At 35.7% G+C, this 57,671-nt stretch carries 49 protein-coding genes and 1 pseudogene (2 of these 50 cut by a window edge); 17 read left to right on the top strand and 33 right to left on the bottom strand.

What is annotated here, in order from left to right:
• Positions 1–441 carry the 5' end (the start) of a zinc-dependent metalloprotease gene (locus tag BLW20_RS02670; protein ID WP_177165017.1) on the bottom strand. The gene continues 1,833 nt to the left of window position 1, outside the view, so only the first 441 of its 2,274 coding nucleotides appear in the window; the start codon lies at positions 439–441; its stop codon lies off the left edge, out of view.
• 147 nt (positions 442–588) lie between these two features.
• On the opposite strand from BLW20_RS02670, the gene BLW20_RS02665 reads away from it, so the two are divergent.
• Positions 589–1,518, top strand: coding sequence for a bifunctional riboflavin kinase/FAD synthetase (locus BLW20_RS02665; RefSeq protein ID WP_091096058.1), 930 nt, complete (start codon positions 589–591; stop codon positions 1,516–1,518).
• 3 nt (positions 1,519–1,521) lie between these two features.
• A pseudogene (locus tag BLW20_RS02660) lies at positions 1,522–2,766 on the top strand (HTTM domain-containing protein); the annotation flags it as partial.
• Between the two features lie 31 nt (positions 2,767–2,797).
• Here the strand turns inward: BLW20_RS02660 and BLW20_RS14830 are convergent.
• Complete coding sequence (locus BLW20_RS14830; RefSeq protein ID WP_245725261.1) at positions 2,798–3,616, bottom strand: UDP-2,3-diacylglucosamine diphosphatase; 819 nt, start codon at positions 3,614–3,616, stop codon at positions 2,798–2,800.
• A 4-nt stretch (positions 3,617–3,620) separates the two neighbouring features.
• Entirely contained in the window at positions 3,621–4,073 is a 453-nt protein-coding gene (locus BLW20_RS02650; RefSeq protein WP_091096053.1) for a 6-pyruvoyl trahydropterin synthase family protein, read from the bottom strand.
• 68 nt (positions 4,074–4,141) lie between these two features.
• Between BLW20_RS02650 and BLW20_RS02645 the strand changes: the two genes are divergently transcribed.
• The 3 genes from BLW20_RS02645 to BLW20_RS02635 all read left to right on the top strand — a co-directional run bounded on the left by BLW20_RS02645 (position 4,142) and on the right by BLW20_RS02635 (position 5,943).
• Entirely contained in the window at positions 4,142–4,639 is a 498-nt protein-coding gene (locus tag BLW20_RS02645; protein WP_091096051.1) for a hypothetical protein, read from the top strand.
• A 9-nt stretch (positions 4,640–4,648) separates the two neighbouring features.
• Positions 4,649–5,197, top strand: a complete 549-nt coding sequence (locus BLW20_RS02640; protein WP_143037723.1) for a hypothetical protein — start codon at positions 4,649–4,651, stop codon at positions 5,195–5,197.
• A gap of 71 nt (positions 5,198–5,268) precedes the next feature.
• Positions 5,269–5,943 carry a YceI family protein gene (locus BLW20_RS02635; protein WP_091096047.1) on the top strand — a complete coding sequence of 225 codons (675 nt, stop codon included), beginning with the start codon at positions 5,269–5,271 and terminating at the stop codon, positions 5,941–5,943.
• Positions 5,944–6,002: 59 nt separating this feature from the next.
• Here BLW20_RS02635 and BLW20_RS02630 read toward each other — a convergent pair whose 3' ends face one another.
• Positions 6,003–6,764, bottom strand: a complete 762-nt coding sequence (locus BLW20_RS02630; RefSeq protein ID WP_091096045.1) for an enoyl-CoA hydratase/isomerase family protein — start codon at positions 6,762–6,764, stop codon at positions 6,003–6,005.
• 100 nt (positions 6,765–6,864) lie between these two features.
• Between BLW20_RS02630 and BLW20_RS02625 the strand changes: the two genes are divergently transcribed.
• Positions 6,865–8,433 carry a hypothetical protein gene (locus tag BLW20_RS02625; protein WP_091096043.1) on the top strand — a complete coding sequence of 523 codons (1,569 nt, stop codon included), beginning with the start codon at positions 6,865–6,867 and terminating at the stop codon, positions 8,431–8,433.
• 54 nt (positions 8,434–8,487) lie between these two features.
• Here the strand turns inward: BLW20_RS02625 and BLW20_RS02620 are convergent, their stop codons facing one another.
• The gene (locus BLW20_RS02620; protein WP_143037722.1) at positions 8,488–8,832 is read right to left on the bottom strand and encodes a helix-turn-helix domain-containing protein; all 345 of its coding nucleotides are present in this window, start codon (positions 8,830–8,832) and stop codon (positions 8,488–8,490) included.
• 675 nt (positions 8,833–9,507) lie between these two features.
• Here BLW20_RS02620 and BLW20_RS02615 point away from each other — a divergent pair.
• The 7 genes from BLW20_RS02615 to BLW20_RS14920 all read left to right on the top strand — a co-directional run bounded on the left by BLW20_RS02615 (position 9,508) and on the right by BLW20_RS14920 (position 23,059).
• Positions 9,508–15,879, top strand: a complete 6,372-nt coding sequence (locus BLW20_RS02615; RefSeq protein WP_091096040.1) for an Ig-like domain-containing protein — start codon at positions 9,508–9,510, stop codon at positions 15,877–15,879.
• A 60-nt stretch (positions 15,880–15,939) separates the two neighbouring features.
• Positions 15,940–17,862 (top strand): hypothetical protein, encoded by a 1,923-nt coding sequence (locus BLW20_RS02610; RefSeq protein WP_091096037.1) that lies wholly within the window; start codon positions 15,940–15,942, stop codon positions 17,860–17,862.
• Between the two features lie 109 nt (positions 17,863–17,971).
• A complete protein-coding gene (locus BLW20_RS02605) occupies positions 17,972–18,586 on the top strand; it encodes a hypothetical protein (protein ID WP_091096035.1) in 615 nt (204 codons plus the stop codon).
• A gap of 108 nt (positions 18,587–18,694) precedes the next feature.
• Entirely contained in the window at positions 18,695–19,957 is a 1,263-nt protein-coding gene (locus BLW20_RS02600; protein ID WP_091096032.1) for a gliding motility-associated C-terminal domain-containing protein, read from the top strand.
• An 11-nt stretch (positions 19,958–19,968) separates the two neighbouring features.
• On the top strand, positions 19,969–20,889 hold the full coding sequence (locus tag BLW20_RS02595) for a PorP/SprF family type IX secretion system membrane protein (protein ID WP_091096030.1): 921 nt from the start codon (positions 19,969–19,971) through the stop codon (positions 20,887–20,889).
• An 11-nt stretch (positions 20,890–20,900) separates the two neighbouring features.
• Positions 20,901–22,919, top strand: coding sequence for an OmpA family protein (locus BLW20_RS02590; protein WP_091096027.1), 2,019 nt, complete (start codon positions 20,901–20,903; stop codon positions 22,917–22,919).
• A 5-nt stretch (positions 22,920–22,924) separates the two neighbouring features.
• Positions 22,925–23,059, top strand: a complete 135-nt coding sequence (locus BLW20_RS14920; protein WP_262492795.1) for a hypothetical protein — start codon at positions 22,925–22,927, stop codon at positions 23,057–23,059.
• A 43-nt stretch (positions 23,060–23,102) separates the two neighbouring features.
• Here the strand turns inward: BLW20_RS14920 and BLW20_RS02585 are convergent, their stop codons facing one another.
• From BLW20_RS02585 to BLW20_RS02505, 18 genes are all read right to left on the bottom strand, one after another.
• Positions 23,103–24,077: a glycosyltransferase family protein gene (locus tag BLW20_RS02585; RefSeq protein WP_091096025.1), complete on the bottom strand. Its 975-nt coding sequence runs from the start codon at positions 24,075–24,077 to the stop codon at positions 23,103–23,105.
• A complete protein-coding gene (locus BLW20_RS02580; RefSeq protein WP_091096023.1) occupies positions 24,074–24,895 on the bottom strand; it encodes a UDP-2,3-diacylglucosamine diphosphatase in 822 nt (273 codons plus the stop codon). The genes BLW20_RS02585 and BLW20_RS02580 overlap by 4 nt, the downstream gene beginning before the upstream one ends.
• Positions 24,896–24,973: 78 nt before the next feature.
• Positions 24,974–28,009: an AAA family ATPase gene (locus tag BLW20_RS02575; RefSeq protein ID WP_091096021.1), complete on the bottom strand. Its 3,036-nt coding sequence runs from the start codon at positions 28,007–28,009 to the stop codon at positions 24,974–24,976.
• Positions 28,010–28,011: 2 nt separating this feature from the next.
• Positions 28,012–29,217, bottom strand: a complete 1,206-nt coding sequence (locus BLW20_RS02570) for a metallophosphoesterase family protein (RefSeq protein WP_091096019.1) — start codon at positions 29,215–29,217, stop codon at positions 28,012–28,014.
• Position 29,218: 1 nt separating this feature from the next.
• Positions 29,219–29,386 carry a hypothetical protein gene (locus BLW20_RS14640; protein WP_177165014.1) on the bottom strand — a complete coding sequence of 56 codons (168 nt, stop codon included), beginning with the start codon at positions 29,384–29,386 and terminating at the stop codon, positions 29,219–29,221.
• Between the two features lie 14 nt (positions 29,387–29,400).
• Positions 29,401–29,784: a YchJ family protein gene (locus tag BLW20_RS02565; protein ID WP_091096017.1), complete on the bottom strand. Its 384-nt coding sequence runs from the start codon at positions 29,782–29,784 to the stop codon at positions 29,401–29,403.
• Positions 29,785–29,857: 73 nt separating this feature from the next.
• Positions 29,858–30,292 carry a hypothetical protein gene (locus BLW20_RS02560; RefSeq protein WP_091096015.1) on the bottom strand — a complete coding sequence of 145 codons (435 nt, stop codon included), beginning with the start codon at positions 30,290–30,292 and terminating at the stop codon, positions 29,858–29,860.
• Between the two features lie 107 nt (positions 30,293–30,399).
• Positions 30,400–30,804 carry a DUF2059 domain-containing protein gene (locus tag BLW20_RS02555; protein WP_177165016.1) on the bottom strand — a complete coding sequence of 135 codons (405 nt, stop codon included), beginning with the start codon at positions 30,802–30,804 and terminating at the stop codon, positions 30,400–30,402.
• A gap of 7 nt (positions 30,805–30,811) precedes the next feature.
• A complete protein-coding gene (gene amaB, locus BLW20_RS02550) occupies positions 30,812–32,332 on the bottom strand; it encodes an L-piperidine-6-carboxylate dehydrogenase (RefSeq protein ID WP_091096011.1) in 1,521 nt (506 codons plus the stop codon).
• Positions 32,333–32,407: 75 nt separating this feature from the next.
• Positions 32,408–32,941, bottom strand: a complete 534-nt coding sequence (locus tag BLW20_RS02545) for a 3-hydroxyanthranilate 3,4-dioxygenase (RefSeq protein ID WP_091096009.1) — start codon at positions 32,939–32,941, stop codon at positions 32,408–32,410.
• A gap of 2 nt (positions 32,942–32,943) precedes the next feature.
• Complete coding sequence (locus tag BLW20_RS02540) at positions 32,944–34,200, bottom strand: murein hydrolase activator EnvC family protein (protein WP_091096007.1); 1,257 nt, start codon at positions 34,198–34,200, stop codon at positions 32,944–32,946.
• 25 nt (positions 34,201–34,225) lie between these two features.
• Positions 34,226–35,032 (bottom strand): lipoprotein insertase outer membrane protein LolB1, encoded by an 807-nt coding sequence (locus BLW20_RS02535; RefSeq protein WP_091096005.1) that lies wholly within the window; start codon positions 35,030–35,032, stop codon positions 34,226–34,228.
• Between the two features lie 58 nt (positions 35,033–35,090).
• A complete protein-coding gene (locus tag BLW20_RS02530) occupies positions 35,091–36,101 on the bottom strand; it encodes a sugar nucleotidyltransferase (RefSeq protein ID WP_091096003.1) in 1,011 nt (336 codons plus the stop codon).
• 7 nt (positions 36,102–36,108) lie between these two features.
• Positions 36,109–36,621, bottom strand: a complete 513-nt coding sequence (locus BLW20_RS02525) for a hypothetical protein (protein WP_091096000.1) — start codon at positions 36,619–36,621, stop codon at positions 36,109–36,111.
• Between the two features lie 158 nt (positions 36,622–36,779).
• Positions 36,780–37,829 carry a tetratricopeptide repeat protein gene (locus BLW20_RS02520; protein WP_091095998.1) on the bottom strand — a complete coding sequence of 350 codons (1,050 nt, stop codon included), beginning with the start codon at positions 37,827–37,829 and terminating at the stop codon, positions 36,780–36,782.
• A 119-nt stretch (positions 37,830–37,948) separates the two neighbouring features.
• Positions 37,949–38,383, bottom strand: a complete 435-nt coding sequence (gene dut / locus BLW20_RS02515) for a dUTP diphosphatase (RefSeq protein ID WP_091095996.1) — start codon at positions 38,381–38,383, stop codon at positions 37,949–37,951.
• An 83-nt stretch (positions 38,384–38,466) separates the two neighbouring features.
• On the bottom strand, positions 38,467–39,936 hold the full coding sequence (locus BLW20_RS02510; protein WP_091095994.1) for an oligosaccharide flippase family protein: 1,470 nt from the start codon (positions 39,934–39,936) through the stop codon (positions 38,467–38,469).
• Positions 39,937–39,941: 5 nt separating this feature from the next.
• Entirely contained in the window at positions 39,942–40,697 is a 756-nt protein-coding gene (locus BLW20_RS02505; protein ID WP_091095977.1) for an RsiV family protein, read from the bottom strand.
• 90 nt (positions 40,698–40,787) lie between these two features.
• Between BLW20_RS02505 and BLW20_RS02500 the strand changes: the two genes are divergently transcribed.
• From BLW20_RS02500 to recO, 3 genes are all read left to right on the top strand, one after another.
• Entirely contained in the window at positions 40,788–41,930 is a 1,143-nt protein-coding gene (locus tag BLW20_RS02500; protein ID WP_091095975.1) for a cystathionine gamma-synthase, read from the top strand.
• Between the two features lie 127 nt (positions 41,931–42,057).
• Positions 42,058–44,322, top strand: coding sequence for a type IX secretion system anionic LPS delivery protein PorZ (gene porZ, locus BLW20_RS02495; protein ID WP_143037720.1), 2,265 nt, complete (start codon positions 42,058–42,060; stop codon positions 44,320–44,322).
• Positions 44,322–45,032 (top strand): DNA repair protein RecO, encoded by a 711-nt coding sequence (gene recO, locus BLW20_RS02490; protein WP_091095971.1) that lies wholly within the window; start codon positions 44,322–44,324, stop codon positions 45,030–45,032. The genes porZ and recO overlap by 1 nt, the downstream gene beginning before the upstream one ends.
• Before the next feature lie 4 nt (positions 45,033–45,036).
• Here the strand turns inward: recO and BLW20_RS02485 are convergent, their stop codons facing one another.
• The 9 genes from BLW20_RS02485 to BLW20_RS02445 all read right to left on the bottom strand — a co-directional run bounded on the left by BLW20_RS02485 (position 45,037) and on the right by BLW20_RS02445 (position 55,411).
• Positions 45,037–46,335, bottom strand: coding sequence for an NAD-dependent succinate-semialdehyde dehydrogenase (locus BLW20_RS02485; RefSeq protein ID WP_091095968.1), 1,299 nt, complete (start codon positions 46,333–46,335; stop codon positions 45,037–45,039).
• A gap of 57 nt (positions 46,336–46,392) precedes the next feature.
• Positions 46,393–47,151, bottom strand: a complete 759-nt coding sequence (locus BLW20_RS02480) for an SH3 domain-containing protein (RefSeq protein ID WP_091095966.1) — start codon at positions 47,149–47,151, stop codon at positions 46,393–46,395.
• Position 47,152: 1 nt separating this feature from the next.
• Positions 47,153–48,985 carry a BatD family protein gene (locus BLW20_RS02475; protein ID WP_091095964.1) on the bottom strand — a complete coding sequence of 611 codons (1,833 nt, stop codon included), beginning with the start codon at positions 48,983–48,985 and terminating at the stop codon, positions 47,153–47,155.
• Positions 48,986–48,990: 5 nt separating this feature from the next.
• Positions 48,991–49,791 (bottom strand): tetratricopeptide repeat protein, encoded by an 801-nt coding sequence (locus BLW20_RS02470; protein WP_091095962.1) that lies wholly within the window; start codon positions 49,789–49,791, stop codon positions 48,991–48,993.
• Position 49,792: 1 nt separating this feature from the next.
• Positions 49,793–50,827: a VWA domain-containing protein gene (locus BLW20_RS02465; protein ID WP_091096080.1), complete on the bottom strand. Its 1,035-nt coding sequence runs from the start codon at positions 50,825–50,827 to the stop codon at positions 49,793–49,795.
• Position 50,828: 1 nt separating this feature from the next.
• A complete protein-coding gene (locus tag BLW20_RS02460; protein ID WP_091095960.1) occupies positions 50,829–51,830 on the bottom strand; it encodes a vWA domain-containing protein in 1,002 nt (333 codons plus the stop codon).
• Complete coding sequence (locus tag BLW20_RS02455; RefSeq protein WP_091095958.1) at positions 51,823–53,424, bottom strand: BatD family protein; 1,602 nt, start codon at positions 53,422–53,424, stop codon at positions 51,823–51,825. The genes BLW20_RS02460 and BLW20_RS02455 overlap by 8 nt, the downstream gene beginning before the upstream one ends.
• A gap of 2 nt (positions 53,425–53,426) precedes the next feature.
• Positions 53,427–54,290, bottom strand: a complete 864-nt coding sequence (locus BLW20_RS02450) for a DUF58 domain-containing protein (RefSeq protein ID WP_091095956.1) — start codon at positions 54,288–54,290, stop codon at positions 53,427–53,429.
• Between the two features lie 116 nt (positions 54,291–54,406).
• Positions 54,407–55,411 (bottom strand): AAA family ATPase, encoded by a 1,005-nt coding sequence (locus BLW20_RS02445; protein ID WP_091095954.1) that lies wholly within the window; start codon positions 55,409–55,411, stop codon positions 54,407–54,409.
• 151 nt (positions 55,412–55,562) lie between these two features.
• Between BLW20_RS02445 and BLW20_RS02440 the strand changes: the two genes are divergently transcribed.
• Complete coding sequence (locus BLW20_RS02440) at positions 55,563–56,708, top strand: DUF5929 domain-containing protein (protein ID WP_091095952.1); 1,146 nt, start codon at positions 55,563–55,565, stop codon at positions 56,706–56,708.
• A gap of 8 nt (positions 56,709–56,716) precedes the next feature.
• On the opposite strand, the gene dprA is transcribed toward BLW20_RS02440, so the two are convergent.
• On the bottom strand, positions 56,717–57,671 hold the 3' portion of the coding sequence (gene dprA / locus BLW20_RS02435; RefSeq protein ID WP_091095950.1) for a DNA-processing protein DprA. The gene runs 152 nt beyond the window's last position; 955 of the gene's 1,107 nt are visible here — the last part of the coding sequence; its start codon lies beyond the right edge, outside the window; it ends in the stop codon at positions 56,717–56,719.

Here is a 57,671-nt window from a genome sequence, read left to right as displayed (position 1 = left end):
ATAGAAAACAGACCCATCGGTTTTCATACCCATTGCGTGCAAACCAAAAATATCAGAAACACTAATACTTATATTATTTCCTGTATTCTTTATATCAACAGCTTTTAGGCTTCGTATGTTTGAAACCGTCTCAGCCAGTTCAGGTTCCATGGTACTGTTATTATATACCCAATAATTAGAGAAGTTTCCGTTGCCATCGGGTAATGAAATAATTAAATCAGAAGGAGCATTAGACAGCTCAGGTGCATCTTTTACCCATTTTAAAAAGTTTTGAAGATTAAAAGTGTAAAGTCTAAACTCGTTTGGTTCATTTAGTCTTACAAATTTATCCGTATCGGAAAAGTTTTTTTCAGTACTTTCGGAAAAAGGTTGAAATTGTGCAAACAAATTTCCTGTAAAGAAAATAACAAGAATACAAATGAGTTTATTGTAAAATTTCATAAAAAATAATTTATTCATCAAAAATACTAACTTTAAATGATGTGTAATGTTCTTTTAACCTCATTTTTTAAGTATTTCACCTGTTTTTTAGCGCTTTAACAATTTTTATGCTTTAACTTTTATTAATAACTTTGAAAAAAAAATAAAGTGAACGTTTTTCATTCGGTACAAGCATTTAAATCAACAAAAAAAACCATTGTAACTCTTGGTACGTTTGATGGTATGCATATAGGTCATCAGGCAATTTTAAATAAGTTAAAGCTTCAAAAAAAAATATATGGTTACCAAACTTTGGTATTGACTTTTTTTCCGCATCCGAGAATGGTTTTAAAAACCGACCATCAAATTTCGTTACTAAATACAATTGATGAACGCATTAAACAAATAGAAAATTTTGGCATTGACCATTTGGTAGTCCAGGAATTTACTCAGGAATTTGCCAATTTGTCTGCCGAAGAATTTGTAAAAAAAATATTGGTTGACCAGTTTAATATTGGCAAGATAATTATTGGTTACGATCACCGTTTCGGTAAAAACCGGTCAGCAGACATACACGATTTAATCAAATTTGGAAACAAATACCATTTTGATGTGGAGCAGATATCCGCTGAAGAATTAAACGATGTTTCGGTAAGTTCCACCAAGATTCGTAAGGCGTTAACCGAGGGTGATGTAGCTTTGGCAAAAACGTATTTGGGGTATCCGTACACGGTTTCGGGCAAGGTGGTTTCTGGTAAGCAGTTGGGCAGAACCATTGGTTATCCCACGGCTAATGTTCAGGTTGTTGAGGATTATAAGTTGATTCCGGCAATTGGTGTGTATGTAGTTGGCGTTACGGTAAAAGGCAGAGACCTTTACGGAATGTTGAGTATTGGTACCAACCCAACGGTGGGCGGTATTGAAAAAACCATCGAAGTGAATATTTTTGATTTTAACGACGACATTTATAACGAAGAAATTACAATTCATTTCTTAACGAAAATACGTAATGAAGAAAATTTCGGTTCGGTTGATTTACTAATTGAAGCGTTGAAAAAGGATGAAACGTATTCAAGAAATTTTATAAAAAAATTATAGAAGATGTGGCAGCAGGCATTTAAAAAAATTGATAATTCTTCACTGATTGTTTTCCGGATTTTTTTCGGAATCGTTTTCTTTGCCGAAGCTGTTGGTGCCTTGGCTTTAAAGTGGGTCGATAGAAATTTTATTGATACCACCACTAATTTTACGTTTATTGGTTTTGAATGGCTGCTATCTCTCCAAAACGAAACCATGTATATGGTTTTTGGTTTAATGGCTGTGGCATCGTTAGGTGTAATTTTTGGTTTTAAATACCGTATTTCAATTATATCTTTAACTCTTTTATGGTCTTTGGCTTATTTTGGGCAGAAAACGTCCTACAACAACCACTACTATTTAATGTGGCTTATTGGTTTAATGATGTGCTTTTTACCTGCCAATGCCAATGCTTCTTTCGATGCTAAAATAAATCCGGCAATAAAGAAAAACTATATGCCACAGTGGATTCGCTGGGCTTTTATCATTCAGGTAAGCTGTGTCTATATTTATGCAACGGTGGCGAAATTTTATCCCGATTGGTTAGACGGTACCGTAACAAGAAACATGTTTATGAGCATGAAAAATATGCCCGATTATGTTCAAAATCTGTTTCAAAAAACCGAGTTTCAATTGTTTATCGCCTATATGGGCATTGCGTTTGACGGATTAATTGTTCCGGCACTATTGTGGAAACGTACCCGTTGGCTGGCAATTATCGCTTCGCTAATCTTTCATATTTTTAATTCAATTACTCTGCAAATCGGGGTGTTTCCGTATTTTGCCTTGAGTTTTTGTGTTTTCTTTTTTCAGCCCAACCAAATCCGAAATTTCTTTTTTCGCAAAAAACCAAAAGAAAATTACGGCAACCAGACTACAACTATTGGTTTAAATACGTTTAAATACTTTTTTGTACCGTATTTAATCATTCAGGTTTTATTGCCGTTGCGTCATTGGGTTATCCCGGGAAATGTATTGTGGACCGAAGAAGGGCACCGATTAAGCTGGCGGATGATGTTGCGTTCGCGTAGCGGAGAGGTGAAATTTAAGGTAGTTGATAAAAAAACAGGAGATACTGTGCAATTTTCAAACGATGAAATGTTAAATAAGAAACAACGTGCCCGCTTAAATACGCCCGATGTAATCTGGCAAATGGCTCAGAAAATTAAAGATCGATTTAAAAAAGAGGGCAAAGATGTTGCGGTTTATGCGATAAGAAGTAACGTACGAATTAACTCACAAACTTCAAAACGGTTAATTGATCCAAAAGTAGATTTAGCGGCTGAAAAATGGAGCCATTTTAAACATCACGATTGGATTTTAGATGAAAATGTTCCGAAAGATTTCTATTTGAATAAGCGTTCAATTGAAAATCTGAATAAGTCAAAATTCCAAAAGTATAGTACTGAATCCAGTCACCCAAATTGATATATAATGCTTGCGGATTATTTTTTAAAGGAAGCGTCATAGGCAAATGCCGGTGCCCGAAAATAAAGTAATCGGCAAACTGTTCGTTTACTTTTTTGTTGGCATACAAAATCAGCCATTCGTTTTCTTCGCCCAAAAAGGTAGCGTCTTCTTCGCCTGAAATCAGTTTGTTTTTTACCGACAGATATTCTGCCAACCGCACGCCAATATCGGGATGCAGCCAACGAAACAGCCATTTTGAAAACTTGTTGGTAAACACCTTTTTCATGCGTTTGTATCCTTTGTCACCGGGACCTAATCCGTCGCCGTGACCAATAAAAACGGTTTTGTTAAAAATCTTAAAAACCTTAGGTTCGTGAAAAACAGGAATATCAAGCTCGCTCTCAAAATAATCCTCCATCCATAAATCGTGATTTCCCACAAAGAAGTAAATAGGTAAACCGTTGTCGCGCATTTGAGCCAATTTTCCCAAAATGCGTACAAATCCTTTAGGAACCACTTTTTTATATTCAAACCAGAAATCAAACAAATCGCCTACAATAAACAAAGCACCGGCATCTTTTTCAATAGCGTTTAACCACTGTAAAAACAATGTTTCGCGTGGAAGACTTTGTTCACGGGTAGGTGCTCCGAAATGATGATCGGATGTAAAATAAACTTTTTTATCTGTAGGGATTTCTAATGTAATCATTAATTTATTCGTTATCAGTGGCAAACCATTCGGCATAAGAGCTTTCGGTTTCCTGCAAACGCAGCGAAAGCAGTTTAATGTTTTGTGGCAAACGGTTTTTAATACGCTGGGCAAAATCAATCACCATATTTTCGCTTGTTGGCTGGTAATCAACCAAAATAACGTGATGCCCGCGTTGTTCCAGTTCTTTAGCTAGTTCTACATGCGGCGTGTTTTGGTTAAAAACGGTCGCATGATCAAACTGGTCAACCACTTCTTCTTTTACAATAACCTTTAAATCGGTAAAATCAATCACCATTCCATATTTTACATGGTTTTTATCGCTTATGGGCTCGCCAATAACGGTTACCGATAATTTATAACTGTGCCCGTGTACATTACGGCATTTACCATCGTAACCATACAGCGCATGACCGGTTTCAAAAGTAAATTGTTTGGTGATTCTGATAAAACTCATGATTCGAAAATTTTAGCAAAATTAGTGATTTAAAATTTAATGTATATTTGATAAATTAAATAATATCTATGAAGTTAGAAGTAACGAAATATACTCATTTTAAAAGATTATGGCTTTTATCATTTTACTTTATTTTGTTTCTTGGTTTTTTGTATTTTTCTTATGATGTGAAATACATGGCGATTATTTGTTTACTGATGTTAAGTTTCTTTACAATTCCTATAATTTATATTCACTCAAATTATTATCGGTATGTAAAAAATCAGATTGTTTTTTTAGAAGACGATGCAATAAAAATACAGTTAATTGACAGTGGTTCAGTTTCAATTATTCCATTAGAAAGTATCAAAATAGTTAACTTACATATGTCTGGAACAAAAATTGCAAAAATGGGAAGTAAGAATTTTATGTTTGAAGATTATTTTTATTTTGAAATAATTTCGATAGATGATAAAAGATTTATTATTAACTCATTGTATAATAACGATATTGATGATATCTTTAAGAAGAAATATCCCTCTATAAAAATAGAAATCATTAACATTTATTATCCTTTAATTATTTGATTGAATCTTATGAGAAAGCATTTTATATTATTTAGTATTTTATTCCTTTTAAATTCCTGTGGTGTAATAGTAATGAATGGTCTTTCTGATGATTATAATAAGCTGACTGACGAGCAAAAAGCAATGGTGGTTTCGTTTAAACCCGATCAACCGACAGATAAAAATAAAATTTATGTGATAACTGCTTCCGAATTAAAGCAAGAAGTTAAAAAATACCCCAAAGCATTGGTTTATACCTTTGCAAATAGTTGTTCGTCTGAATTTTGTAAACCTTTATATGTGTATGAGAATTGGGCAAAGGAAAATGACTATAAACTTTTTTTGGTAATGGTTAGTTACGCAAATATTGAAGAAACATTATTACAGAATACGCCATCGCAGTTGTATGTTATTGATAGTAATTATTATGGAAATGGTCCTTTTGGAAAATATGTTGGATATTTTCAGAATGAATTGAAAGGTTTAAAGTATAATGCAAAAGAAGATTGGAACGGAGGTTTATTCTTTTTTAAAAATGGCGAATTTGTTAATAATTTAAATGAATTACCAAAGAATTAATTAAACTAGATTAACTTTTGATTTAATAAAAATAGATACATTTGGCTTTTAATTAAAAAAGTAATTTACATATGAAAAAACTAACGATTTTAGCATTTGCTGCAATAGCAATGCTTGTTTCTTGTAACAAATCTGGTGATAAAGCGAACACTACAGCAGAGCAGGAAGTAGCAGAACAAAAAGGACAGGTTTTTACAGTAGAAGCAGATAAAAGTACTGTAAAATGGACAGGTTACCACAAAGGCGGTCTTAACCCAAGATATGGTGTTATAAAAACTGATGGAACTGTGGCTGTTGAAAACGACGCCGTAACAGGAGGTAAGTTTAATTTAGATTTAAATTCACTGGTAACAGATCAAGCGGCAGTAGATCCTGTTACATCAGGAGGAAAAACTTCAGCTGATTTAGATGCACATTTAAAAAGTGCTGATTTTTTTGATGTAGAGAAATTTCCAACTTCAGTTTTCGAAATTACAAGTGTTGCTGCATTTGATGCTACAAAAGATACGAGCGTTCTTGAAGGTGCAACAAATGTTATCAGCGGAAACTTAACAATTAAAGACAAAACCGTTAATGTAACATTCCCTGCTAAGGTTACAATGACTGCAGAAGAGGTTCATATAGAATCTAAATTTACAATTAACAGACAAGATTGGGGATTAACGTACGGAACAGAAGGTGATGCAAAAGACTGGATGATCTCTCAGGAAATAGATGTTGAATTAAATATTCAAGCTAAAAAATAATCATTTTTTTGATTGTATAAATTCGGAAGCTAAAGCTTCCGAATTTTTTTATATGCTTATTATTTCCCTTTAAAAGCATTTAATGCATTCACGGTAAAATCAGACAAAACCAGTTTGCCCGAAATCGCTGCCCGATCTTTTAAAAGGGCGTCCCAATTTTCAGTTCCTTCCCATAAAACTTTTTTCATTTCGTATAAAGCTGCGGGGTTGTAACTGCTTAAACGTGTGGCAAATTTCCCCAAAGCTGTGTCCATTGCGGCTGTATTATCAAACAATTGCGTAAACAACTTGTTTTCAAAAGCCCATTGGGCACTTTTCCAATTCTCGGCATCTAACGTCATTTCTGCTAACGAAGGTTTACCTATTTTTCGGCTTACAGCAGGTTCAATCACAAACGGACCAATGCCTATTGAGAGTTCCGATAGTTTAATCGACGCATTTTTAGTAGCAAAAGTATAATCGCATGCAGCAGCTAAACCAACGCCGCCACCGACTGTTTTTCCGTGGATACGTCCAATAATTATTTTGTTCGATTTTCGCATGGCGTTAATAACATTGGCAAATCCGCTGAAAAACTGTCCGCCTTCTTCTAAATTACGTACGCTTAAAAGTTCGTCAAACGATGCACCTGCACAAAAAGCCTTTTCGCCTGCACTTTTTAAAATGATTACACGTACCGCTGTATTCGTGTTTAAACTATTAATGGCATTTGTTAATTCTGTCAATTGTGAACTTGGGAATGAATTACTTGCCGGATGAAAAAATTCTATCGTAGCTATGATATCCTGAAAAGTTGTTTTTACGTATGATGATTGTTCCATTAAAATTATGTTTACTAAAACACAAATATAAAGCAAGTTGACAATTTATTATTTATTTTTGATAAATATGTACCTTTGCAAGGTTTTAAAAGCATTCAGTATGTTTAAATATTTTACCCTTATTATTTGTTTTCCTTTTGTTGCAACCGCGCAACAATCAAATACAGTGTATTACGCGGCACCTTATTTACAGATTGAAAAAATAGATAAAAAAGCAACTGCCGATGCAAATGATTTTGGATACAATATTTTGATTCATCCTGAGGACTCATTTATACAAGAAGGTTTTTATATGTGGGTTGATGATCAATGGTACGAAATTTTAAACAGCAAAGATATTTTTACGACAACGAATGAGGTTTCAACGCTTTTTACAATTTCTGAAGGGAACAAAAATCCTTTAAAGATCAGAGATGTCAATGATGTGGTTTATCTATATCCCATTGAAGCATTAGATCGTTATATTGTTTCTTATTCTGATTTTGTCACGCTTTCAAAATCAATTGAAAAAAGAGATTTAATTACCTATATTAAACCTGCTGAAACACCCGAACCTGCTCCAGTTGAAGAGCTAAAGATCATACCGTCTCAAGATTCTCAGGTGATTTTATTAGACGAGATGAATGTGGTTGAAGTAGCAAAATCGAATGAAGTTCCTGAACCAGAAATGGAGAAAACTACAGAAAATCCAGAATTAACTTCAAATGAACCGGTCTTGATAACAAGTGAAAATCCTTCATCGGTTTTGTTGGATGTAATAGATGTGATTGAAGTTGTAAAAAGAGAAGAAATTCCATTTGATCCCTCTCAAAATGAAGTGGTTGAAAATCAACCGGAAAACCAAGAACCAAAAGATGATCAGATAAAAGAGATTCCGGTAAAGATCTCCGCAACAAATACTCCAATTATAGCAAAACCGACAAACGATTATGAAATTGCGGTAAACGAAGGTTTTGATGGAACGGTTACTGAATGGATCGAAATGATTGATGCTCAAGGCGGAAAAACAGCGTATGAACAAGCGGTTGAAAAAGGCTTTGACGGTACGGAAAATGAATGGAAAAAAATGCTTTGGGGACGAGAAGTGGATGTTGAAATTGCAAAAAGAGATAAAACGGCAGCCATTGTATCCGAATGGATTCAATCGTTAAACACTTCAAAGGGAAATTCTCCTTATGAATTGGCTCTAAAACACGGGTTTTACGGAACTTTTACCGAATGGGTAGAATCAGTAGTGGGTACAGACGGAGAGAAAGCTTATGAACATGCAAAAGAAAAAGGATTTGAAGGTTCATATAAAGAATGGATTGAAAAGCAATTAGACAGTTCCAATCAAGAAGTATTGAGAAAAGAACACTTGTCTCAAACGCAGATGTTTGTTGCACCGAACGTGATGTTACCGTTGACAGCAGAAACTGCTGAACCTCTAACTTTTGATCTTTATGATTATTATAACCAGTTTTATGGTTCAGCGATGATTACAAGTGCCGGGCAAAGCAACAATAATTTTGACATTAAACCTACCGATTTAGAATATCAAATTACCTGGTTTGAAAAAGATAAGATAAAAATTTTAGAATTATCAAAGAAAGGTATTCTTAAGTATGTTCCGTTAGAAACTAACGATAGTATAAATACTTCAATAAATATCAGATATATTTTAAAATAAATTTTTATTAATCATAAAAAAGCCTGTAAATACACAGGCTTTTTATGTAAAAAGTTAAAAACTCATCTTGTCGATGATTTTCTTTAGAGTTTCAATTTGATCTTTTAAAATGGCTATTGTTTCCTCATAATGTTCTTTCATGGGGAAAGAGTCTATAGTCATTAATTCTTCTACATTGTAACCTCCTTGTTGTTGTTTTTTCGAGGGCTGAGTTACTTCATCAGTTAATAATTCAAACGGAGAAACGTTTAAAATGGCACTTATTTCTTTTAAGCGATTAATAGTTAGTTGTGTTTCGCCACGCTCAATTTTAGAGTATGCCCTAATAGAAATCCCTAGTTTCTTGGCTATGTACTCTTGCGTATAATGCCTTTCTTCTCTAATTTTTTTTAATTTCATTTCATTCAATTTTTGCCCATATTTTGAACTATTTGTATAAATGGAATAAAAAAATGAATTAATATTTGTATTTGAACAAATAATTCTTAATTTTATACTCTATAAAACAAATTTATAACCACTTATTAAACTTAAAGTTCAAAAATAACATTTTAATCATATTAGATAATACAATTATAAGACCACAAATTGTTAATAAAGTCACAATTTTACGCATAAAAATAAAATCATTATTAGGTAGAATATTAATATTTTAAAATATTATATAATGAGAAAAATTACATTTAAGGCAGCCTTGTTAAATATTCCTTATTTCGTAAATGCACAAGTAGGGATTGGGAAACTTATAGAAGATGATTCAAAAAATAGTACAAACAAAATTTTACACATATGAAAAAAAATTACTTTAAATGCAACCTTATTAGGGTTTGCTTACTTCACAATTGACCAGATAGGTATTGGTATATCTGTTTCGAGAACTTCAAGTTAATTAAATATACAGCCTGAAAGTAAACTGTTTTAAAAGCTTTTTATAATGAATTTTATTAGAGAGTTGAATAGTTTTTATACAAGCAAGAATTTTATTTATGATTCAGGCAAAATTTAAGAGTTTAATAGATATATCTTACAATATGATATGCTAAATGAATGATACTAAAATAGATACTATAAAAAATGAAAAAGAAAACTACTATTTTTAAGATGAGAATTGTCCACGTACTATCCTGTTTTTTACTCACACTTTTGTGCAGTACAAACTTTTACGGACAAACAAAAATATTGGCAAATACGGTTTCACATACCAGCGGGGATGATAAGATGACCTCTTTATTAGGGTGTGGAACTTTAGGACTTAGTCCGTGTTATGATCCAACAGTTCAGAATTCAACGAACGCGACTTTAGACGATAATACATATGCACGTTTATTAGCGTCACCAGGTCTGGCAGTAGGTTTGGGGTCTTATCAAGGTGTTATAGAACTTCAATTTCCTTCAACAATTCCTGCCGATCAGTGGTCTTATGTGCGTATTGGAGCAGATGATACGCTTTTGCGCGTATTATTAGGTGGTTCCTTAGGAAATGCTCTGGGAACAGTTGTTGGCGGAGTTCTTTTAGGAAATCAGGAATTTGAAATTGATGTTAGAAATAATACAACTTCTGTTTTAACCCGAACAAATACCGCAGGTTTCAATACAGACAGAGTAAAGCTTATCGTAGATGGTAATGGCTATAATTATATTGCAGTAAAGCCATCGCAGGATTATAATAGGATCCGCATAATCAATCGTTCTATTTCAGCTGTTGGTTTAGGAACTGAATATCATTTAGACGTTTATAACGCTTTTACATATAGTAATGCAACAGGTGCGTGCGGGTATCCCTTGGGAACTTCTTTTGATGGAAGTGGCGGATTAGGACTTCAGGTTGCTGATTTAAATGATCAACACTTAGAGAGAGCTATTGATGGAGATAGTAATAGTTATTCCTTATTAAAATCTTCAGGAGTTTTAGACCTTAGCGTAGCAAGATCTTTTTCGCAATATTTCTATTTTGCAACAACTTCACCGGCAGAAAGTACTTTAAATATAAAATTGGCATTAGGTTCCGGAGGAGCAGTTAATACAGATTTATTAGGGGGTATTGAAATTGTTCTTACCAACTGGAATACATCAACAAACCAAAACGATGTGGTTTACAGACGTTCGTTACAAAGTGGCTTGTTGAATAATACAGATGCACTTAACTTATTACAATCTGGAGGAGCGGTTACTTTAACGTTTGCACCAGGACGTGCTTTTGACCGTGCAGAGGTACGATTGAATTCAACAGTAGGATTGAGTGTTTTAGGAAATGGTGTTCGTATCTACGACGTTCAGCGTTACGATGGGACCCCAACGTGTATAAACCCGGAAATAGATGCAATACCAACTGCCACAACAAGTCCTTTTGATCAGCCTTCATGTGCGGACGATTTGATTGATTTTGACAATGTGGATTTTGCACAATATGCCGTAGATGGAAATAACGAAACCTATGCAACATTATATGCCGATTCTGGAAATTTATTAGTAAGCGGATCAACTGCCGGATTCATTGAGATGGATTTGGGGGCAACCGTGCCGGCAAACAAAACCACTTATGTTCGTATTAATTACGATAAAGACGTTTTAGACGCTTTATTAGGTGGAAGTCTAGGAAAACTGGTTTCTGATTTGGCAAACAACTTACTGTTAGGTAATCAATATTTTGAAGTAGAAGCCAAAAATGGTACTACCTCTGTTCTGTTAGAAGATAGTACAGATGCTTTTGCAAATACATCTAATGGAGTAATTACAGTTGTAGAAGACAATATTGGCCGTGTTTATCTGGCAATTACGCCGTCGGCACCATACAACCGTATCCGCATTACCAATCATATTGAAGCATTGTTGCCTACAGGCAAAAAAGCAAGTTTAGATGTGTACAACGCGTGCTTTGAAATTGGAACAGACGCTTGTTTCCCTGCAAACTTTACATCATATAAGGGTGGGGGGCTTAACTTAAGTTTAGCAGATATTTCAAACGTAGGTGTTACCAATCCATACCGGGCTATTTCTGCGAACTCTTCCGAGTATTCTCAAATAAATTTAGGCGTTGCAGGTGTAGCAGCAAACGTTTACCAGACAATCTATTTTAATCAACCATCGCAATCAAATGATAAAGTAAAAATAAGATTGCAGATTGAACCTTCTTCTGTTCTGTCTCTAGACTTATTGGGTGCTTATAAAATTAAATTCTATAACGGTAACACACAAGTAGGAACTGATTATACCCTACAAAGTGGTTTAATTAATAATATTGACTTGTTGGCATTGTTTAACTCCGGAGGTATTGCAACCCTGGAATTTGAGCCTACGGGAACTTTTGACCGTGTAGATATTGGTGCAGAATCAATCGTAAGTTTAAACGTAGCGGCAGAACCATTACGTATATATAGCGTGGTACGTTATGGAGTTACTTGTCCGGAACCTTTTGAAACAAGTCCGTTCGTAGTACCAGAATGTGCAACAATGTTGATTGACGCACAAAATGCAGATGACATCCAAAATTTATTTGATGATAATTATGCAACATTCGCAACGTTAAATTCCGGAGCGGGAACATTATTAGGTTTAGGAAATAAATTTGAAGGATTCGTAGAATTAGGTTATGACCACGATGTACCGGCAGGAACCACATCTTATATCCGTATTGAGATGGAAGGAACGCTTCTTGAAAAATTAGTAGGCGGAAGTTTAGGAAATGTGGTGTCGGGCTTATTGAACAATTTAGTTCTGGGAGATCATTATTTTGAAGTAGATGTAAAACACAACGGAACATCAGTTACAACGGCAAACAGTAAAGATGCTTCAGCCGGAGGAAACAATGATATACGTATCGTACGTGATAAAAACGGCCGTTTTTATATTGCCGTAACACCGGATCAACCTTACAACTCGGTACGCATTACAGATATAACGAATAGTCTTTTAGGACTTTTAGCACAACCAAACACTATGAATGTTTACGGTATGTGCTACGAAACCAGCTCTGATCAATGTTTGGATGCTTTTGCAACATCGTACGAATATACAGGTTTGTCGTTATCGTTAAATAATCTATCAGGAGCAGGCGTTACCAATCCGCAATATGCAATCAATGATAATTCTACCCAATACTCGGAAATCAGTATGGGAACATTGAATATTGCAGGCGGTACAAAACAATGGATTTTCTTTAATACTGTTTCTGCAGTTAACGATGTAGTAAATATTAAATTCAAAACAGGTGCGGGAGCTATTGATCTATCGTTACTTGGAGATTTAAAAATACAGGCATACTTGGGTGATACACTTGTAGAAACTTTAGATTGGGGAACCACCGGAATTATTAATGGAGTTAATGTAGTGAACTTGCTTAACAACGGGGATCTTGTAGAATTACCATTTGCTCCGGGCGCAGCATACGACCGTATTGCAGTAGGTATTGAAAACTTAGTAAGTGCATCGGTATTGCCACCGGTACAGTTATACGGTGTAGAACGTTGTTATTCATTAGCAGATGCTGAGATTGTTTCTTGGAAATCGTATGTGATTGATGGTGATAATACTTTAGATACCGTTAACGGCAATGAAGAAATAGAATACACCATTCATGTACGCAATAACGGAGGTCAGGATTTAACAGGATTTACCGTAACCGATGAACTACCGGCAGGATTAACTTGGGTAAGTGGCGGATCACATACAAATGGTGTGGTAACATTTGTTTCAAGTGCGGTTTTACCAATTAATCAAACAACAAGCTTTACGTTTAAAGCAAAAGTAGCTGAAGATTTAACCGGAATAACGGAAATTAAAAACATAGCTAAAATCCAGGCAAACGGAAGTACCGATGAAATTGAGAGTTATCCTCCGATGGATAATGAAACCAACCCAAATAATCCGGATACTACCCAAAACCCGGGGACAATTATTCCGGTAAATGCAGTTTATGATTTCACAGTGGTTAAAAACGGTGTAAGTAATAATGCAACCAATGCAAATCAAGCTGAATTGGGTGATGAAATTACATACACTATCACTGTGAAAAACACAGGAAATAATATTTTGACCAATGTTTCGGTTAAAGATATTTTACAAAATACTGTACCAACAGAGGTCTCGATTGTAGATGATGGAGGGGCTGCTGTAAACGGTAATGAATTAACTTTTAATATTGCTTCGTTGGCAGTAGGAGCGTCAACCACATTTACAGTAATAACCAAAGTAGAAAGTTTACCGGCATCAGGAAATATTAGCAATAAAGCTGAAGTGAGTTATACAACTCCGGATAATGATCTTGTAGAAAAAGAAGCAACGTTTGATATGGCGACTTCTTGTACCAATGTAGATGCTTCGGCAATAGAACTTTCTTCATCGGCAACAGCACCAGCTTGTCCGGGAACCCAAATTACCCTTACAGCAGCTTTAAGCAGTACAGCACCGGCGATTACCACTCCGGTTTACAAATGGTATTTGAACAGCAATTTGTCAGATACGCCGCAAATTGGTGATAGCATTACGGTAAATCCAACAGCTAATACAACCTATTATGTAACGGTAGAAGGTGTAGGATATTGTTTTACAGGTACCGCAGAAGAAATAGAAGTAACAGTGCTTCCAACAGGAATGCCAACCGATATTGATATTGATGCGCCAACTGCGGTTTGTCAAGGCGAAAATGTAACCTTCACGGCTTCGTTAGCAGCGGGAACAACCATCAATAATCCGGTATTTAAATGGTACGCAGATGCTAATTTATCTCAATTAGTTTTTGAAGGAGAAACCTTTAATATTTTGGCAACACCTGATTTAGTAGGATCACATACATTGTATGTAACAGTTGAAGGCGATGGTTACTGTGCAAACGGTGCAGGAAATGCATCAACACATACCATCACCGTAAACGCAGCACCAGAAATAACAGTTACCGGAGGTCAGTTTGTTTCGGTTGTGGCTGGAAATTCATTTAATTTGCCAACAATTACTGCAACTGACTCAAATACTACCATTACTTGGTACGATTACGAAGGAAATACAATAGGAGGAAACGGAGCACAACAAATAGATGACCCTGGGATTTATACTTATACTGTTGTAGCCGAACTAAATGGATGTACTGTTTTTGAAAATGTAATTATAACCGTTTTCGATACAAATGATTGTCCGCCAGCTTTGGAAAGAGTATATGCAAACGATAGTTCCACTTGGGGATCTATCATCACAGGTGGGGTTGCAAACACAGACAACGCTATTGATGGTAACCCGAAAACCTATTCTACGATAACTACAGGTTTAGGATTGCTGGGTATAGGAACAACTTGGCAAAACATTTATTTCGATCACGAAGTTGCAGCAGGAACTCCTGTAACCATAAAATTAGGTAAAGAATACAGCGGATTAATGTTGGCTGGTGGTTTGTCTGTACAAGGGTTAGATGCCAGCGGAAACACTATTGGCGGTTTAAGAACTGTAGACGGTGGCTTGTTGGATTTATTGATAGCAGACAACGTAATCGAGTTCACATTTGTGCCGTCAAACAATTCTGGTCCACAAGCCTATTCAGGAGTTAGAATTTCGCAGGGAGCAGTATTAAGTGTGGCACAAAACGTAAAAGTATTCGGTGCGTATTACACCCAAACAGGTACTGTAAACTGTGCACCTATAGACGCAAACACCAATCCAAACATTCTTGATGTTTTACACGGAGTGAAAGATTTAGGTATTGGTGCGGCAAGTGCTACGGCATCGGTTGTTAATCCTTGGGACGCAGTAGATAACGATATGACTACTTATGCACAGATTGTGCGTGGTGTAGCTGTGTTAAACGAAGCTTCATTAACAGCGGTGTTTAAACAACTGGCAACAGCAGGAGACGAATTACAACTTGTTATCGAAGTGCCTGCAAATCCTCTACTGCAATTAGAATTGATTAGAGGATATACCATTCAACGCTATTTAGGCGATACGCCGGTAGGACCTGCTTTGGATAGTGACAGCAGTGTTTTAGATCTAAAATTATTAGGACTGTTAGGTGGCACAACAAATAAAGCAGTTGTGATTGTAGCGCCGTATAACGAACCTTATGACCGTGTGAAAATTTCTTACGGAAGCGTAGTAGGTGTGTTGGGTGATTTTACAAGAATTTATGACATTTCTATGAAACCAACATTTGATTATGGGGCAGATCCAACCGGAAACTTAACAATGTGTACAAATGACCCAATTGTATTTAGTCCTATGGACGGATGTACAACTTACGAAGTATATACTTCTGAAACAGGAACAGATAAATTGGATACTACCAACGGATTGACGTTTACGATGCCAGGAAACATAGCAGAAGGTTCATATACATTCTATGTTCAAGCAATGAGAAACGGATGCGAAATAGGTTCAAGACAACAAATAACCATTGAGGTTGAAAAATGTTCAAAAGATTGCATCATATCAAACAGAATGGTTACAAACAAGATAAAAAAATAAAAAATAAACATTTTTATCAGACATAATAAAAACAGAAATTAACATTTAAATTAGGACATTATGAAAAAAATGACATTCATTGCAGCATTACTTGGGGTTACTCATTTTTCTAACGCTCAGGTTGGAATAGGTACAGCAACCCCTGCAGAAGCCGCCCAATTAGAAATTTCAGCAATAAATAAAGGAGTTTTGATTCCACGTGTAGAGCTGAGAAATACCACAACCTTCGGCCCGGTTACAGGTACTGAAGTAGAAAGTCTTTTGGTATACAATACAGAAACTATCGCAGACGTTACTCCAGGATTTTATTACTGGGTTAAAGAAAGTGCTGCTACGCCGCATTGGGAACGCATTGTAAACCAAACACAGTTAGATGAGGCGATTGCCAATATTACAGATGTTCAGGCAGATCTGGCTAAAGTAATCGCTTTACTAAAAGTTGCTTTTCCTGCAAATAACCTGGTAGATCCTGCGATAACAGGTGATACACACGGTGGTGGTATGGTGTTTACTCCGGGAGCCACACCAACCATTGAATATGTTTATTTTGATGGAACAGATTATGTAAAAAAAGACATAACGGCAGATATTATTGATCTGATTACAGGAAATGAAACTAAAACAAAACTTGTTACAATCAATAACGTACAATATTATGTTTCTGAAAGTTACACAGGCACAGCTGATCCAACAACGGGAACCGAACCAGGAGTTTACAAAATTGACGTAGTTGGCGGTATCATCAATAATTTCGAGGAATTTGTTACAAACAATCCGGTAACAATTGATAACAACACTTATACTACGGTAGAAGAGTATATTCAATACATTTCTGAAAATGCCATGCAAGACGGTGTTACTAAAATTGTAATTGACGCAACTACAAACCAAGCTTCTTTTCAACGATGGGATAAAACGACGAATACTTGGGTTAATGTAGATAATTCGGCGTTTGAAACAATCGTTACAGATAACGAAACGGTGACCACAATGACCGAAAATGCAGACGGTACTTATACTTACAAAAATGAAGCAGGAGCCGATGTAGTAATTGATATTCCGGCTTCTGTAATTCAGGAATTAGGAGATATTATCGAAGGTACTACAACTTTCAATAACAGTACGGCTACAACATTGGTAGAGTATATTCAGAATATGATCGACAACACTGATTTACCTGCAGGTACGGTAACGGCTGAAATCGTTAGCGGAAATATTGTATTCAGTATTATTGATGCTAACGGAGTAGCGAATGTAGTTCCTTCAACAGCTTTTAATAACATTGTTAAAGCTAACGAAACGGAAACAGAGATTAATAAAAATACAACAGGTACGGCTGCAGGTGGAGATGTAGAAATTACGTATGATTATTTTAATGAAACATCTGGTTCTACAGCACAAGCAACAATTGATTTAACTACTGATATTCAAAATTTAATAGAAGGAAACACAGACATTCAAAATGCAATTACAAATATCTTGAACGAGGGTGGAAATGTATATTATGGCGATCATGATGATGATGCAGGTACACCTAATATATTCTATACCATTGTAAACGGTACAAAAACACCGATTGATATTTCTGAAGTTGTTGTAAACGCAATCACAAATGCAACCAATGTTCAAAAGCAAGAAATTAAAAACCAATTAGGAGATAATTTCGAAAACACAACCGTTGTAAACACGGGTGACACTTGGATTGATGGCGGAAAGATTTATCGCGGCATTTTTGACGCAACTGTTACAGGCGGTTCTGCAAACGTATCTGCAATTACCTTAACAGGCGGAACAATAGGAAATGTAATTGGTATCAAGATTTTAAACGCAACGACTAATCAAATCATCAATACAGCTACTACCGATGTTACATTGGCAACAGATTCATTGACTTTTAGAATTGGTACAGGAAACATGTATAATGTATTAAGTGATGTAGATTTGGATATTAAAGTAATTGTAGAATATTCGGTAACTCAATAATTCAAATAGATTATAAAAGCCTTCTCTTTTTAGAGAAAGGCTTTTAAATCCAATAAAGAAATAACTCTTTTTAGAAAGAAACGAAAAAAAGAATAATAAAAATAAAACTATGAACAAAAAAATTATCCTTTTATCAGTAATATTACTTAGTGCGGTAGCATCTGCACAAGTAAAAATAGGTGGTACAGATGGTACACCCAATGCAAATGCCATGTTAGATGTTGAAGCTACAAACAAGGGGATGTTATTGCCGCGTTTAGCATTAGAAGAAACAACAGAGGCTGCACCACTATTGGCACACGTTGCGGGAATGACCGTTTACAACACTGCCACAGCAAACGATGTAGTGCCTGGTTTTTATTATAACGACGGAACCAAATGGCAGCAAATGGTAACGACAGACAACAAGGCAGTGAAATTTTTCTATATGCCGTCTATTACCTTTGATACTTCAGCAGATGCAACGGGGCAAACCAAAAATCTGTATGAAGAGTACAAAGCACAGTTTGCTCTAACAAATCCAAATCACGTAGTAAGTCCGGGAGCTCCAACAAGTGGGATTCCTTATTTCGACGACCCTACCGATTTGTATTATATCATTACCGATTATGACTCAAACGTATTCTCAAACATTACAATCAATGATCAAGGCGTAATGACGTACGATGTAACCGCAGCGGCTACAGATTGTACTTTGATAAATATAGTATTTGTAGTGAAATAACAAGCTCACAGAATGTTTGTAAAAAGGCGAATTATGCATAAAATATCACAAAAATAATTTAACATAGGTTGCCTTGTGCTTTTAGTTTCACTTAAAAAATTAAAGACTATGAAAAAGATATTTATAAATATCCGTTTACTGTTTCTAAGTTTAGGTTCGGTGGCCTATGCGCAAACCGTAGAACCTGTAACGGTCAATCAAGGACAGTTGTACATATTGCCCAATACCTTGGTTTCTACACAGTTCGATTTTGATAACACAGCATCAGGAGTAGTTTTTAACGACGGTGAATTCCAGTTCTATAAAAACTATAACAACGATGGTTTGTTTACACATACCACTAATCAAACAACGGGTTACACAGTATTTCAAGGCAATCAGTTGCAGTTGATATCAGGTTCGCAGCCATCAAAACATTTTGACGTGTTGTTTCACAATACGGCCACTCAATATCCATTCAATTTGAATAGCGATATGATTATCAACGGAACCGGGAATTTTAGAAACGGTATCGTAAAAATCAATAAAGATGCTGGTGGAAAAATGCTTTTTGGAAACGGAGCATCACAAATGAACGCCTCTGATAAAAGTTATGCCGAAGGTATGGTAGAAAAACAGGGAAATAATGCCTTTGTTTTTCCAATCGGTAAATCGGGGTATTATCGTTTGGCAGGGATCTCAGCTCCTGCAAACGAAACCCATTTATACCAAGGTGAATATTTTCAGGAAGATACCAATGAAAAATATCCGCATAAAGACCGTACTGGGATTATAGAGGTAGTTGACAATAAAGAATATTGGACTATTGAACAAGCAAGCGGAGCCAATGGTTCGGTAATAGTAACGCTTTCCTGGCACGATCAAACCACACCTGCAGAATTCAGAGGTAGCAATGATTTACACATTGTACGTTGGGATGCCAATCAAAACCTTTGGGTTGATGAAGGTGGAATCGTAGATATGGGTAACCAAACAGTAACCTCTCCTGTTGAGGTAGAAGGTTTTGGAATTTTTACTTTGGGAAAAATCAAAGAAAAATTTCTTAATCCTGGTGATGTGGTTATTTATCAAGGAGTTACTCCTGATGGAGACGGTATAAATGATTATTTCATTATTGATAACATAAATTATTTTGCGAACAACAGCGTGGCCATTTACAATCGTTGGGGACGAAAGGTGTATGAAACCACAAGTTATGACAGCAAAGGCAACGTTTTTAAAGGTGTCGCAGAAGGTGTAGGTGTTGTAGGTTCTGGTGAAAAATTACCAACAGGAACGTACTATTATGTGGTGGAATATTTATACGACCGCGACGGACAAAACCAATGGGTTAAAAAAGTAGGATTCCTTCATTTAGAAAACAATAATTAAACTGAGAAGCAATGAAAAAAGCAAAAATCTTAATGGCTTTGCTAGCTTTAGTAAGCTTCTCAGCCAATGCACAACAAGACGCGCAATTCACGCAGTATATGTATAACACCATAAATATCAACCCGGCGTATGCTGGTAGCAGAGGTTCTTTAAGCATCTTTGGCTTACACCGTACGCAATGGGCAGGATTAGACGGTGCACCAACAACCAATGCGTTTTCTGTTAACACGCCGTTAGGCAACAGCAAACTGGGGTTAGGGGTAAGCTTTTTAAATGATGCTGTTGGTGTTATGGACGAAAATACGATAAGCGTAGATTTATCCTATACCATTGATTTGAATGATCGCGGAAGTAAATTATCATTTGGTTTAAAAGGTTCTGCTAATTTACTGAATGTTGAATATTCAAAATTACTGACTTATAACCCTAATGATCCCAATTTCCAATCAGATATTCAAAGCCAGTTCACACCAAATATCGGAGCTGGAGTTTATTGGCATAACGAAAGAACGTATTTAGGTTTATCGGCACCCAATTTCCTGACCACCACTCGTTACGATGATAACATTCAAAGTACCATGCAGCAAAAAATGCACTTTTACTTTATGGGAGGTCATGTGATAGAAATTAACCCAACCTTAAAGTTTAAACCTGCCTTTTTATTAAAAGCAGTAAATGGTGCACCATTGCAGGCAGATATTACAGCGAACTTCTTAATACATGATAGATTTACTGTTGGTGGAGCTTATCGTTTAGATGCAGCGTGGAGCGGATTGGTAGGATTCCAGATAACCGATGGCTTGTTTATAGGATATAGTTACGATGGCGAAACCACTAAATTGGCAAACTATTCTAACGGATCACACGAAGTTTTCTTACGATTTGAATTGTTTAACAAGTACCGCCGCGTGAACTCGCCGCGTTTCTTCTAAAATTAAAGGACATGAAAAAAGGATTATCACTAATAGCCCTGGCATCCTTCTTATTTTTAGGGAATACCACGGCACAGGCACAGGCAGGTTTGAAAAAAGCCGACAAAAAATATGATCAGTGGGCGTACGTAGATGCGTTGGAAATTTATGAAAAAATAGATAAACGCGGATTTGTCAGTCAAGAGCTATTTCAAAATTTAGGAAACGCTTATTATTTTAATGCCGATTACACAAATGCTTACAAACATTACCAACGTTTGTTTACAGAAATTGAACCACAGGAAATCATATCGGAAGAAAATGGTACCAGAGAAATCATTCCGGTAGAAATAGCACCGGAGTACTATTACCGTTATGCACAAACGTTGCAAAACATGGGATATGATGCCGAAGCAAAATCGTATTATAATCAGTTTGTAAACAAAGTGGGAAATCAAACCCAAATAGCAAAAATCAGAGCGAACGAAGCTGATTTGCAAAAACAAATTCAGGAAAACTCGGGCAGATATGATAAATTAACCAATTTGTCAATCAATACGCAGTTTGCCGATTACGGAGGCTTTGTTCACGATGGCAACTTGTACTTCACCAGTGCCAGAGATACCGGGAATTTTGCAAAAAAAATCCATACGTGGACAGGGGCGGCTTTTACAAGTTTGTATAATTATCAATTGCCAACCGAAACCGATACGTTGCGTAAACAACCAAAAGCAAAACGTATTAAAGGCGATGTAAAAAGTATTTTAAACGAATCGTCGGCAGTTGTAACAAAAGACGGACAAACCATGTACTTTACCCGCAACAACATGTCAAACGGAAACCGTGGATATGACGCTGATAAAAATACAAGGTTAAAAATTTACAAAGCAGATTGGGTAAACAACAGCTGGCAAAACGTTCGCGAATTGCCAATTAATGGTGACGATTTCAGTACAGCACACCCGGCTTTAAGTAAAGATGAACGCACATTGTATTTTGCATCCGATCGTCCGGGTGGATATGGTGCATCCGATTTATGGAAAGTAAGCGTTAGCGGCGAAGTGTATGGTGTTCCACAAAACCTGGGAGCCGAAATCAATACCGAAGCCCGTGAAACATTTCCGTTTGTAAATGATAACAACGAATTATACTTCTCAAGCGATGGTCGTGTTGGTTTAGGAGGTTTAGATGTGTACGGAGTGAAATTGAAAGATGACGGTAGTTACAGCGAAATCCATAATTTGGGAGATCCTGTGAACTCTAATGCAGACGATTTTGCTTATTTTATCGATTTTAAAACCAAAGAAGGATTTTTCTCCTCTAATCGTGAAGGTGGCGTTGGAAACGATGATATATACAGTTTCTTAGAAACCCGTATGTTGCCTTTGGAGTGTATTCAAAATCTAAATGTGGTGGTGGTTGATAATAAAACAAGAAACATTATTACCGACGCCACGGTTACACTGTATGATAAATTATACAATGAAAAAGGCTGGACAAATCAGTATAAAGACGATGCCTATTCGTTTAATACAAAATACGAATGCGGTGAAATGTATCGTTTAAAAATTGAAAAAGACGATTATATTACGCAAGAAGAAACAGTTACTTTAGATACTAAAACCGGAACTACTACTAAAACCATTGTGTTAGAACGTAAAAAAGTAGAAGTGAAGAAAAACGATGACTTGTTTAAAGTGTTAAAATTAAATCCGATTTATTTTGATTACGATAAAGACAACATCCGTCCGGATGCGGCAGTAGAGTTGGCAAAAGTAGTTGAAGTACTGAGAGATTACCCGAGAATGAAAATCGATGTACGTTCACATACCGATAGCCGCGGATCAGACAGCTATAACCTGAAATTATCAGAGCGTCGTGCAAAATCAACTGCTGAATGGATGATTTCTCAGGGCATAGAGTCTTCCCGTATTATTTACAAAGGTTATGGCGAAACACAATTAGTTAACAAATGTGTAAACGGTGCTAAATGTTCAGATGAGCAACATGAAGAAAACCGTAGATCAGAATTTATTGTATTAGAATTGTAATGCCGATGAATAATTTTAAAAAAGCAGGAAAGGCTTGTGAAAAGCCGCTTCCTGCTTCTATAAAAATTAACGTCTTTAAAACAATAGAAAAAATTGAAAAAGAAAACAAAAACGATTATAAGAAAAAAAAGGACAAATAATTTTAAACTATTTAAAACCGACTTTAGTCGGTTTTTTTATGAACTAAATTTTAAAAACCCGATCAATTACTTCGTCGGTATCATCAGTAAAAGAAACTTCCGTTATGTGGTTTGATTCCATCCAGTGTTTCAGTTTCGTATCGTTAAAATCTTCAGAGCCCATTACGCCCAGTTGTTTCAGTGCCAGATAATTGCAGTGTTGTTCAAATTGTCCTTTAATGGGAATAATGTAGAGCATTTTTTTTAAATACAGAACTTCGGCAGGAAATTCAAAACCGGCACCACATAAAACGCCTTTTGCTGTTGCCAGATATGAAATAAATAAACGCTCGTCAATAGGGAAAAACGTACAGTTGCCTTGTTTTTTGGAAATGTTGCTAAAAGGCGAAAAAATAATCCAGTCAGCTTGTTTTAACTGCGAAAGCACCTTGTAAATTTCGGCATTTTTATAACTTGGCAAATAAACCAAAAAATAATCTTCTTTTTCGCAATTGAGTTTTTTAATTGATTCGCGAATAACCGGATGAAAGGTGTTCTCATCGTATTTTGTAAAATGAAATCCTAACGAGGTATCAACCGGGGCATATTTCTTTAACACAAATTTACTGAACCGGTAATTTTTATCGGGTTTTGGAGCCAATTTGTGCAACACAGCTGATTGATGGCTTAACCCTATGATTTTCTTATTTTGTAATTTGGCAGCATAAGCTGTTACAGGTTCATAGTCGTTAATTATTAAATCGTATTGGTTTAGAGGTAGGTTTTTAACCGATTTTAAAAACTGAAAAAGAGAATTTTTACGAAAGATTTTTCCGTAATTCAATCCGCCGTTTTCTGAATAAAATAAAGACAAACCTTTATTGTACACAGCATTTTCGCTGAATTTTAATTGGGCATTTTGTCCTGAAATAAAAACATCAACATCAACATTGGCTTTTTCTTTTAATTTTGGTACTAAAACATTGGCACGGGCAATGTGTCCGTTGCCCGTTGCCTGTAATGCGTATAAGATTTTCATTTGAAAAAAACGTCAATTTCTTTGTATTCTTCAGGAACTTTGATTGGTTCAGGTAGATCGGTTATTAAATCCAGTAGCAAATCATTCTCGTAATGATAAATTTCCCAAGAGCCTTTATTGTATTCCAAAGCCGTAAGATTTTCAATCCAGTCGCCCGAATTTAAGTACATACAGCTGCCTTTTGAAGTAGAAACCTCTCTTATTTGTGGCTGGTGAATGTGCCCGCAGATAACGTAATCAAAGTTGTTTTCAATAGCAAGTTCTGATGCGGTACGTTCAAAATCGCCGATAAATTTAACAGCTTTTTTGATGTTGTTTTTGATTTTCTTTGAAAAGGAATATTTCTCGCGCCCCAGTTTACCCAAAATCCAGTTAGAAAGATTGTTGATGCGGATCAGATAATCGTACCCGATACCACCCAGCTTAGCAATCCATTTTGAATGTTGAACCGAAGAGTCGAATACATCGCCGTGAAAAGTCCAGACTTTTTTTTCGTCTAATTCAAAAATATACTTATCTGCCAATTGAATTTTTCCAAAGGTCATCGGCGAAAATTTTCTTAAAAATTCATCATGATTTCCCGTTAAATAAATCACCTGACAATTGGTTAGCGAAAGATTTAAAATGTACTTTATAATTTCGAGGTGGCTTTCGGGAAAATAACTTTTCTTGAATTGCCAAATATCTATAAAATCTCCGTTTAAAATCAGTCGGTCAGGTTCAATGGATCGTAAATAGCTCAATAATTCTTTAGCCTTGCAACCATACGTTCCTAAATGCGTGTCCGAAATAACGGCAATTTCTACTTTTCTCTTCATATTGAAACAATGTTTTTCCGAAATTACCGCTGTTTTGTAAACTTATGGTTTTTAAAATATTATGGTTTGAATAAGAAGTTAAATGATTTCAATCAAACTCCCGTTTTCATCAGATTTTGTGATTTGTAAAGCAGTTGGTATGCGTTCTTTCAGTTCTTCCACATGCGAGATAATCCCGACAATCCGGTTTTCTTTGTGTAGGTTATTCAACGTTTCAAAAACAATATTGACCGATTCGGTATCTTGTGTTCCAAAACCTTCGTCGATGAAAAAGAAGTTTTTTCCTGCTTTGGTGTGCACCTGTACGCTTTCTGCCAGTGCCAGTGCCAAACTCAACGAAACCTGAAACGATTGCCCGCCTGAAAGTGTTTTTACGCTCCGCGTTTTGCCTTCGTTTAAGTAATCAACCACTTCAAAATCGTTCGTTTCATTTATCTGTAAATGTAACTGGTTCCGCGTCATTTTCCGGAAACGTATATTGGCATTTTCGCACAGTTGTTTAAGGTAAATGGTGGAAACATACTGTACAAATCCGGCTGCTTTAAACAGGTTAGAAAGCGTTTTTAAATTTTCTGCCCGACCTCTCAATGCTTCCTGCTGCTTTAAAAGCTCTTTCTTTTGATTGAATGCGGTGGTTAAACGCTGTATTTCGGTTTTTGTTTTTGTTACGTTTTCTGTGGCTTCTTCTAATTGTTTTTTTATCGTTAAAAACTGCTTTTGTTGTTGTTGAAGCTCTTCTTCGCTAAAAGCTTGATTTTTTAATTTCTCTTGCAGTTCTTCTATTTGATTGTGCAATGTTTTATAGGCAATCATAAAATCCTGAACCTGTTTTCTTGTAGAATCTACATCTAATTTTAGATTGATTACTTCTAAAACCTGTTCTTTTGTGTGATTTTGATGGGATAGATTCTGATTGAAAAGGACATTGAGTTTTTCATACTCATCATTCAAATCATTCAATTGCTTTTGTATGGAATGAAGCGATGCTTTCTGTCCGGAAATTTGATTGTTTAAATAATTAAATTGTTCGGTTAAAAGCTTAAAATCAGTTTCTGTTTTTTGATTGAACAATTGCAAATCATTTAATTTTTGCTGAATTTCCTCCACAGAAAAAGAACGGAAATCCTCAGAAACCAAAACCTTTAGGTTTGCTGAATTTTGTTTTATTTGTGCCGTTTTTTTGGCTTCATCTAATTTAAACTCTGCTAATGCTTTCTTAAACTTTTCAAGCTTTTCTTGTGCTGCATCTAATAATTGTCTTTGTGTCGTAATTAATTTCGATTTTTCATCTACCTGACGGTTTAATTGCAAAGATAGATTCTTTTTGTGTTCAAAATCTGTAAAATCAGCCGGATCAAATTCACTCCAAATAAATTGTGATTGGTGGTTTAAAAGTTGATTTTCAATAGTCTGAACAGCATTTTTTTCTATTAAAAACTGTTCTTCAACAAGCGATAGTTTCTGAATTTTTTGACGAATTTTTTCTGCGAAATCAACCCATTCATTGTACTGGTTGTCTAAATGGGTACTTTCTATCTGCAGTGCTTCTAAATTCGTAGTAACATCGTCCAAAACAATTACCGCCGGATGTTCTAAAGCTCCACAAAGCGGACAGGCTTCTCCGTTGTGCAGATTGTGTGCGAAATGCGACAGTTTTTGCTGAACTTCTAAATTTCTACGCTTTTCTTCTAATTGATTTTTTTGCGAATTATACGTTGTTTTTTTTAGTTGTACATCGTTTTCAAAATTGTTAACAGAAACGTTTGCAGCTGCTAATTCATTTGATATTTGAGCAATTTCAGCTTGTATCCCTTTTATTTTTTCTTGTTGATTTTGTCTGTTTTTTAATAAATTTTGTTGTTGTATAAACCAATTGCCAACGCTTATTAAAATAGCTGAATCAATTTGATTTTTAGTGAGTTGTATGATTTCTTCATCGGCTGATTTTATGATTTTCCGAATCGTTTCAATGTTTTCTTCGACCTCATTAACTTTTTCACTCCCTTTTTCAGAACGACTTTTTAATTCGATAATTTCAGATTCAAAATAAATATTCTCGGCAATGCGCTTTAAGTCTTCTTCTTCTAAACGTTTTTGTGGAAGCTGGTTAAAAGCAGGTTGCAATTCGGTTATTTTCTGACTTATTTTTGATAATTCGGTTTCAGAAATGTTTAATTCGCTTTCTTGATCTTTTGCCTGAATGCTGATGCTTTGAATGTTTTTTTCTGTTTTCTCAAGATCAACCAACTGTTGATGGAATGTTTTATATACTTTTTCGTATAAATCTAATTCGGCATTTTTTCGTTCAATTTCCGGTTTCTGTTGGGCTAATTCTGAGAATGTGTTTTGTTTGTTCAGCAGCAATTCAACATCCGATTTAATGTTCTCAAGAGCCTGAAGCTTTTTACTAATTGTTTCAAAATCAGTTTTTTTGATGTGTAGAATTTCAATTTCAGATGTTAATTGATCCTGCAAAAAGGCTATGTGTTCTTCCGAAACTTCTTCAAAACCTGATAATTTCCCTTCTAACTGATTCAGTTGGGTTAAATTTCTGCTGTTTAAAACCGAAACTTTATCGTATAAATCGTACTTATGAAGATTGAAGATTTCTTTCATCATTTGGGTACGGTCTTTGGCACCCAATTCAATAAATTCTTTAAATTTTCCTTGTGGAATAATGATGGTCCGTTTAAAATTGTCGTAACTCAATCCAATAATTTCCTGTAAATTGGTGTGATTTAACGGAATCCATTCATTGTTCATTTTCTTATATAAAATAACAGTTGATGGCTTGATTTCTTCAAAACGCTTGCTGTTTCGTTTATATTCACGGGTAATGCGAAACGTTTTGTCTTCAAAATTCAGAAAATCAAAAGTAATGTATGAGCTGTTCGATTTTAGATTCATCATATTGTAAGCACGTTTATCTTTGGCATTTAAACGTTCGGTTTCGCCGTATAAAGCAAAGGTAATGGCTTCTAAAATAGATGATTTTCCTGAACCAACAGTACCAAAAATGCCAAATAATCCGGCATTTATCAAATTAGAAAAATCAATGGTTTGCCGTTTCTGGTACGAATACAAACCTTCTATTGTCAATTGAATAGGAATCATAATTAATCGTTTAAAATTTCGTTAAACAAATCCATCAGTTCGTTGTTTGGTTGCTGATTGGCGTTTTTCGACTTAAAATAGTCTTTGAACAGTTCCTTTATGTCCTGATTGAGATTGATTTCATTCATTTGATTGCTGTCTGCCATCTGATTTTTAACTTTCGGGATCAAGTGTACAATGCCTGAATGTGACTGAAAAAGTGCCTTGCGTTCACCGGTTGTTAAAAACGTTTCGCTTTCAATGGTTAACTCCACTAAGGTATTTGGGTGCTCTAAAAGCCAATTGACGGCATTTTCAACTGTCTGAAAGGTCTTTCGAACCAATGGTTTTCCTTTTGTAAGATTGATTTTTGTGAACGTAGCCTGCTTATTAGGTTCCAGGTTTACAAGAGCAACATATTTGGTTTGCCCGGCTTCGCTAAAGCTATAGCACAAAGGAGAAGAGGCATAAATAACAGGTTTTTCAATGGTTCCGATGTTGTTGAAAGCGTGTAAATGCCCTAATGCGGTGTATTGAATCTGCGGTGGAATTCCATCAGAAAAAACCAAATCCGCATTACCGATTTTGATTGGTTTTTCGCCTTCGGGTTCTTCTAAAAGTTCTGCTCCCCGTTTGTTCATATACAAATGAGAAATCAGCAGATTGATGCCGTTTTCATCGCAAAATTCATCAGCGATTTTTTTCCACTGCTCTTTTAAAACATGGTTTAACTGTTCTTCTTTGTCTTCGCCAAAATAATGCTTTAACCGGATTTCGTTTGCATACGCCGTATGAATAATCCGTACAGGAAAATTGATGTTATCGATAGCAAGCTCGATAAATCCTTCTGCCGATTGGGTGATGCTGAAATGATCGGTTTTAAAAGGATGAATTAGTTCATTGGGATGACCAATAAGGATGATTCCGCATTCACGTGCCAGCGGGTCGGGAGCATTAATCCTGTCTGGCGAATCGTGGTTTCCTGCAATGGCAACAACGGGTCGCGTACCGTTATTTGTGAGTTGTTTCAGTGTTTTGTAAAATAATTCAGTAGCTTCAACCGATGGATTAAACGTGTCAAACAAATCGCCGGCTATTAAAACCATGTCAACATTTTCATTGTTGGCAATTTGTACCATTTCGTTCATTACGTCCACTTGTTCTTCTAAACGCGAAAAACCGTCTAAACGCTTTCCTAAATGCCAGTCGGCAGTATGCAGAATTTTCATATTATTGGTCTGTTTCCGTTGAATTTTGTTTGTTGAATTTCTTTTGTATCTGTTTTAGTTTCTCTTTTCGTGCAGATTCGGAATCTTTTATTTTTTTCTTTTTCTGATCTACTTTTTTTTTGTGATTTAATCGGTTGGTTTCATTTCTTCTTCCCATTACAAATATCATTTTTTAGAAAGACGTTAATTGTCGTTTAAAAAAGTTCCTGAAACGTAAAACCAACGATCGTTTATTTTTTGAAATACAGATAATTCGTGATGAAGCTGCTCTTTTCCTTCTGAATCGATATAAAAAGCTTTGAATTCTACCTGATTGATCGCCGGAAGATTTACAATTTCTAATTTTACCCATTGATTGATCTCTCCCCATTCTTGTAATTCTTCTTGTGAATGAAATTTACGTTTGGCAGGCAGTGTGGTATTTAAAAGATATGCCCCATTTGGAAAGGCAAATGCGGAAAACCGCGAACGCATCAAGGCTTCGGCAGTTGGGGCATTGTGTTCTTTTTTGTGATAAGGCTCGCAACAAGCACTATATGGTTTGCCGGAACAACAAGGACATTTCATAAAAATCTTTTTTTTCAAAAATACGTATAAAAAAAGAGGCATAATTGCCTCTCTTCATCTTTTTTGTGTGCTGCTATTCTTGTTGCTGCATTTCTTCTAATTTTACAGGATCGCCGTACTTCATCACAATTCCTTGTAACGACATTCCCATTTCTTCCTGGATTTTGTTTGCTTTTTCTTGAAAGGCTACGGCATCTTTTGGAGCAATTGGTTCTGGTGTGGCATTACTCTCTAAACTTTTGTTTAACTTGTTTAAGTCTTCAGCCGAATAATTTTCTTGGACTAAATTTTCAAAATCTGTGATAAAGGTGTTTACCAAACCATCAAATTCCGTATTGAATTTTTCAAGATTTTCACTAAGAATAAGATTGGTTATACCGGTTTTTGTCTGGTCTAAACTTTCTTTCATCTTAAGGTTTTTAATATATGCTTTTGCTTCCGGTGAAGCTTGTGCAAAACCAACCTGTATCGCAAAGAAAGCGAAACATACATACAATAATTTTTTCATATCAATTTATTTAGAAAAATAAAGTTATAATAAAAAACAGAAATGATGAATAACTTTAACGTAATTTAATAAAAAAAGAGGTTTAAAAGACCTCTTTTTTTAATGTATTATTGCATGTATTTCATTAAGATACCTTGAATTTGTAATTGTAAATCTTGCATATCACTCATTTGATCTTTTAAGATCTTTGGAGTACTTTCCTGTATTTTTTGACCAATTGGAGATTTATAAAATTCCATCATTTTTTTGACATCGTCGTGCGTATAATACTTCATCATTACCTCTGCTGTTTTTTCATATATAGAAGGCATTAAAGCCTCAATATCTTTTTTAAAATCAGCACGTTTGTCTTCTGATATTTGTTCCATAATAGGTTCAAAAAACGCAGTGTAATTTGCTGCTGAACCTGATATTTTAACCATTTCAATAACATCTTTTTTAAAATCTACTGATTGAGCCGATGCAAACTGTACTGCAAATAACATAGTTGCAGCTATAACTAATTTTCTCATTTTTTTATTATATATTAAAGTTAATTCCTTGTGCCAATGGTAGTTCTGTTCCATAATTAATGGTGTTTGTTTGACGACGCATATATACTTTCCATGCATCAGAACCCGATTCACGTCCGCCACCTGTTTCTTTTTCACCACCAAAAGCACCACCAATTTCGGCACCAGATGTTCCAATGTTTACATTTGCGATTCCACAATCAGATCCGGCGTGTGACAAAAACAATTCAGCTTCACGTAAATTATTTGTAAAGATTGATGAAGACAATCCTTGAGGAACATTGTTTTGTAGGTCGATTGCTTCTTCAATGGTGCTGTATTTTATTACATATAAAATTGGAGCAAAAGTTTCTTCCTGTACAATCTCAAATTCGTTTTTAGCTTCAATGATACATGGTTTTACGTAGCATCCGCTTTCGTAACCGGCACCTTCTACAACACCGCCTTCTACAACAATTTTGCCGCCTTCGGCTTTAGCTTTTTCAATAGCTTTTAAATAATCTTCAACGGCTTTGGTATCAATAAGCGGTCCCACGTGGTTAGCCGCGTCTAAAGGATTACCAATCTTTAACTGACCATAAGCATTTTTCAAGGTTTCGATTGTTTTATCATACACACTTTCATGCACGATTAATCTACGAGTAGATGTACAACGTTGTCCGGCAGTTCCTACAGCTCCGAAAACAGCTCCTACCAATACCATATTCAAATCAGAATGTTCAGATACGATAATGGCATTGTTTCCGCCTAATTCTAAAATGGTTTTACCAAAACGTTCTGCAACTGTTTTTGATACGTGGCGGCCAATACGGGTAGATCCTGTGAAAGAAACCAAAGGGATGCGTTTGTCGTTATTTATTAAATCACCCGAAGCATTTCCTGTAACTAAACAGCTTACACCTTCTGGTACATTATTTTTCTCGAATACTTTTGTGATGATGTTTTGACAGGCAATGGCACATAAAGGTGTTTTTGAACTTGGTTTCCAAACACAAACATCGCCACAAACCCAAGCCAAAGCAGCGTTCCAAGACCAAACGGCTACCGGGAAGTTAAAGGCAGAAATAATTCCCACAATTCCTATAGGGTGGTACTGCTCGTACATACGGTGCATTGGACGTTCAGAGTGCATGGTTAAGCCGTACAGCTGACGAGATAAACCAACAGCAAAATCACAAATGTCGATCATTTCCTGAACTTCGCCCAAACCTTCTTGCAAACTTTTCCCCATTTCATAAGAAACCAAACGTCCTAAAGCATCTTTATTTTCGCGTAAAGCTTCTGCAACCTGGCGTACAATATCGCCGCGTTTTGGTGCAGGAACCAAACGCCATTTTTTAAAAGCCTCGGCTGCTGTAGCTACCACTTTTTCGTAATCATCGTTCGACGTGGTTTGGACGGTTCCAATTAATGAACCGTTTACCGGCGTGTAAGAAGAAATTTCTGTTCCGTTTGCAAACCATTGAGATCCTGTTGATGACCCTAAGTTTGTATTGTTTAATCCTAACTGAGATAAAATTGTTTTCATTGTTTTTCGTGGTACGGCGTACCTTAAATATTTAATGATTCTTTGTAATCGACTAAGTTAATAAAATATGGTGAATTAACCAATGAAACGTTCATCGGCTTCCATAATTTCGCCACATTTCTTACAAGTTCGTAACTCTTCAGAGGTATAAAAATGTTTAAAATGCGGTAAAAAATCGGTTTCGATGTTGTTTAATGGGAAATAAACTTCGTGTAATTTTTCATTGCAATGGTCGCAATACCAAAGCAACCCGTCTTTTGTTTCCGGGTTTGATCGTTTTACTTCTACTACTAAACCAACAGAGCCTTCAGTCCGGATGGGTGAATGTGGTGTTTTTGCAGGAAGTAAGAATACATCGCCCGCATTTAATTCCATAACTTCTTTTCCGTTTTCTGTTTGAATGGCAACAGAGATGCTTCCTTCTAACTGAAAGAAAAATTCGTCGGCCTCATTATAATGATAATCTTTACGGGCATTGGGTCCGCCAACAACCATCACTATAAAATCGCCCGATTCTGTGTAAATATTTTTATTGCCAACCGGTGGTTTTAATAGCCCGCGGTTTTCGTCAATCCATTTTTGCAGATTAAAAGGTTTTTGAACTGTCATAATTATTTACTGCTTAACCACGATTGTGGATTGTTAATTGTCTCATTTTTGGTCAACATAAATTTAAGCACTGCAACACCTTCGTGGTTATTAGCTACCGTTCCAATTTTTTGTTTGGTGGTTACTTTCTGGTTTTGCGTAACCGATACCGTTGCCAAATTATTGTAAACCGTGATGTATTCTCCGTGACGTATAAATACGGTTCTGGTATTTCCAATTACTTGAATTTGCGATACCTCTCCTTCAAAAACACTGCGAACGGCGGCTCCTTTTTCCGTAGTAATTTCAATGCCGTGGCTCTCATATTCAATGTTATATTCCGGATGTTTAACAGTACCGTAATGAACTGAAATGTACCCTTTTTCAACCGGCCAAGGCAAACGCCCGCGGTTGTTGCTGAAACTTGCTGCCAAGGCTTTCTCTTCAGGTGTCATTTCTAATTTGCCGGCTGAAGAGGTTTTTGGAGCAACTGTTTTACCGGCAGCTTTTGCTTTGCGTTCCTCTTCTTCTCTGCGTTTGCGGTTTTCTTCCTCAATGATCTTTTTGATAATTACTTTTATCTGTTGATCTATCTTTTTAGTTTCCTTTTGTTTATTTTGAATTTGAGAACTGTATTTTTTACTGTCTTTTTTAACAAGATTCATCAGCTCGCTTTGCTTGTTGCGTTCGCCTTGTAATTCTTTGCGTTGTTTTTCTTGTTCTCGGACAATTTTCTCCTGTTTGCTTTTCTGGATTTCCAAGTGTGCCGAAATACGTTCTAATTCTTCAAATTTTTCTCTGATTTCATCTCCTTGCGATTTGCGGTATTTGGCATATTGCTTAATGTACTGCATACGTTTATATGCCTGTAAAAAGTTTTCACTCGACAAAATAAACATGATACGGTTTTGTTCTGAACGCGATTTGTACGATTTTACAATGGTTTTGGCATAATCTTCTTTTAAAACAGCCAGTTCGCGTTTTAATTTGTTTGATGCCAGCGTGTTTACGTAAATGTCGTTTTTAAGCGTACGTATTTGTTTTTGAGAATTAGAAATTAATTCTGTTTGAAGTTTGATTTTTCTGTTTTGCTCGTTCAGTTCAGCTAAAATATTCCGTTCTTGCTTTTTATTGGTGTTGAGCAAGTTTTGAAATTCTTTGATTTCTTTTAAAATCTGGGCTTTTCGCTCTTCAAGTTTACGTTGTTGTGCCTGATAATCTTGTTGTGCAAAGGTGTTAAACGACAGAAATAATAATATAAAGGATAAAATGCGACGCATTACATAGAATTTTGTTCAAAAATAATTAAATTTTAATTGGTTTGGAATTATTAGGGATTTTATATCTGAAATCTAACGACGGATTGACCGAAACGCGTCTGTAATCAATTTTAATCTGCACATCGTTTTTCTGCATCGCGTGGATGTTTATTTCTTTTGGAAGATAAATATTTTCGCTTGATTGATACGATGGGTACTGAATGACTAATTTATCGGCACTTTTATCCTGAGTAACTTCGGTTGAAGCAATTTGATTTTTTCCTCCCATAACCAAACGCATTAAAAACTGGTTTAGTTTTAATTCCAGCTCATTGTTCCTGGTTTTGATATAATCGTTGGTGTTTAAATCGTAAAAAGCCTTGCCTAACAATAAATTTTCTACGTTTTCATACGTTACTTCTGTACCCAAAAAATCTTTGATAAATTGATAATCGCCATCGTAATAAGTGCCCCCTAAAACCTCATAATAAGTTGCTCTTTCTGGTGTAAGATATACCTTTGCAAGTGGTATGCCTAATGCTTTTACCGCAATCAAAATACGTTTGTTTTTTTCTATTTGAATGTCTGCAGATGGCGAATAAGAACCTTCCTGACCTGTGTAATCAACATTTGCATTAATTTTCAACGTATTAAAATCATTGAACAAACCGTAATGTGCAGCGGCGATTTCCTGTACAGCGCGTTGGTTCTCAGCGGTTGATTTTGTTTTTACAGATTCATTTGAAAGGATATTTTCTGAATTCTTTTCAAAAACGGCATCGTTGTTTTTCTTCGACGATTTACAAGAAACCGCAAAAAGAGTTATTGTTACTATGACAAAAAGTTGTTTCATTCTTAAAATTAAAAGTATAAAGAAACAAAAAAATCCGCTGAAAACGGATTTTTTAAGATTATTCTAACACACTGTAATCGCCTATGCTTACATTGGTAAACTTTCCGTTAAAACTCGCAAAATTACCAATCATTGCATTGTCTAAATCAGCATTTTTAACGGTGGCGTTTGTTTGTATCAAACTGTTTTTTATAGTGGCGTTTTCTACTTTGGTGTTGTTGCCTAACGAAACATTTGGTCCGACAGTCGCGTTTTTCAAAACCACGTTTTCGCCAATGTAACACGGCGGAATGATGGTAGAATTCTCAATCATAGCTGTTGATGCTACTAAATCTTCGCCATCGTTTTGTAAAAAGGTCAGCATACGATTATTGGTATCAACGGTTACGTTTTTATTTCCGCAATCCATCCATTCATCAACTTTACCCGGAACAAAACGCAATCCTTTCTGCTTCATATTTTCCAAAGCATCGGTTAACTGGTATTCGCCACCTTTTTCGATGTTGTTGTCAATCAAATATTCTAACTCGCTTCGCAGATTTTCAGCTGATTTAAAGAAGTAAATTCCGATAATCGCCAGATCAGAAACAAATTCTTTGGGTTTTTCAACAAAATCAACAATTTCGTTTTTATCGTTTAACTGAACCACTCCAAAAGCCGAAGGATCATCAACTGCTTTTACCCAAATAACAGAATCGGCAGTGGCGTCTAATGTAAAATCAGCACGGAATAAGGTATCGGCATACGCAACAACAATGGGTCCCTGCATGCTTTCTTTGGCACATAAAATGGCGTGAGCCGTTCCTAATGCCTCGTTTTGATAACAGATGGTTCCTTTTGAGCCCAATTTTTCGGCAATGGCAATTAAATCTTTCTCTACTTCTTTACCAAAGCTCTCGTGAATGATAAACGCAATTTCGTCGATTGGTTGATTGATTACTTTGGCAATATCTTCTACCAAACGGTGTACAATTGGTTTGCCTGCAATGGGGATTAATGGTTTTGGTGTTGTTAATGTATGTGGACGCAAGCGTGAGCCACGACCTGCCATTGGTACGATTATTTTCATTTTTAATCTATTTTAAAATTTCAAAGGTTTTTAAACATTGTAACATTTTTGACATATTTTCTTTTTGTTTCTCTCCTTTTACAGATAATCTTATTATATAAAATGTTTTTTTTTGTTTACTTTTGATAAAAAATTCAATTCTTTCAGTATTGTTGTTCTCATTAGAGCTCTTGTCTAAATAAGAAACAGAATGGATAAAATATGAAGGATAAATCAATAAATCAGATTCTCCTGAGGCAAGAATTTTTTTAGGGATATCAGGATTCAAATATGAATTGAAAAGTGTTTTTAAATCTTTATTATCCTTAATCTTTACAATCTCCATCTCAGCAATAGTTTTATTGTCTTTTTCTCTAAAAATAGAATGCCAAAAAACAAGAGAATAGTCAGAAAAGTTATCTGAAAAATTCCAATTATTAGGTACATAAATAGAGTAATTCCCTTTGTCGTCTGTTATTTTTTGTTTAGTATACTTAATAGGATTATTCAAATATTGCTTAAGAGAGGATTGCCCATTCATTGAACAAGAAATAAATAACACTATTAAAAAAAAGATTTTTTGCATTGAAAGAACAAATATGGGTTAATGTCTAGTTTTCCTGCAAGGTCTGTCAGACCTTGTAGGTATATAATTTCTTAAAATCCTACAAGGTTTTTAAAACCTTGCAGGATAGTGTTTTATTTCCAATTATAGTTTGCCGACCAATCATAAAAATCTTCTAACTTGCTCTGATTTTGTTCGACATATTGAATTGCATCTTTATCTTGTACAGATAGAAATAACGTATTTGCAAAAGGCTCAATTAAGTTGTTTTTTCTCATTTCTATAAAATAAGGGGATAGAAAATCCCAATAATACCCTTTTTGATTTTGTTTTATTTCATTCATAGAGTCGCAAATGGTTTCAAATTTACTGATAAATTTCTCAACAGCTGTTTTTTCTCCATTTTCCTCGGTATGGTCTGCTGCGGCAGCAAATGTTAATATCATATCAACGGTAGAAAAGTCGTTTTCTGTTATTTTATCACTTTCGACCTTTTCTACTATTTCCGAATCAAGTGAAATTGAAATAGAATTGTTGGTTTCTTTTGAAATACCTTGTTGTATTAGATTAATAACATCTTCAAAATGTTTTTTTGCATTGGCAGATTGATTGTCTAAAACAAGGTATCTGCAAGATGCCAAAATAGAAGGAATTCTGTCGTGTCTTGAAAGAATTGCCAAAGCATTAAAAGAGCCAAGATGATTAGGATTTAGCTTTGTAGAAGTTTGGAAAGATTGAATAGCTTCATCATATTTTTTCTGATTGACTAAAGCTATTCCTTTGTTGAAATAAAGTTGGTAATAATTCGGATATAATTTCAACCCTTTGTCATAAATTTTTATCGCCTTATCTGGATTGTTTGAATGATCTAAAGCATTTCCATAAGTTACATAAACGGTTCCGTTACTTTCTTTCGGATATAATTTTAAAACAAGCTTACAAACTTCTATAGCTTCGTCGTATTTCTTTAAAGCATCCAATGTCATTGCTTTTTCCGAAAGAGCTATAATGTTGTTTTTATCTATATTCAAAGCTTCCTCGTATTTTGCTAAAGCTTCGTTATATTTTCCTTCATCGTGAAGGTAAATACCCTTATTAACTATTTCTTCGGCAGCCGTTTTATTTTGTGCAAAAATTAGATTTGCACACAGAAACATTAAAAAAGTAAAAAATGTTTTTTTCATACTAAAATATTAGTGGTTTTTATTAAGAGACCTACAAGGTCTGTCAGACCTTGTAGGTATTTATATTATCTCCAAATCAATCCCACAAGGTTTTTAAAACCTTGTGGGATAAAAGCGTTTTACTTCACTCCAGTACTTCCAAATCCACCTGCACCGCGTTCTGTTGTAGAAAGCTCTTCCACTTCCGTCCATTCGGCACGTTCATGCTTTGCAATGACCATTTGGGCAATGCGTTCGCCATTTTCTACTACAAATGTTTCGTTAGAAAGGTTTGCAAGAATCACGCCAATTTCTCCACGATAATCTGCATCGATGGTTCCGGGTGAATTTAAACAGGTAATTCCTTTTTTTAATGCCAAACCGCTGCGTGGACGCACTTGTGCTTCGTAACCTATTGGTAATTCCATAAACAAACCCGTTGGAATTAAGGCGCGTTCCATAGGTTCTATAACAATGGGTTGTGATAAGTTTGCACGTAAATCCATCCCGGCAGAAGCAATGGTTTCATAGCTTGGCAAGGCGTGTTGTGATTTGTTGATAATGTTTATTTTCATCTGTTATTTTTTATTTGTTTTTTAATAACCAAAAGGGATGTAAGACCCTATAAATTGATTTGATAAATTCGATAACGGGCATTTCATCTTTTTAAAACGGATTTAATTATGCGTTGAATCATTACTTTTTCGTTGTAATAAATCAATCCCACGAATATAAGAAGGAATGATATTCCGATAAAATAATTTTCTCTGAAATTATAAAAGTAGCCAAAAGATAATGCAGTAGCGGTTCCTAAATATAAAGAAATAGCTTTTTTATCATAAGGAATGGGATACGATTTTTGTCCTAAAACATATGAAATCAACATCATCACGGCATAGGCGGTTAATGTAGTAACTGCTGCACCGATCAAGCCAATTTTTGGGATGAGAATGTAATTCAGAATCAATGTTACAACTGCACCGAAAACGGAAATATAAGCTCCGATTTTGGTTTTGTCCTGTAACTTGTACCAGACAGATAAATTAGTGTAAATACCCAGCATCAGGTTGGCTAAAATAATGTAAGGCACAACTTCCATAGCATGCCAGTATTCTTCTTCGCGGATATAAAATTTCTTGATAATATCGGCAAAAACAACAATTATAAGCATTGCCGCACTTCCAAAAATAACGAAATATTTGGTTATTGTTGCGTATTTTACCGGGGCGTCATCATTCTTGGCATAACTAAAGAAAAACGGTTCAATACCCAAAGAATACGCCATACGGAACAATACCATAAAAACGCCTATTTTATAAAGAGCGCCATAACTTGCCAATCCCAAATCTTTATAATCATCGGGAAGCAACCATCTTAAAAAAACCTTGTCAAATGTCTCGTTGACCACAAATGCCAGTCCGCCAATCATTACAGGAAAGCTATAAACAAGCATTTCACGGAGCAGTTTTTTGTTAAAAGACCATTTTAGTTGAAAATAATATTTTGAAAGCAATAAAAGAGTGGCTAAGCTTGCGATTAAATTTGCAACGAATAAATAACCTACCTGAAAATCGCGAATAAAATAATTCTGTAAAAAACCGGTGGGGTGTTTTTGCAGATATTGTGGAATTAAATAGAGAAAAACAACAGTTAAGCCGGCATTTAAAAATACATTTATAATTTTAATGATACTGTACTTTATAGGTCGTTGCTGTGCCCTTAATATGGCAAAAGGAATAACAGCCAGGGCATCAAGTACTAAAATCCAAATAAGAAAATCGACAATGATTGATGGAATTCCAAAATAAGCATCGATATAGTCTTTAAAAAGATAAACACCTGTTAAAAACACCACCGAAACAGCTATTAAAAATAAAATGGTATTGTTGATGACTTCTTTCTGGTTTTCATATTTGTTATAAAAACGAAAAAAGGCTGTTTCCATTCCAAACGAAAGCACCACGTTGAAAAACATCAACCACGAAAAAATAAGAGTATAATCGGCATAGGCATTAGTAGGCAACCAATCCATGTGATATGGAGCCATAATGAACCCGATCATTTTAGGAACAACAGTGGCTATTCCGTAGATTAACGTGGTTTTAAACAGATTTTTGTAAACGCTCAAAATAATTAGTTTTTAAAATAAATGGGATTTAAAAAACGCGTGACCTTTTCTTTAGGTAATTTTATAACAGTTGCTCCTTGAACATAAGGTGCAATTTCGTACGGATTGTAATGTAAAATCCATTCATTGGTTGATTCATAAAAATTATCGGGTAATTTAAACGCATTTTTTTCAAAGGTAAACCCTGCAGTGTTTAAATCGCCTGTAATATTTAATTGTTTTTTAAATTCGCTCTCGGCAAAATCTTTAAATCCTTCGTAATTGATGAACAAATCTTTTGTGGGAATGGTTTTCCCGGTAGTGGTATCAAACAGAAAAACTTTAGTAGCTTGAAAACCGTGTGCTCCGCCCGAAAAAATGTAATAATCCCATAGAACTTGATAGACCTTGGTTGATAAACCCTTGTGTTCTGTTTTAAAATTAGCTTCCCAGGCAATGGCATTATCGGGATACGTTCGGTTCATTTCATTAAAATGATCAATAAAATTTAATGCCAATGTATCATACGAAGCTGTTTTGTTTTCATCTTCAAAAGACATCACACTTTCAACAAAATCAAAAACACGTTTATTAATAGGTGTTGCGATGGCATTATTGCCCGATGCCACAGGGATTTCAAAATGCACATATGTACAATTTCCAACGGTACAGTCGGTTTCAGACTTAAAATTGTATGTTTTTGTTGTGAATTCTAACGGAATTTCCTTTTTACAGCTGATAAGACTTGCTGACAAGCAAATGAATAGTAAAATTTTTTTCATTCTAAAACAATTCTTCTTTTTAAAACAAATCTATAAATTTTAGTCGGTTTTAAATGGTATATTTGTTTAGTTTTTTTAAAGTATCTAATTATGAAATTCAATACAAAAGTAATACACGGCGGGCAGCACCACGATCCAAGTACCGGAGCCGTAATGCCACCTGTTTACCACACATCGACCTTTGCACAAACCAGTCCGGGTGTTCATACGGGGTATGAATACAGCCGTGCCGACAACCCAACACGTACGGCTTTAGAACACGCTTTAGAAAGCATTGAAAACGGAACGCGCGGTTTGGCATTTTCATCGGGTTTGGCAGCCATTGACTGTGTAATGCGTTTGTTGAAACCGAACGATGAGGTAATTGCAATGGACGATTTATATGGTGGAACATACAGACTGTTTACTCGTTTTTATCAAGATTTAGGAATTAAGTTTCATTTTATCGATATGAACAATTTAGAGCTGTTTGAATCAAAAATCAATTCAAATACAAAATTGGTCTGGATTGAAACGCCTACAAATCCGTTAATGAAACTGGCAGATATTGAAGCAATTGCCAACATCACAAAAAAGCATAACTTATTATTTGCCGTTGACAATACCTTTGCAACGCCCTATTTGCAAAAACCGTTAGATTTAGGTGCGGATATTGTGATGCACTCTGCAACCAAATATTTAGGAGGGCATTCAGATGTAATTGCCGGCGCTTTGATTATTAAAGACGAAGAATTGGGCAAACAATTGCATTTTACACAATTTGCGACTGGTGCCACTTTAGGACCGCAAGAAAGTTTTTTGGTTTTACGCGGAATTAAAACCTTGCATTTGCGTGTGGAACGTCATTGTTTTAACGGACAAAAAGTAGCCGAATATTTAGAACAGCATCCGTTAATTGATAAAGTGTTGTACCCGGGGTTAACTTCTCATCCGCAACACGATTTGGCAAGAAAACAAATGCCGAAAGGTTTTGGCGGAATGGTTTCGTTTACTTTTAAATCAGGTGCAAAGGCTGATGCCATAATGTTTTTAGAAAAATTAAAAGTGTTTACATTGGCAGAATCTTTGGGCGGAGTGGAATCGTTGGCAAATCACCCGGCATTGATGACACACGCATCAATCCCGGCAGAAAAACGTGCCGAAATCGGTGTAGCCGATGATATGGTACGTTTAAGCGTTGGTGTAGAAGACATAGAAGATTTAATTGCCGATATTGAACAAGCTTTGGGATAATCCCAAATTTTTTAAAAATTAAAAGTCGTTTTTTATAGAACGACTTTTTTTATTTCACATGTAATACTTATCCCAAATTATACTATTTTTATAAAAAAATCGTTTCAATATTTGAAATTAAGTACCTATGAAGTTTTATTATCAGCTATTTTTCTTTTTAATATCGGTTGTTTCAATGGCTCAAAGCAGTCAGTTGTGGAAAGGTTACTATTCCTATCAGGAAACAAAAGCAGTGGCGCAAGACAATCAAAATATTTATATAGCTACTGATAATGCGGTTTTTGCCTATAATCAGTATTCGTTTGAAACAGAAATTTTTAATACCATAAATGGGTTAAAAATTAATGGCATCAATACCCTTGCGTATGCCGAAGATTATAAAAAACTAATTGCAGGAAGCACCAATGGTAAAGTAGCAATTATTGATTTGGCTGCTGATAAAATATACCATTTAAACGATATTTTTTCGAAGACGAATATCCCCGATAACCAAAAAATAATTAATAAAATCATTGTTCAGGGCGGATATGCTTATTTGGCAACAGGCTATGGGATTACGGCAGTTCGCTTAAACGACAACCATTTTGGCGATAGTTATTATATAGGTGTAGATGGTGAAATGGTCAATGTAAAAAGCATTACTGTTTTTAACAATCAGTTATACGCTGCTGTTGAAAATGAAGGTGTTAAGAAAGCTTCTCTAAACGCAAACTTAATAGATTATAACAACTGGCAGGTGATTGATTTTAACAATTGGATAGAATTAACGACTTTTTCAGATAAATTAATCGGCGTTAAAGAAGATTTGTCGTTAAACACCATTTCTGCAACCAATCAAATTGATCAGGTAAGTGACGTTTGGGGAGGATTTTTAAAATTTAACGTTTCGGGCGATGTGCTAATAGAAGTTACCCACGAGGCTGCCCGTTTACGCGGTTCTGATTTATCGGTTTACAATGAATTTGTTTATGGCTTAAATGAGAATGGAGGGGTAAATGACGCAACTTATACCAATGGAGATTACTATATCGCATCAAGAACAAACGGGGGGGTAAAAGTTTCTTTAGAAAATAAAGATAATATTGTGAGTATTTCCCCCGGTGGTCCTTTAAGTAATAATGTTTCAGCCGTGACAATGAATAACAACGATTTATGGTTTACCTTTGGTGGATACGGTCCGGTTATGAATCCTTATGAACCTAATGGATTAACGCAATACGGTATCAGTAACTTTAAAAATATGCAAACGTGGCAACACATTTCTTTTAATCAGTTAAATCAATTTAAATCAACGGTAAATATCAGTTTTAATCCGCAACAGCCTCATCTGGCATATATCAGTTCTTTTCATGATGGTTTGGGAGTTTGGGATGTGAATAAAAATGAATTAACCGTTTATAACGCTGCCAATACCGATGAATTAAATGCTGTTATTGAGGGTGATACACGTGTGTACGGTGTCGCATTTGATAAAAATGGTACCGGATGGATGACGAATACAGCCACAACTCAAAATTCGCATTTAGTTTCGATTGATAAAAACAATCAGTTTACCCAACATTCTACAAATGTTATTAATGGTGATAAATTTTTAATGCCGGTTGTCGATAAAAACAACACCAAATGGTTCGGTAGTTATGCCAATGGATTGTTTGCATATAACGAAACTAAAAATAAGGCAATGCAGATTACGACAAGTAATAATTTGCCAAATAATAATGTAAAAACAGTTGCATTAGATTATAAAAATGAATTGTGGATAGGTACTTTAAAAGGCTTGCGGATTATTAGAAATGTAGATCAATTTCTAACAAGTTCTCAACTTACACCAACCAATATTGTAATTGTTGATGAAGGATTAAATCAGGAATTGTTCTTTGAACAGGATATTTCAAACATTACCGTTGACGGATCTAACAACAAATGGGTATCTGTTGCAGATTCAGGCGTGTTTTTGATTTCAGATAAAAACGAAACACTTTATAATTTTACTACTACAAATTCTCCGCTTCCAAGTAATGATGTCATTGCAATTACTATTAATGGAACAACAGGCGAAGTGTTTTTTGTAACACGTTCGGGTGTGGTATCGTTTAAAAATTATGCAACTACACCGGCGACAGATTTAGATGATATCAAAGTGTATCCAAATCCGGTTAGGCCAGGATTTACGGGCGATGTTAAAGTAAGCGGTTTGGTTGCTGATGCGACTGTAAAAATAACCGATGTTGCAGGAAATCTGGTACACGAAACCAAATCATTAGGTGGTACAGTTACCTGGAATACCTTGAGTTTCTCCGGGGCAAAAGTTCCTTCGGGCGTTTACATGATCTTTATCAGCTCACAGGATGGCACGTTAGATGCCGTTAAAAAAGTAATGATTATCAGATAATGCAGGTTAAAACCGAAGCTGTTGTTTTAAGTGCACTACGTTATCAGGAAAAAAGCCTGGTAGTAAGGTGTTTTACACGAGATTTTGGTTTAAAGACCTATTTTATTCGCAATGCATTTTCAGCTAAAAACAAAAGTTTAAACAGTGCTTATTTTCAGCCGTTGAACCTTTTGTTTATCGACGCCGTTCATAAAAATAAAGGTTCGTTAGAATATATCAACGAATTAAAACTGATGTATCCCTATACAACCATTTCTTTACAGTTTTATAAAAACAGCGTGAGTATTTTTCTGGCTGAAATATTAAGCCATGCCGTTAAAGAAGAACAGCCGAATAACGAATTTTTTTTGTTTTTAAAAACCACCTTGATTTGGTTTGATGAACATGAATTTTATGCAGATTTTCACTTGTGGTTCTTGTTGAAGATTACCAAATATTTAGGATTTTATCCCGACGATTCAGACAAAGATTCTTTATATTTCAATCCGAACGAGGGTAGTTTTACCATGCAATACACTCCAAATTGTTTTAATGAAGACGAAACAGATTTATTCCGAAAAGTGTTTAAATTGTCATTGACCGAAAAAAGAATTCATTTAACAAATACCGAGCGTAAGACCTTATTAAAATTATTACTTTTGTATTTTGAAACACATATTGTAGGTTTTAAACCTGTAAAATCGATAGAAATCTTATCAGAATTGTTTTAGGAAACTATTTCACAACCACTGTTTGAATATTGGCAAATTCGTACAAGGCAAAATGGGATAATTCCCGTCCGTAGCCTGAATTTTTAATACCGCCAAAAGGTAAATGGGGATCTGAAACTACCATTTCGTTAATGAACAAAGCCCCTTCATCAAACAAATGTAAATAATCATTAAGTTGCTCCGGTTGGGAAGTAAAGATACTGGCTCCCAATCCAAAATTCGAAGAATTACTTAATTCCACAGCATTTTCTATCGTTTTAAAAGGAATCATTGCAGCTAAAGGCCCAAATGTTTCTTCTTTAAAAACAGGCATATCCACCGTAACATTGGTAACTAAAGTAGGTTCAAAAAAAGCATCGTTGCGTTTGCCACCGGCAATAATTTTTGCTCCCATTGCCACGCTGTCTAACAGTTGCTTTTCTAATTCAACAGCCAGATCCTCGCGTGCCATTGCACCAAATGTTACTTTTTCGTCGTATTTATCTCCGATAATTAAAGTGTCTAATTTCTGTTTAAATAAGTCAACAAATTGCTCATAAATAGCTTCCTGTATCAAAAAACGCTTTCCGGCAATACAGCTTTGACCGGCGTTTTGCATACGGGCACTCACCGCTTTTGTGGCAGCATATTCCAGATCGGCATCATTTAAAACGATAAACGTATTGCTTCCGCCTAATTCCAATACGCATTTTTTCAGATGTCTCCCGGCAGTTTCGGCAACCGATCTTCCCGCATTTTCACTTCCTGTTAATGAAACGGCCTTAATAATTGGATTGGAAATCACATTGGATACTTCATTACTTTTTATAGAAAGATTTTTGTAAACCGAAAAATCAATGGTGTCACTATTAAAAACCTCTTCTAAAGCTTTGGCACTTAAAGGCGCGTTACTGGCGTGTTTTACTGCAAATACATTTCCTGTCAGCAAACTAGGAACTACAAAACGAAAAACTTGCCAAAACGGAAAATTCCAGGGCATTACACCTAACAACACTCCCAACGGACGAAAATTGATATAGCTCTTGCTCCATCCGGTTTTTACTTCCTGATTTTTTAAAAAATGTGGTGCGTTTTCTATATAGTAATCACATAAATAGGCACATTTTTCAACTTCGGCAATAGCTTGCTGAATGGGTTTGTTCATATCGGTGGTGATGGCGTGTGCATAATCGTACTTTTTTTCAAGCAAACGGTTTTTGATATTCTGCAAAACCGCAATGCGATCGGTCAACGTAAAATCACGCCATTTAAAAAAGGAACATTCAAGAGTTTCTAATATGGTATCCGGAGTATCTGAAATCATGATAAATCTTTTGATAAAGTTACAAAAAAAATGGCAAGACCGTCGTCTTACCAAATGCTAATACATCAATACGTTGTTTTTTTCTACCCAGCCAATCGTATCGTTTTGTAACTGAATTTTAACCCATTGATTGGTTTCTTCTTTGATAAAAGCTTTGTCGCCTTCGGTTAAAGTTGAAGTAATTTTTGATACCGTTCTGGGTTCTTGCATCAACACAACATCTGTGTCTTTTATAATAACATAATGATTTGACAACAGATAACCTGATTGATTTTCAGATATGAAATAGCTGCCGGTACTTACAATCAATAGAAAAATGCTTGTTGCAAAAAGTAGTTTTTTGGCAGTTGCATTTTGACTGAACCGATAACCGATTAATACTAAAACGCTTAATACCATACTTCCAATTGCAAGGTATGCCCATGAATTAGGCTTTAAAAAATTGAATACACTATACAACATTTGTTGTTGCGGTATGGGTAAATTGCCTTTGGTAACTTTGGTTTTTAGTTTTTCGGCAAAATTCAGGTTAATGCGTGCCGGTTCATAGCCTGGTTGTAATTTCAGCGATTTTTCTAAATGGTAAATGCTTAATCCGGTATTTTGCATGTGCAGATAGGCGGTACCCAAATTGTAATGCAACACCGAATTTAGCGAATCTATTTTAACCAAATCATTAAATATTTTAACCGATGTAGCATAATCTTTCTGATTAAAAGCGTCCATTCCTTTGTTAAAAAGCACCTCGTTGTTTTCTTGTGCCGATACCGCATAAGAAAAGCAAAAACTTAAGAAAAATACCAACAGTTGTTTCATTTTACTTTTTAATTTGTTTGTCGATTGAACTGATTAACTGCACTGCCAAATCGTAATCGTTCTGCATGGTTTGAATGTCCATTTGTGCATATCGGGCCATTTCGCAAGTGGTTTTTATTGATAAAAAGGTAGAAATATCCTCTTGATTGATTCCGTTATCTGACAATAATTTAGTGATGGTGTCGTTGCTTAGTTCTGATGTTTCTATCTTTAACCGGGCTTTCAGATAATTGTGCAAACAGCGTTCTAAAGCTTCATAAAATGCTTCTTTGTTTCCGATTTGTTTTTTTGCTTCAGACAGATATTTTTTAGCCAGTTTGTTGCTCGTCTTTAATTTGTTTCCGGTAACGTCGCCCGCTTTTTTATCTCGGATGTTCTTAGCTGCAAAAACAGTAGGCAAAAGCAATAGAGGTGCTAACCACCACGCATAAAACGATTTGCTTTGCGTGATGAAATTACCGTTAAACCATTCTATATTGCCGTTTAAAGGCTGCATTTCTTGTTTGCTTACTACTTCAGCTTTTGTGTTCGCCGGAGTGTTGGTAGGTAATTCAGGTCCTTCGGTTACTTCAATGGTTAATGAATCGGATGTAATGGTTTTATAACTTTTGGAAGCGGTATCAAAATACGAAAAAGTCAGCGGTTCAATGGTATATGTACCTTTGTATTGCGGCACAATGACATATTTTTCGGTTTTTGTACCTTCCATTCCTGCCGAAATACTTTTTGATACCTTGTTTATCTTTTCAGGATCGTACAATTCTAAAGCGTTTGGTGCTACAGGTTTTGGTAAAGTCAATAAATCTAAATTACCTTTTCCCTGAACAGTTACGGTTAACTCTAAAGGTTCATTGGCTTTTAACGATGTTTTGTTTGCCTGCACTTTAAAGTTAAAAGAGCCTACAGCTCCGGTATATCCCTCAGGTTGTTTGTCTAACGGTAATGGTTTTACCTGAATGGTTTTTGCACCCGATGAATATGTTTTTTTACGAAGCCCCAATTCGGGTGCTCCAAAAACATCCACATTGCCGGTGAAGTATTGTTCTTCTAATTCGATTTCCAATGGGTCAATTCTTAATGTACCGTCTTTTTGAGGTAATAATACCGCTTTTTGTAATGGAAGATACCTGTAACTTTTGCCGTTTAGTTCTGCACGAGTTACCTGCATTTGTTTTTCTTCAATCATGTGATTCCAGAAGTTCTCGTATTTAGGCATTTGCTTTACGTTCATTGTATTAAAACCTGCCCGATCGCTTACGTATAATCCGTACTCAATAGTTATTGGTTCGTTGACATAGGCGCTGCTTTTTGAAACCTTTGCGACCAAATGAATACCTTCGCCCATGTTTTTTGGAAGTTGTGGCTGTTGCTGACGTTGACGACGGAAAAATTCTTCTTCCATTTCATCAAAGATCGAAAAAGGATCTCTGCGTCGTTGTTGTTGGCGAGGTTGTTCCTGCACGGCATCACCAACCTGAATGGTTACAGGTTGTGATTTATATACTTTGTCTTCAAATACAACCGAAGCCGAACCAATGGTTAACGTTCCTTTCTTTTTTGGCTGAACAAAAAACGAAACACTTTTTTCCATACTGGTTTTGCCGTTTACCCAACTGTGGCTTATTGATTGCATTGGTCCGCCAACAACCTCAAAGTTTTCAAAAGCAGGACGTTTAAAATCATCGGCATCTCCGGTCATTACAAAACGTACTTCAAGAACCTGATTAATTCCCATAGACTGACTGCTTACCTGGGTTTTCAACTGGAACTGTGCCCAAGTAGCAATGCTTGTAAAAAAAGCTAAAAACGTGTATGTAAAATATTTTGTGTACATAGTTTTTACCAATCTTTTTGTGTTGGAGATGTAACCGGTTGTCCTTTTTGTTCGCGACCCTGAATACGTTCACGCACGCCTTGTTCGTGGTTGTCTATAGCTTTCAGCATGTTTTCCATTTGTTGTCTGGATTGCTCTTGTTTTTGTTGTTGTGGATTTGGTTTCGGTTGTTGTTTTTCCTTGTCGTCTTGTCCGTCTTTGTTTTGCTGATCTTTCTGATCCTTTTTATCCTGATCGCCTTTATCGTCTTTTTGATCTTTGTCTTGATCGTTTTTGTCTTTTTGGTCGTCTTTCTTTTGTTGATCCTTATTCTGATCTTTGTTTTTGTCTTTGTTTTGATCCTGATTTTGCTTGTCATCTTTATTCTGGTCAGGATTTTCTTTCTGCATTTTTTTTGCTAATGCATAATTGTAGCGGGTTTGTTCGTCATTCGGATTATTTCGTAACGCATTTTTATAGGCTTCTATGGCATTTCCGTAATCTTTCAGTTTCATAAAGGCATTGCCCATATTATGAAATATCTGATGTTTTTCTTCTTTTGTTTTTGCTGATTTTAATGCAGTTTGATATGATGAAACGGCTTCGTTCATCGACTGAATTCTGTAAATGCTGTTGGCTTTGTTGTAATTAGCCGCCGTATTTTGTTTTTCTTTTGCCGATGCTTTACGATACGTTTGCTCTGCTTTGGTATAGTTTTTTACACCAAAACTCTGGTTACCGTCTGCTAACTGCGATTTATACGATTGTGCCTGAACAGCATTCAGTAGAACTATTTGTAATAGGGTTATGTACCAAAAGTGTTTCATGTTATTTCTCGTTAAATAAATTTATTTTTTTCATCCAGGCTGTACGTCGTTCCAATACCAAGCTATCAATAATTAATAACAACAATGCCAAGCCAATAAACCATTGAAACTGCGACTGAAAATCGGCAATTTGTTGTGATTCAAAATCGGTTTTTTCAATTTTTTGCAATGTTTGGTCTACCAATTGCAGTACTTCATCGGTTTTGCTACCGTACATAAAAACACCACCGGTTTTTTCTGCAATTTCTTTTAACGTGGCATCGTTTAATTTGGTAACAACTGTTGATCCGTCAACATCTTTTTTATAATCGATGGTTCTGCCGTTTTGCTTGATCGGAATTTGACCACCTTCGGGCGTTCCCACACCAATAGTAATAATTTTGATACCTTTGTCCTCAGCCATTGCAATAGCTTCGTTAATTCCTTCGCCGTGATCTTCTCCGTCAGAAATCAAAATCATCACTTTGCTGGTTTTAGGATCGTCGAAATAATTGCTGCCCACTTCAATCGCTTCACGCAAAGCCGTTCCCATGCTCGAAACCATATCGGTATGCATATCCTGAATATACATTTTTGCCATGCTGTAATCGGTCGTAATGGGCAACATTGGAAATGCTGATCCGGCATAACCTACAATCCCGATGCGGTCTGATGCCAAATTATTGATGATTTGCGATGCCAGTTGTTTGGTTTTTCCCAAACGCGACGGTGCAATATCTTCTGCCAGCATACTTTTAGAAACATCGATGGCAAAAACAATATCAACCCCCTGGCGTTTAACGGTTTCTATCCGTGTTCCGAATTTCGGGTTTACCAAGGCAATTATCAATGCGAAAACGGTTGCCGCCAATAATATCATTTTAATTAAAGGTTTGCTTGTTGTTGAGGCTTCGGGAGCTAAACGCTTTAGATAATTACCAGAACCAAACTCAGCGATTTTCTTTTTTTTCCAAACGGTATTCCACAGGTAAACGGCTATTAATATTGGAATTAACAGCAACAAATAGAAATAAAAAGGTGTATCTAATCCCCACATTTTAAACAAATCCTTTAAATAATGTTTTTCTTGAAATAAACTCAATCAATAATAAAATCAATGCTAAAAGTGCTAACGGACGGAATAATTCGGTACGTTGAACGAACTTTTGTTCGTCGATTTTTGTTTTTTCTAACTGATTGATTTCATCATAAATATTCTCTAAACGCTTGGTATCGGTAGCACGGAAATATTTTCCTCCGGTTTTTTGAGCGATGCTTTTCATCAGATTTTCATCAATTTCAACCTTCATTCGCTTGTATTCCAATTCGCCGTTTGGTTTGATTGAAACCGGAGTTTCGGCCATTCCGTTGGTTCCAATACCAATAGTATATACTTTTATTTTAAACTCTTTGGCAATATCGGCAGCCATTTGCGGATCAATTAATCCGGAATTGTTTACCCCATCGGTCATTAAAATAACCACTTTGCTCTTTGCTTTGCTGTCTTTTAGGCGGTTAACCGCTGTTGCCAAGCCCACGCCGATTCCTGTTCCGTCTTGAATAATGCGGTCGTATTTAATATCTGCCAACTGGTTCAACAACATGTTTTTATCGCTTGTAACCGGTGCTTTGGTATAAGCCTCGGCAGCGTAAACTACAATTCCCAAGCGGTCGTCAACCCGTTCTTTAATAAAATCGGCAGCCACTTTTTTCAAAGCTTCTAAACGGTTGGGTTTTAAATCGCGTGAAAGCATCGAACCCGAAACATCGGTTGCTAAAACAATATCAACACCGTTTGTAATCTTAGATTTTGTGCTTTTGTCAATTGTTTGTGGGCGTGCCAATGCTATAATCAATGCTGCAAAGGCAACAGCGCGCAACACAAAAAGCAGCGGATATAACTTTGTAAGCAGGGTGCTTTTGTTTTTAAACCCTTGTACAGTGCTGATTTTTACCGGAACTTTTTCGTTTTTTCGGTTGATGTACCAATACCACCCTAAAGGCAATAAAAGTAAAAGCAACCAGAAAAAGTTCGGATTTAAAAAAGTGATATTATTCATTTGAGTTTACTACATTTAATTGAATGGATTCAATAATTCGCTGATCGATCTTGGCTCCGTATTCATCACCTTCTTTATACAAGATACTTACTTCCTGAATGCCGTTTTGCTGTACAAAAACGTACATGTCGTACTGCATTTTAACAGCTTCGCCCGATATAAAGTTCTGTGCTACCAGTGTTCCTGTTCCTCTAATTCCACGAATGCCGTTTTGGGTAAATTCTTCGGCATTGTAGGTAACATCTTTTGCACCGTACTGTTTAGTAACCATATCCAGTTTGTATTTCAGTATTTGATCTACATTTATAGAATCGTTGGTTTGCATAGCCGTTGTGCCCACTGCAACTATTAATTGTGTTTTTAGGTTAGAATAGGCAAAAACACTGCTTTGCGACTGTTGCTTTTCTTTGTCGGACTGTGGCATTTGCACACGTGTTAAGGCTTCGGGTGTGCTTACAATAACTGCCGGAAAACCGTAGTCAGATGTTACCCATTCGCGTTCGTACAAACTTTTGTTCGATGCAAAAATACTCCATTCATATCCCGAACGAACTGCCTGAACAATGTATACAATTCCGGTTACCAAAAGTAAAAAAGATGTTACACCAATTGGTATCCACAAACGCATTTGTTTGCGTTTTTTAAAGCGGCGTTCCCGCAGTTTAACTCTTTCCGATTGTTCTTCTGAAAAACGCGGAATGGCTTTATCAATAGAAACTGAAACAACTTCGGATATTTTGCGGTCTTGTTCAATTTCATTCATCATTGGTTCCGATTTTGCAAATTTTACCAAATCGGCGGTTTGTAACACGCGTTTTAAATCATTAACCGTTTCTTTGGATAGTTGTATCTTTTTTGACTTGATGGTTTGAAACAAATGTTGAATCAATTCTGATGTGGTTGATTCTTTAGCAGGAATTTCAAAAACTTCTTCGATATAATCTCTGATAACATCGGTCATTTCAGAATAATACGATTTTACGTCGCCGTTTAGCACCAATCGTTTAGAATCTAATAGCTGTAACTTTTTGGTTACTTTTTCTAAGGGAGTTTTATACAGATCTTCCTCGGTTAAATTCTTATTTTGTATGCGTTTTATGACAAAATAAGCTGCAATTCCCGCAAGAATGCAAAGAACAATGGCAACCAGATAGCTCCATAATTTATCGGTATCGGTTTCGCCGCCCACTTGTGCTTTAATGTCGTACATTGGTTGTTTTAATGTATCAACAGTTACATCGGTTACTTTGATGTTAAACAAATCGGTCTGATGATTTTTCCCATCGATATAAACCGATAAACGCGGTAAGGTGTAATCGCCCGCATCAAACTGAGTCAGTAGATATTTTTGCGTCAGCTGCATTTTTTTATCAGCTAACACCGTATCCACTTTAGATTGTTCCAGCACTTCAAACGGGCCTATGCCTTTTTGATTGGGAAAAACAACTTTGCTGCCTTCATCAGCCGTTGCCTTAATGGTTAAGTTAAATGCAGAACCAATTTTTATCTGGGTAGAATCTACGTTAGATGTTACTTGTGCAAAGCCTGCAAAAGCAATAAAATTTAAAAATAACGCAACTACTATTTTGTTCATATTTATCGTGCTTTAAAATAAGCCAACAGTTTTTTTACGTAGCTTTCACTGGTCTCTGTTTTTATGATTCCGGCACCGCTACGGGTAAATGTCTTTGTGAAATATTCGTCTAAATCGTTATAATATTCGCTGTATGCCTTGCGTACATTGGCATCGCTGGTGTTTACGTACAGTGCTTCGCCTGTTTCGGCATCTTGCGTTAACACATAGCCAATATTGGTTAAATCTTGTTCGCGTTTGTCAAATACTTTAATCCCGGTAACATCGTGGCGTTTGGCGGCAATGCGTAAAATGCGGTCGTAATCTTTGGTCATAAAATCAGACAAAACAAAAACAATGGCTTTTTTCTTTAGTACTTTAGAAAGATATTCAAACGCCTGTCCAATATTGGTTTGATTGCTTTTTGGCTGAAAATTGATCAATTCGCGAATGATTCTTAAAATATGCGATTTTCCTTTTTTGGGCGGAATAAACAATTCGATTTGGTCTGAAAACAATATCAAACCAATTTTATCATTGTTTGTAGTTGCCGAAAAAGCCAGAGTTGCGGCAATTTCGGTTACAATATCCCGTTTAAAATCGTTGCTTGAACCAAAATCCTGCGAGCCGCTTATATCAACCATCAACATCAGGGTTAACTCACGTTCTTCTTCGAAAACCTTGATATAGGGTTCGTTATAACGCGCGGTAACATTCCAGTCAATGGCACGAACATCATCGCCATATTGATACTGGCGTACTTCGGAAAACGACATACCTTTTCCTTTGAACGACGTGTGATATTCGCCCGAAAAAATATGATCGCTTAAACGACGGGTTTTTATTTCGATTCTCCGAACCTTTTGTAAAATTTCTTTTGTATCCATTATTATTAGTCTTAAAGCCGAATGTCTTAAAGTCGAAAGGAATGACTTTAAAACTTTTGATTATAAATCGAAAGTCTGTCCGTTAAACGTTATGACTTTACGACTTTTGACTTATATTAAGGCACTTCGATTTCGTTTACTATTTTGTTGATGATGTCAACGCTGGTAATGTTATCGGCCTCGGCTTCATAAGTAATGCCAATTCTGTGTCTCAGTACATCTAACACCACCGCACGTACATCTTCCGGAATCACATATCCACGGCGACGGATAAACGCATAACATTTTGCGGCATTTGCCAGGTTGATCGATCCACGAGGCGATGCACCATAACTGATGTAAGGTTTTAAACTTTCTAATTTGAATTGTTCCGGATAACGGGTGGCAAAGATGATGTCTAAAATATATTTTTCGATTTTTTCATCCATATACACCTCTTTTACGGTTTGTTGTGCGCGTAAAATCTGGTCTAAACTTACCACCGGATTGATTGTTGGCGTAGTTCCGGCAAGATTTTGACGGATTACCAAACGTTCTTCTTCCAATTTTGGATAATCAATAACTGTTTTCAGCATAAAACGGTCCATCTGTGCTTCAGGTAACGGATAGGTTCCTTCTTGTTCCACAGGGTTTTGAGTGGCCATTACCAAAAACGGTTTTTGTAACGGGTGCGTGGTATCGCCAATAGTTACTTGTTTCTCCTGCATGGCTTCTAATAAAGCCGATTGTACTTTTGCCGGTGCACGGTTAATTTCATCTGCTAAAATAAAATTAGCAAAAACAGGCCCTTTCTTTATACTAAAATCGTTTTCTTTTACGTTATAGATCATAGTACCCACCACATCAGCAGGTAATAAATCAGGTGTAAACTGTATGCGGCTAAACGATCCGTGTACCGCTTTGGCAAGGGTGTTTATGGCTAACGTTTTCGCTAACCCCGGCACACCTTCTAATAAAATATGCCCTTGCCCTAACAAACCAATCAGCAAACGGTCAATCATGTGTTTTTGACCCACAATTGCTTTGTTCATTTCGGCAATAAGCAAATCAATAAATGCACTTTCGCGTTCTATTTTGTCATTTATAGAACGAATGTCTGTAGTGGCTGTTGTTGCTTCCATTATTTGTTTTCTGTATGTATTAATTTTATTACAAATTGATTAAAATTTATTTGCTTAGCTTGTTAACAAATGGTTAAAATACATCTTCGTACTTTTGTTTTAAGTATGAATTATCATTTTCTTTTTATAATTTTAAGATAAAACTTTCATTGTGATAAATAAACGGCTCTTAATAAAAAATTTGTTAGCACATTATACCGAAAATAGTTTCTTTGATAAGAAACAGCAGCTAAACTTACACAGTTTAGAAGGAAAAGCCAAATTTTTAAAGCACGTTTGTTCGTTGTCAAATTCTAATCCCAACAATCAATCGTTTATTTTGGTGGGTATTGAAGACGAAAAAAATCTGATTATCGGAGTAGATTTTTATGACGACAGCCACATTCAAAACCTGATTAATGCTTATCTGGAAAATCCGCCGCAAATTCAATATGAAAATGTGGTGTTTCCTAACTTAACCGATGGAATGGTGGTTGGTTTGGTAACGATCTTTCCTAAAAAAGGGAAATGTTATTTTAAAAAACGTATTTATACGATTGATGAAAACGCCTCTTTTTCTCGGATTGGCAGCATTTCGCATCCTGAATATCTTCTGCCGAAAATCGATAATTCTGAAGTTGTTGAAAGCATTCTCAAAGCTTCTGTCACTAATTTAAAATACACGATCGACAGTGTTTTGCAGTTTATGACCGAAAAACATTCTGATATGAAACCGAAATATCAGGTTTTTAAAGAGTATTTTACGGTGTGCTGGGCGGGTATCGAAAAGATGAAGAAAGGACAAACGTATCTTTCGCGTGTGGATATTGAACTGATTAACGAACAGGTTAAAATATTTTACTCGGCACTTGACGAAGTTTCCATAACTTATACCGATGATGAATTTATTATTACCGAATATATAAAATTAGGATTTAGAAAAAATAACAGATACATTCCATTCAGTATACAAAAAATTATTTTCAGCGATTCGATGACTTATCATATTTCATCTGAAATTATTTTTAAAATACCTGAAATTGATAAACGGCATTTATTTCATCTCTATAATTATTACACAAGTGTTTTAAATAAACTAAAAAACAATAAAACATTAACCCTGACAGAGCAAAATGACTTACAAAACCTGTGCTATTCATTAATGCTGTGCTATTTACATGGTTTTGACAATGCAAAAGACCTGTTGATTGAACATAAAGAAGTTTTTAAAAAAGGTGATTTTCCTTTTCTATATACTTCTTTTAAAGAAGTAATGCGCATTCTACGAAAACTAAAATATGAAACAAGAAAGAAGTGATGGTCTGGTTATTTTACTTTAAAAATTTTTCCTGGTAAGCCCATGACAATTCCGTTTAGTTCCAACATCATTAACTCGGCATTTAAAACCGACATGTCTAAATGGGTTTGTACGGCTAATTCATCAATATGCAGGGGTTGTTTTTGTAAGCTCTTTAAAATGGTTTGCTGTAATGCTGAAAAATCATTTAGGTTGATTTCTTTTTTAATTTCGGCTTTTTCCTTTAGTTCTGATAAATTCCAATTTAAATCAGTTGCTAAATGCTCAAAATTATATAAAAGTTGTGCTCTGTTTTCGTGTATCAACCGTAAACAGCCTTTACTGTAAGGATCAGTAATTTTTCCGGGAACGGCATACACTTCACGCGCGTAATCGTTAGCGAAATAAGCCGTTGACAACGATCCGCCTGTTTCGGCACTTTCAACCACAATCGTAGCGCTGCACAAACCTGCTATAATCCGGTTTCTACGGGTAAATAATTCAGGAGCCAGTGTGTTAAACCCAGCATATTCGGTAAGTACCAATCCGTTTTCAAACAAATCATTGTAGAAATTTCTATGAGCTGCCGGATACAGTTTCTTAAAGCTTGTACCCATTATACCAACAGTTGGTATATTTAATTTTCGAGCTTCGTGATATACCGTAATATCGACTCCATAAGCCATTCCGCTGACAATTGTCGGCTGATATTGTTGCAAAAAATCCATTAAACCGGTAACAGTATCTTTTCCGTACGAAGAAATTTTTCGCGTACCCACCACTGCTAAACAATTGTTGTTTAAAAGTTCTAAATTTCCTTTGTAGAAAAGTAGAATAGGTGCATCGGTACATTCTTTTAAAAGTTCTGGATAAGCGTTGTCTAAAATGCCCACCCACTGTATATCGTTATTTTGAATAAATTGTAGTTCGGTAGCAACAATTTTATCTTTATCGAAATTTAAAATCGCTTTCTGAATGGTTTTA

Source organism: Paenimyroides marinum (assembly GCF_900108395.1).
Taxonomy (GTDB): Bacteria; Bacteroidota; Bacteroidia; order Flavobacteriales; family Flavobacteriaceae; genus Flavobacterium; species Flavobacterium marinum.
This window is presented reverse-complemented; position numbering and strand designations above follow the sequence as displayed.

Coding starts and splice junctions, on each gene's coding strand:
- BLW20_RS02575 (WP_091096021.1), bottom strand. CDS start 28,009: ATGATTCCTATTCAATTGACAATAGAAGGTTTGTATTCGTACCAGAAA.
- BLW20_RS02615 (WP_091096040.1), top strand. CDS start 9,508: ATGAAAAAGAAAACTACTATTTTTAAGATGAGAATTGTCCACGTACTA.
- dut (WP_091095996.1), bottom strand. CDS start 38,383: ATGAAAATAAACATTATCAACAAATCACAACACGCCTTGCCAAGCTAT.
- BLW20_RS02595 (WP_091096030.1), top strand. CDS start 19,969: ATGAAAAAAGCAAAAATCTTAATGGCTTTGCTAGCTTTAGTAAGCTTC.
- BLW20_RS02570 (WP_091096019.1), bottom strand. CDS start 29,217: ATGAAAATTCTGCATACTGCCGACTGGCATTTAGGAAAGCGTTTAGAC.
- BLW20_RS02540 (WP_091096007.1), bottom strand. CDS start 34,200: ATGCGTCGCATTTTATCCTTTATATTATTATTTCTGTCGTTTAACACC.
- BLW20_RS02455 (WP_091095958.1), bottom strand. CDS start 53,424: ATGAACAAAATAGTAGTTGCGTTATTTTTAAATTTTATTGCTTTTGCA.
- BLW20_RS02505 (WP_091095977.1), bottom strand. CDS start 40,697: ATGAAAAAAATTTTACTATTCATTTGCTTGTCAGCAAGTCTTATCAGC.
- BLW20_RS02580 (WP_091096023.1), bottom strand. CDS start 24,895: ATGAAGAGAAAAGTAGAAATTGCCGTTATTTCGGACACGCATTTAGGA.
- BLW20_RS02600 (WP_091096032.1), top strand. CDS start 18,695: ATGAAAAAGATATTTATAAATATCCGTTTACTGTTTCTAAGTTTAGGT.
- BLW20_RS02450 (WP_091095956.1), bottom strand. CDS start 54,290: ATGGATACAAAAGAAATTTTACAAAAGGTTCGGAGAATCGAAATAAAA.
- recO (WP_091095971.1), top strand. CDS start 44,322: ATGCAGGTTAAAACCGAAGCTGTTGTTTTAAGTGCACTACGTTATCAG.
- BLW20_RS02585 (WP_091096025.1), bottom strand. CDS start 24,077: ATGAAAATCTTATACGCATTACAGGCAACGGGCAACGGACACATTGCC.
- BLW20_RS02625 (WP_091096043.1), top strand. CDS start 6,865: ATGTTTAAATATTTTACCCTTATTATTTGTTTTCCTTTTGTTGCAACC.
- BLW20_RS14920 (WP_262492795.1), top strand. CDS start 22,925: ATGAATAATTTTAAAAAAGCAGGAAAGGCTTGTGAAAAGCCGCTTCCT.
- BLW20_RS02525 (WP_091096000.1), bottom strand. CDS start 36,621: ATGAATGGGCAATCCTCTCTTAAGCAATATTTGAATAATCCTATTAAG.
- BLW20_RS02560 (WP_091096015.1), bottom strand. CDS start 30,292: ATGAAAAAATTATTGTATGTATGTTTCGCTTTCTTTGCGATACAGGTT.
- amaB (WP_091096011.1), bottom strand. CDS start 32,332: ATGAAAACAATTTTATCTCAGTTAGGATTAAACAATACAAACTTAGGG.
- BLW20_RS02445 (WP_091095954.1), bottom strand. CDS start 55,411: ATGGAAGCAACAACAGCCACTACAGACATTCGTTCTATAAATGACAAA.
- BLW20_RS02610 (WP_091096037.1), top strand. CDS start 15,940: ATGAAAAAAATGACATTCATTGCAGCATTACTTGGGGTTACTCATTTT.
- BLW20_RS02650 (WP_091096053.1), bottom strand. CDS start 4,073: ATGAGTTTTATCAGAATCACCAAACAATTTACTTTTGAAACCGGTCAT.
- BLW20_RS02565 (WP_091096017.1), bottom strand. CDS start 29,784: ATGAAATGTCCTTGTTGTTCCGGCAAACCATATAGTGCTTGTTGCGAG.
- BLW20_RS02500 (WP_091095975.1), top strand. CDS start 40,788: ATGAAATTCAATACAAAAGTAATACACGGCGGGCAGCACCACGATCCA.
- BLW20_RS02605 (WP_091096035.1), top strand. CDS start 17,972: ATGAACAAAAAAATTATCCTTTTATCAGTAATATTACTTAGTGCGGTA.
- BLW20_RS02520 (WP_091095998.1), bottom strand. CDS start 37,829: ATGAAAAAAACATTTTTTACTTTTTTAATGTTTCTGTGTGCAAATCTA.
- BLW20_RS02470 (WP_091095962.1), bottom strand. CDS start 49,791: ATGAAACACTTTTGGTACATAACCCTATTACAAATAGTTCTACTGAAT.
- BLW20_RS14830 (WP_245725261.1), bottom strand. CDS start 3,616: ATGATTACATTAGAAATCCCTACAGATAAAAAAGTTTATTTTACATCC.
- BLW20_RS02475 (WP_091095964.1), bottom strand. CDS start 48,985: ATGTACACAAAATATTTTACATACACGTTTTTAGCTTTTTTTACAAGC.
- BLW20_RS02465 (WP_091096080.1), bottom strand. CDS start 50,827: ATGTGGGGATTAGATACACCTTTTTATTTCTATTTGTTGCTGTTAATT.
- BLW20_RS02535 (WP_091096005.1), bottom strand. CDS start 35,032: ATGAAACAACTTTTTGTCATAGTAACAATAACTCTTTTTGCGGTTTCT.
- BLW20_RS14640 (WP_177165014.1), bottom strand. CDS start 29,386: ATGATATTTGTAATGGGAAGAAGAAATGAAACCAACCGATTAAATCAC.
- BLW20_RS02620 (WP_143037722.1), bottom strand. CDS start 8,832: ATGAAATTAAAAAAAATTAGAGAAGAAAGGCATTATACGCAAGAGTAC.
- BLW20_RS02480 (WP_091095966.1), bottom strand. CDS start 47,151: ATGAAACAACTGTTGGTATTTTTCTTAAGTTTTTGCTTTTCTTATGCG.
- BLW20_RS02630 (WP_091096045.1), bottom strand. CDS start 6,764: ATGGAACAATCATCATACGTAAAAACAACTTTTCAGGATATCATAGCT.
- BLW20_RS02545 (WP_091096009.1), bottom strand. CDS start 32,941: ATGACAGTTCAAAAACCTTTTAATCTGCAAAAATGGATTGACGAAAAC.
- BLW20_RS02635 (WP_091096047.1), top strand. CDS start 5,269: ATGAAAAAACTAACGATTTTAGCATTTGCTGCAATAGCAATGCTTGTT.
- BLW20_RS02530 (WP_091096003.1), bottom strand. CDS start 36,101: ATGAAAATAATCGTACCAATGGCAGGTCGTGGCTCACGCTTGCGTCCA.
- BLW20_RS02645 (WP_091096051.1), top strand. CDS start 4,142: ATGAAGTTAGAAGTAACGAAATATACTCATTTTAAAAGATTATGGCTT.
- BLW20_RS02640 (WP_143037723.1), top strand. CDS start 4,649: ATGAGAAAGCATTTTATATTATTTAGTATTTTATTCCTTTTAAATTCC.
- BLW20_RS02460 (WP_091095960.1), bottom strand. CDS start 51,830: ATGAATAATATCACTTTTTTAAATCCGAACTTTTTCTGGTTGCTTTTA.
- BLW20_RS02555 (WP_177165016.1), bottom strand. CDS start 30,804: ATGAGAAAATTAGTTATAGCTGCAACTATGTTATTTGCAGTACAGTTT.
- porZ (WP_143037720.1), top strand. CDS start 42,058: ATGAAGTTTTATTATCAGCTATTTTTCTTTTTAATATCGGTTGTTTCA.
- BLW20_RS02485 (WP_091095968.1), bottom strand. CDS start 46,335: ATGATTTCAGATACTCCGGATACCATATTAGAAACTCTTGAATGTTCC.
- BLW20_RS02590 (WP_091096027.1), top strand. CDS start 20,901: ATGAAAAAAGGATTATCACTAATAGCCCTGGCATCCTTCTTATTTTTA.